Genomic DNA, 57671 nt, shown 5'->3' with positions numbered 1-57671 from the left:
GCGCCACGGATGGCAGCGACTGAAGATCGGTTTCGCGCAGCCGTGCAAGCGATTCGGGCGACAGAGCTGCAGGACCGATGTCGTCGATCATGCCGCTCAGATCGCGTATGGTCCCGTCGGCATCCAGTGCGCCGGGACGCTCCTTGCCCTTGGCCCCATAGCGGACGAGCTTCATGACGAAGCGCGATCCTCGGCGACAACCGGATTGCTCAGCACGCCCAGTCCCGTGATTTCGACCTCGACCCGATTGCCCGGACGCATGTTGCTCGGCACGCCGTCGGTTCCGAGCCAGATGACGTCGCCGGGATGCAGCGTGATATATTGCGACATGTCGGAAATGAAGGTCGCGGCGTCGAAGAGCATGTTGAGCGTCGCGAAGCGATCGACCTCCTGCCCATCGATCCGGACGATCGTCTGCATGTCGGTAAAGTCCGGATCGGTGTCGATATAGGGACCCATGGGCTTGAAGGTATCGCTGTTCTTGGCGCGCCACAATGTGCTGTCGGCACGCTGCCATGTCCGCTCGCTGATGTCGTTGCCGATCGTCCAGCCGAGCACATGGCCCAGCGCATCCGCCTTCGAGACATGGCGCGCACGCTTGCCGATCACCGCGACCAGTTCGCCTTCATACTGGAACTGCTCGCCGGCGTCGGCGGGTTTGACGATGGCGGCGCCGTGCGGGATGAGCGCGCTGTTCGCGCGATAGCCGATATGCGCCCGCGAGGGCGGCGTTGGATCGGCGCCGGTCTGCTTTCGCATGCCGACGATATGATCGGTGTAATTCGCCCCGGCGGCATAGAAGGTGCCCGGAACGACCGGAACCAGCAATTCCAGATCGTCCCAGCGCAACTCTTCGCCGCTCAGTGCATAGCCGCCGAACGGATCGCCGCTGACGATCTTTACCGCGTCGCCTTCGACGAGCCCATAGGTTGGCTGGCCATTATGCTGAAATCGTGCCCATTTCATCCTGTCGGCTCCTCATCCCAAAAGTACGGCTTTTTACCGCCGCTTGCATGTCCCGGTCCTGGCGGCGCAACCCGTTGGGGAAACGCCCCCGGGGGCGACGCATTTGCAGGCATCGCCACCCCAGGGAACGAGCCAGGCACCGCTACGGCGCCAGTCGGCGCATCGCGCGCACGCCGCGGAGCGCCGCGGAGCGCCGCGATCCGATATCTTTAGGCAGCAAGTTCGCTGGCAGGTTCGCGGCGCGCCTGGGCATAATAGGTCTGCCGTTCGACCTGCGTCCGCACTTGCGGTGTGACGGTCTTACCCCGAACGATGTCGATGAGACCGCCGGCATCGGGCAGCTGCGAACCGCGCCAGGCGACGTGACCGTCGGGACGGACGAGCACGAGCGGTTGTTCGTACAGCGCCGCAATATTGCCGTCCGCGATGCACTCGACGCGGATTGGAACCTTTCGCTCCGCTGCCGCGGCGAGAAGCGCATCGACACCCTCCGCTTCCTTGTCCGCAAAGCTCAGAAGCACAAAGCCGTTGCCGAACAGATCAAGCATCGAACGGCCATCGGACAGCCATGCGTGCGGCGCGCGGTGTCCCGGACGCGCGGTCGGTCGATAGACCGACGGCTCGTCGGCAGGCGGCGGTGTTCCGTCAGGAACGCACAAGGGCGAGTTCAGATAGGCATAGCCGAGCGCCACCCCGATCGAATTCCACTCGGGATAGCTAGCCTCGACCAGTCCCTCGCCGATGCGCCGCCGGATGCGTTCGCCCTCCGGCGACTCCTCGGCGATGCGCGAGATATCCTCGGCGGGACTCCACGCCTTGTGGTTGCGCTCGGCTTCGAAGACGTTGCGAAAGGCGATCGGCCGCCGCTCGACCTCATAGCTGTCGATCAGCGCGTCGCCGCCCCAGCCCTCGATAACCGCCTGCAGCTTCCACCCAAGATCGACGGCATCGCCGATACCGGTGTTGGCCCCGAAGCCGCCAGTCGGTGTCATCACATGGACGGCGTCGCCCGCAAGCAGGATCCGCCCAGACTGAAAATGGTCGGCGATGATATTCGACCTGCGCCAGGGAAGGATCGAAAGCACTTTCAGATCGGCATCGGGCGATACCGCGCGGCGAATAGCCTCCTGCGGATCGAAAGTCGCCAGATCGGGCTCTTCGTCGAACCGCAAGTTCATGCGCCACTGGCGGTTTTCGCCCTCCATGGTCGTGATGTTGGCCCACGGTCCCTTGGGTCCGAGAATGATATAGCGCTCGGCCGCCTCTTCGCCGCCGTGACCGACGATGTCTCCTTCGAGCAGGACGCTGAGCGAATGGTTCAGGCGATTGCCCTGCACGCCGATGCCGAGTTCGTCGCGCACCCAGCTACGACCGCCGTCGCAGGCGACCAGCCACGCCGTGCGCAAGGTCAGAACCTCGTCGGTTTCAAGGTTGCGCACCTGCAATTCGACGTGATCACCCTTGTCGGCGAACGCTTCGACCGAATGCCGCATGCGAAGGTCTGCGCCCAGCTCGATCGCGCGCTTGCGGATGATCGGGTCATAATACATCTGCCGGCACCGCTGGTGCTTCTCCGGCGTTTCGGGCGGCGTCGGAGTCTCGCGCAGCGTCCCAAGCCGGGCCGTCGCCAGCTCATGCCCCGACACGCTGAGACAAAAGCGCTGGTTGAGCGGGAAGTCAGGGTTGAAATATTTGCGCACCTCGTCGGCGATGCCCCAGCGGCGCAAATGTTCCATGGTGCGCGCGGTGAAGCCCCCGGCGCGCGGATGAACGACTTCGCCATCCCCCCGCTCGATCAATATCGGGCGCTGTCCACGCCAGGCGAGGTCGACGGCGACGGCGAGGCCGACGGGACCGCCGCCTAAAATGATGACATCGGCGTCGAGTGTCGGCGCTTGTTCGGTAGCCACGATCTCCGGTACCTTTCTCTTGAAGTTGGTCGCTTGGGCTGCGCTTTATTGCGTCAGCATGGGCAGCGATTTGACCCGGAGCTCGCCGACCGATCCGCTGTAGGTCACCGGCATGTCGGGGTTTTCGAGCCGCGCGTCGGGAAAGCGGGTGATCAGCTGCTCGACCGCAATTCGCATCAGCGAGCGGGCGAGAAAGAAACCGAGACAGGCATGTGGCCCCGATCCGAAAGCGACGATGCGCGGGTTGCGCCGCACGTCGAATTCCAGCGGATTGTCATAGACCGTCGGGTCATAGTGCGCCGCTTGCGACGAAATGCGCACGACCATGCCCTTCAGGATCTTGGTGCCGCCGACTTCAGTGTCGCGCTGCGCGAACCGGGGAAAGGTCATGTAGCTGCCCGAATGCCAGCGCTGCGCTTCGGCGACCGCGCCGGTAATCAGCTCGGGCTCCTTCTGCAGCACGCGGATGGCGTCGGGATGCTGATAGAGCGAATAGAAGACTCCGCCGATGGCATTGGTGGTTCCGCCAAGCGCGCCCGCGGTCAGCGTGAAAATCTGGTCGAACATCTCCTCGTCCGACAGCTTGTCGTCATTGTCGCGCGCCGCGATCAGGTCGCTGATCAGATCGTCGCCGGGATCTGCCCGGCGTTCGTCGATCAGTTTCTGGATCGCCTCGCGCGCGTCGGCGAACGCCTTGACGCATTCGTCGGGATAATTGTGACCCGCCTCGGTATAGGTCACCAGCGGGATCACCCGGTGCATTTCGGTAAAGATCTTCTTTTGTTCGGGGTTGAGCTTCAACATCACCGTCAGCAGCCCTTCGACGATCAGATGGTTGCCATAATCGGCCATCGCGTCGAACTTTCCGCCCTTTTCCTCGATCCGGTCGAGCAATCGGTCGATGGCCGCCCGCATGCGGTCTTCCAACCGTGTGACCGCCTTGGGCGCGAGCGCATTGTTCATCAGCCGACGAACACGGCTGTGCGGCTCACCGTCCATCTGCGCCAGAATCTTGATGCCCATGAACTTGTCGAACATCTCGTAACCAGGCTTCTTGGGTACCGCAGTCGGGAATCGCTCGACATCTTTATAGACTTCAAGCGCATCTGCCTGGCGCGTACACAGAACGAATACGAAACCATCGCGCGGGATGTAGATCGGCTCGCGCTTCGCCCAGTCCGCCGACAATTCACGCATGCGCTGTTTCGTTTCCTGGCTGCCCAAATCGATGCGCACGACTTTCGATTGATCCAGCGCGTCGACGTCAATCGGCGGCGCTTCGCTCGTGAGTACCACTCTGTCTTCTCCCATATTCGTCTTTACATGTGTAAAGTCACGTAAGCCACGACCGGCGACGAGTCAACTCGCAAGCATAGGCAGCGACTTGATCTTGAGTTCGCCGACCGACCCGCCATAATCGAGCGCGATATCCGGATTTTCGAGCCGGGCGCCGGGCAAGCGGGTCAACAGGCGCGACACCGCGTTGCGCAATATCGACTTGGCCAGGAAATGCCCGAGACAGGCGTGCGGCCCGTAACCAAAGGCGATATCGCGCGGCCGACGGTGGATGTCGAAGCGCAGCGGATCGGGGAAAGCGACCGGGTCATAATGCGCCGCCTGCGGCGAGACGCGAACGACCATGCCTTTCAGAATCTTCGTTCCGCCCACTTCTGTGTCGCGCGTCGCGAAGCGCGGAAAGGTCATATAGCCGCCGCTGTGCCAGCGCTGACATTCCGAAATCGCCGCAGGCAACAGCTCCGGTTGCGCTTGTATTTCCGCGATCGCATCTTGATGCCTGTAAAGTGCATACATGACATTGCCGGCACCCAACGTCGTGCCCGACAAGGCTCCAGCGGTAAGCGTGAAAATCTGGTCGAACAATTCCTCGTCATTGAGCCGGTCGTCGTTGTCGCGCGCCGCGATAAGGTCGCTGATCAAATCGTCGCCCGGATTGGCGCGCCGTTCCTCGATCAGTTCATTGATGGCGACGCGCGCGGCCGCGAAAGCATCGATACATTGCTGTGGATAGCTATGCCCCGAACCAGTATAGGTGATGAGCGGGATCACGCGGTGCATGTCGAGGAATATCTCTTTCTGCGTCGGCGACAGGCGCAGCATGACGGTGAGCAACGCCTCGCTGACCAGATGTTCGCCATAGTCGCCCATGGCGTCGAAGCGCCCACCGGGCCCGCGCTCCTCGATGCGGTCGATCAAGGCATCGAACCGCGCGATCATCGCCTGCTCAATGCGTGCGACCGAGCGCGGTGCCAGAGCATTGTTCATCAACCGGCGAACGCGGGCGTGCGCCTCGCCCTCCATCTGGGTAAGCACCCGGACGCCCATGAACTTGTCGAACATTTCAAAACCAGGACGCCGCGGTACCGCGGTCGAGAAGCGCTCGGGATCCTGATAGACTTCGAGCGCATCGCGATGGCGGCAGCAGAGCACGAAGACGAAGCCGTCCCGCAGAACATAAAAGGGGTCGCCCGTCGCCCATGCAGCTGACAATTCGCGCATTTTTTTCTTCGTCTCGGGGCTTCCGAGATCGATATCGACGATTTTCGATTGATCGAGCGTCGATGCATCGATCTTTTCGGCGGCCACCGCTTCCGTCATGGAATTCTCCTTTGGATTAAATGCTTAGCCATGCGCTGCATAGGCCTTGACGACGGCTTCGAGGCCGTCAGGGGTGCTGCCGTGAATGAGGAGTTCGTCTGCGCCCGCCCCAAGGTAGGCGGCATAGCGCTCGGCGATATATTCGGCACTGCCGACTGCGGCGCCTTCGGTCAGCCATTCAGCCGGGATCATTTGTGCGGCCTCGGCAAAACGCTTGACCGCTTCGGCATCGACACCCGTCGGTTCGGATCCGTGCAAGCCCGCACCCAATAGCGCTTCGAGCGGCGCAGGATCCCAGCCATTGGCATTGACCAGCGCCGTTGCCAGCCGAGGTCCCCGAAAATAGGTCATCGCGCGTGCATCGACGATGCGGCGCTTTTCGGCATCCGATATCGTGTCGGGTGCGGTTACGACGCAGGCGGTGATCTTTACCGAGGCGGGATCGCGCCCCGCTTTCTCGGCAGCGCCGCGGACGATAGCAATCGAGCGCCGCGCGCCCTCGACGGTCAGGAAAGGATGAAGGACGACCCCGTCGAAGGCTTCGCCGCCGAGTGCCAGCGCCTTCGGCCCGGTGGCGCCGAGAATGACTGGCGGCGCCACCTCGGGCGGTTGTAGCAACTCCATCTCGTCGAAGCGGCCGAGAATGCCGTCGTAGGAGACTTTCTCGCCGCGCCATAGTCGGCGCAGCAGGTCCGCGTAATCACGCATGTGCGCCATTTTGAACACAGGAAATCCCTGGCGCGCCAAGCGTTCGGGCGACGAGGTACCTACTCCCATGGTAAAGCGATTCCCGCTCAATCGCTGTATCGTAGCGCCCAAACCGGCTGTGACCATCGGGTGCCGCCCGGTGAAATGAGTCAACCCCGCGACGATCCCGACGCGTTCTGTGGCATAGGATATGGCGCCGCAGATTGCGCCCGTTTCCTTGCCTTCCCAGCGCTCCGACGCCCAGATCGATCCCAGCCCGATGCGCTCCGCCTCGATGGCGTGCCGGATCGCCTGCCGCGAATCGGCATCGCGGCCCGGAAGCGCATAGGCACTCAGGATATTGGGGTTCATCGCGTTCCTCTCCTTTATTGCTATACCCCTGCCTAACGTTTCACTTTACACATGACAAGTACTTCGCTTAGGGGAGGCGGCGGAGAGGAAAAAAAGTGCAACGGCTAGACCCAGAAACAATCAGGCAAGGGATCGCTTCGTGGCTTTCCCGGCAGATGCCCCAGGCAGCGAATCTGATCGTCGCGCCGGTTCATTTTCCAACCGCGGGCGGCCGCTCGGCCGAAAGCTCGTTCATCGACATCAGCTATGACCAGGGCGGGCGGCGCTGTTCGGAGCAGTTGGTTATCCGGCGCGCGTTCGATGACGATATTTTTCTCGATGCCGACATCACCCTGCCCTACCGCATGATGGTTGCGATCGGCGAACGCTCTAACATCCCGGTTCCCGAATGCATCGGTCTCGAGATGGACCGTTCGGTGCTGACCACGCCGTTCCTGGTCATGAAACGGTGCGCCGGCCGAATTGCCCCTCAGGTTCCCAATTATAATCTCGGCGGCTGGATCCACGCGCTGGCGCCTGCCGAGCGGGGCAAATTATGGCGCAACGGAATTGCGGCGATTGCCGAGGTCCACAGGCTGCCTTGGTCCGAAGGTTTCGAATTTCTCGACGATCCGGCGCGGGGCGAGACAGGTCTCGGCCAATATCTCGACTGGCTCGAGCGCTGGTACGACTGGGCGCTGGCCGGACGTTCGTTGCCGCTCGGCAATGCGGCCCTCGACTATCTCAAGGCGAACCGGCCGCAGTCGCCGCGCATCGATGTCTTGTGGGGGGATGCAGCACCGCACAACCTGTTGTTCAACGACGATCTGACCGTGAGCGCGCTGCTCGACTGGGAGACCGCTCGCCTTGGTCCCGGCGAAGCCGATCTCGCCTGGTGGCTCTTCTTCGACGAGCTCATGTCGGAGGCCATCGAGGTCGATCGCCTGCCCGGCCTGCCCGATCGCGATGAAACGATCGCGGTCTACGAGGCCGCCAGCGGCCGCAAAACCGTCGATATGGATTATTATTCGATCCTGTCCGCATTCCGGATGATGGTCGTCAGCGTCCGCGCGGGCGACCGCCGCGCCGGAGGGATGGGCCGGACGCCGAGCCAACAGATGACCGAGAGCCCCAGCGCAAGGATGCTGGCTCGGCAGCTCGGCTTGCCCGTCGCCCCCAAGGGCGAAGCCTATCAGGCCGCCCGCGCCATTCTGGGACGCGCCGAGGGATAGCCAGCGGACAGAAGTTTGATTGACACGTGACAAGTCCTGACATAATTCGCAGGCATGGAGAGGGAAAAGTGAAACTAGCGCGCTTTGAGATGGGAGAAGATAGTTGTTGGGGGATCGTCGATGTCGAGCACGACGCTATCCGGCCCTTTACTATTTCTCTCGCCGAATGGACGGCTGCCTGGTTCGACGGTATCGATCTGAATTCGCTGACCGATCCTGCGGCTGCACAGCCCCTTTCATCGACACGGCTTCTCGCTCCTGTCGATCGTTGCTCGAAAACGATCTGCATGGGCCTCAACTACCGGAAGCATGTCGAAGCCTTTGGCAATCCGATGCCCGACGTTCCGGTGGCCTTCATCAAGGCGCCCACGGCGATCATCGGACATGATGATCCGATGCGCTACCCGCCGCTCACACAGAAGCTCGATTATGAAATCGAGTTGGTGATCATGATCGGCCGGCCGCTGACCGAGGGCATGCGCCCGATGGATGCCGCCATCGGCTATACGATCGGCAACGACGCATCGGCGCGCGACCTGGCCAAGGGCCCCCGCGGCGCCGATCTCTATTCGGCGAAATCGCAGGACGACTGCACCGGTATCGGGCCTTGGGTCGTTACGATCGACGAGATCGGAAAGGAGCCCGACCTGCTCATGGAATTGCGCGTCAATGGCGAGGTGCGCCAGCACGACCGCACCAATACGATGGAATGGAATGTCGACGAAGTGCTGACTTATATCAATGCGCGTACCCGGCTCGAACCGGGTGACCTTGTCTTCACCGGGACGCCCGCCGGTGTGGCGCTCGAAGACGGGCGATTCCTGGTCGACGGCGATGTCGTCGAGTGTGAGATCGAGCGGATCGGATTGCTGCGCAACACGGTGCGCGGCGCGTCGCGCGTGGTGACCGCAAATGCGTGAGCTCAACACTCAGGTTCTGGTCGTGGGTGCCGGCGGAGCCGGTCTCGCGCTATCGATCTTCCTCGGTGATCTCGGCGTCGATGCGCTGACGATCGAGCGTCACCCGGGGACATCTCACCTGCCCAAGGCTCATTATATCAACCAAAGGTCGATGGAGATATTTCGCCAGCACGGTGTCGCCGACGCGATCTATGCACGCTCGGCTCCACGCGAAAACCTCGGCCGCATCCGGTGGATGACATCGCTCGGCGGCGACGGCCCGCTCGATGGATTGCAATTCGCCGCGCCTTCGATTCTCGGCGGCGGCGACCATGCGGCAATGTACGACCAGAAGGGCACGACGCATCCGACCAATATTCCGCAGATTCGGCTCGAGCCAATCCTGCTCGAGCAATGCGAAGCGCGGTATCCAGGACGCATTCTCTTCAATCACGAACTCGAGAGCTTTGCGCAGGATGCGAATGGCGTCACCGCGATCGTTCTCGATCGCCAGTCGGGCGAACGGATGACGGTCCGCTGCGCCTATATGATCGCAGCCGACGGCGGCAAGACGATCAATCCGGCACTCGGGATCGAAATGATAGGCGACAAGGATTTGGGTGACTTTTATACTGTCTGGTTCGCCGCCGATCTCAGCGGCTATATCAAGGATGACGACGCGGTCATGCGCCGCATCTTCCACCCCGAAAAGCCCTATCGCGTCAATTCGCTGCTGACTTTTGGTCCCGATCATTGGGACGGGCGGAGCGAGGAATGGGCTTCGAACTTCACGCGCGGGCCACGCTTTGCGAGCGTACCGGGTGAACGCGAGACCGTAACCGACGAAGAACTGATCGAAGATGTTCGCGGCTTTCTGAAAGTCGACGTTCCCCTCACGGTACGGCGAGTGAGCCGCTGGTCGCTAGAAACGGTGATCGCCGACAAGATGCAGGTCGGCCGGATCGTGATCATCGGCGATGCGGCGCACAAGCATCCGCCCGCCGCCGGTCTCGGCCTCAATTCCGGGTTTCAGGATGCGCACAATATTGCGTGGAAACTGGCGCTCGTGACCAAGGGACTAGCCCCCGCGAGCCTGATCGACGCCTATGAGCTCGAGCGCCGCCCGGTTACCGCGAGCAATGTGCGCTGGTCGATCAACGCGTCGACCAACGCCTATCTCATCATGTCGGGCATCGGCGTTGTTCCCGGCGAAAGTCCGGAGAAAACCTGCGAGCGCTTCAAGGTGCTTGTCGAGGACAGTTTCGAGGGCGAAACACGGCGCGCCCAGCTCAACGAGATTCTCAATATCCAGCGCGTCGAATATGCCGCGCACGACCGCGAACTCGGTTTCGTGTACCCAGACGGCGCGGTGGTCGACGATGGCTCGCCGCCGGCCAAACGCGATCCGATGGGCCACATCTATTATCCCACTACGAGGCCCGGTTCGCGATTGCCACACGCATGGCTCACGCAGGGCGACCGGCGGCTATCCACGCACGACCTTATACCCATGGGTGGCTTTGCGCTGATCAGCGGCGCGAATGGAGGCCGCTGGCACGACGCCGCGGCCCAGATTGCGGCGGAATCGGGCATCACGATTCATGCGTGGAGCGTTGGACCGGGCGGAGATGTCGCCGATCCGTCAGGTCAGTGGCTCTCCGAGCGTGAAATCGGGGACGATGGCGCGATCCTGGTGCGACCCGATGCGCATGTCGCCTTTCGCGCGCTGGGCCGCGTCGACGATCCCGCCGGCACATTGCGCAATGCTTTCGAGCAAATATTGAGCGGCTCGCGCGCGGCGACCAAAACGGCCGAGCCGATGGCCGCGAATTCGGGAGATTAGGCATATGTTCTGGGTGACGAGCCGGTTGGTTCACTTCGATCGTGTCGCGTCGGCCTGGCTGATCAGCCGCTTTATCGATCCCGAAGCCCGCTTCGAATTCATCGATCCAGCCGACAAATTTCCGGAAGGGGCGACCACCTTCAGCCTCGCGGGCGGCGATATCGGACGCCATGATGCCGACGGAACGACATTCAGCAAGCTGCTGCGCAAATATGGGGTTTCAGACCCCGCGCTGCGTGAGATGGAGAAGATCGTCGCCGCCGGCGTCGCCTATGTCATGCAGGGTGTCATGCCCTCACCGGATGATCGCTGCGCGCTGATCGCAGTCGGCCTGCTGGCCGTCGGCGAGGGCAACCTGATCCTGGAATCCAGCGATCACGATATTCTCGATCGCAGCTTTCCGGTGTGGGACGCGATCTACGTCGACGCATCCATGCATTTGCTGCGACACGCGCCGGCCGCGAGCGAAGGCGACCCCGCAGCGCGGCAAGCCACCCGCTTCAACATGGCGATCGCGCGCGCGCGGCACGTCGTCGGCCGGGCCCGCAAGCGCGCAGCGATCGCGACCTCGGCATGAGCGAGCCTGCCCCGGTCCGGATCGGCCCGAACCGCGAACTTGCCGTCGACGGCATCGTCGTTGGCGGCCTGTCGACCTCGGTATCCGACCTCGACCGGTCGATCGGCTTCTATCGCGCGCTCGGTTTTGCGGTCGGAACGCCGTTCGATATTTTGCCCGCCTATCGGCCGATATTGGGAATGCACGACGGCAGCATGGCACGCGCGGTCTATGTAAAGCGCGACGGCGTCGCGCTCGAATTGGTCGAAACCGGGTCGGCCTCGCCTGCCCCGCCCAGCGGAAGCTTCGCAGCTCAACTGGGCCTCACGCACATCCGATTATGTGTGGACTCGCTTCCCCGGGTCGAAGCGCTGATTCAGGCCTGCGGTGGCGAGGTGCGGGACGAGGCGCGAGTTGCCGCCAACGGCATGGTATATGTCTATTGCACCGACCCAGACGGCATGCGCATCCTCCTCTCGGCGCCCGCGGACGGATGACCGGATGGTTTATCGCCCATCCAGACCATCAGAAACTATATTGCCATCGTCGAGATAGGGGTCGGTCGGGGCGACCGCTTCCGCTTTGCTGTCTGACACGGCAGTCCACGCCACAAGACGTCGGACAAGGGGATCGCCCTGCCCGAAATCGTGAAAACCGCGTACAGCCTCCAGCGTTTCACGATCGGCGACGGTCAATCGATGGCGTTGCCGCATGTAGTCGCCCCAGGTACGAAATTCGAACCGCTCAACCCAGGATTCGGGATCGGCGGGATCGCGAAACAACGCCCATCGCTGAGCCCCATCGCGGCGCCTTATGCGTCCGCGCTCGGCCATCGCAGCCGCAAAGGCGTGCGCGCTTGTAGACGGGATCCGGTAGGAGACGCTGATGATCACGGGTCCGCGAAATGGCAGCGGCGCCCCTGCTTCCGATGCGAGATCGAATATACGCAGCGGCGAGAGTTCGGGCATCAGCGGCTGAGGCAGCGGCAGTATGAAGCCCGTGAATGCAGCGAGAATCATCACTGCGGCGGAAGCGAGAAAAGCCGATTGCAAGTCGATCGCTTGTGCCACCTGCCCCCATCCCCACGCGCCCGCAGCCACGCCGCCCAACAATGCCATCTGAAAAAGCGACATCGTCCGGCCTACGACCCAGCGAGGGGATGCCATTTGCACGCCTATCATCATCGTCGACACCGCGACCACCCAGCCGAAACCGGCGAACGCCAGTATCGTCAGCGACGGAAGCAACGGCCAGCCAAATGCGATCATCGCCGATGCCAAAGCATAAACCATCATCGCACTGCCGACTGTATGCTCGTGCGACAGCGATCGGCGGATGCGCGTGCCGGCCAACGCTCCAACGACCGCGCCGGAACCGAAGGCGCCCAGAACGAAACCGTAGACGGTGGCATCACCTCCGATCAAATCGCGCGCGATGAGGGGCATCAAACCCCAGATCGCGCTGCCTCCGGCGCCGAGCAGGAGGCCGCGGAGCATCGCTGCCATCAGCGAAGGCGTTTCGCGAACATAGCGCAGCCCCGCAGCGACCGCGGTTCCGAGAGGTTCGGGGGGGAATTGCGCTTCGCGGGGAGGAGAACGCCATCGGGTCAACACGATAATCAGACCGACATAGGTGAATGCGTTGAGAACAAACGCGCCTTGAGAGCCGACCAGAGCAACGATCATACCACCAATAGCTGGCGCGGCTGTCCGCGCGAGGTTCGTATTCATGCTGTTGAGCGCGACCGCCCCGGCGATGTAAGGTCTGGGAACATGGTCGCCGACGGAGGCCTGCCAAGAGGGAGCATATATTGCCGTGCCGCAGCCGATGACGAAGGTCAGCACCAGCAACGACCATGGTGTGATAAAGCCGAGCAGAGTCAGTGTCGCCAAGGCAATCGCGGCCCCTAGCATGGCATATTGCGCCGTCAGCATGATAATGCGCCGGTCGCCGATGTCGGCGATCGCGCCGGCCATAACGGCGAGCATGAGGATCGGCAGCGTTGTCGCTGACAGGACGAGCGCGACCATGGTGGCCCTCGGATCGAGGGTTGTCATCAACCATGACGCGCCAACGGTCTGGATGACCGACCCGAAGTTGGAAACAAGGCTCGCGAGCCAGATGGCTCGGAAACTGCCGAAGCGTAGCGGTGCCCACGTGCGGTGACTTTGGCTTTCGTTCACATCGCCCCTCTCGCTCCGCGATCCAGAAATTTACATCTGTCTGCTTATTTTTATGGATGCTCGGAACATAATTTTCGCTGTGTTTCTGCTGTTGCATGCAAATGCTCCAGTCGATATGTCTTTCTAAATTTACATGTGTCAATGAATTTTCAATGAGTACGCAGCTGCAAACTGTGTGGCGAAAAGGGAGAGCGACAATCACTAGAATCACCGAAGGAATGCGCGGGAACGAAAAAAAGCCTTCCCGCGCCAGTACGGCTTGCGAACGGCCTCACCTGATGGTGGATGACAAGCCAAGGCCGGCGCTTACGGCCAAAACGAAGATTCTCTATGGGCTGGGCTCGACGGGAACCGGCATCAATTTGCGGACATCGAACGCTTTTCTGATGATCTTCTATAGCCAGGCCATAGGAGTCCCCGCTGCCGCAGTCGCCACTGTGATGATGATCGCTGCAATCTTCGATGCGCTCGTCGATCCGTTCGTCGGACAAGTATCAGACAATTTGCGAACGCGTTGGGGCCGTCGCCATCCGCTGATGTATGCCGCGGCGCTGCCGACCGCGCTCGCCTATTTCCTGATCTGGTCGCCGCCGGATTTCCTGTCACCGTCCGCACTGCCGCTCTATCTGCTCGGCTGCCTGCTCGTCCTAAGATTCTGCGATACGCTGTTCGAGCTCCCCGCCGTTTCGCTCGCCCCGGAGCTGACGTCGGATTATGCCGGCCGTACGGGTCTCATCGCGGTTCGCCGCGCCTTCGAAATGGGGGGTGGCTATCTGATGGTGCTCGCCGGCTATGAATGGTTCATGCGCGAGACCGCGAACGGCGGCGGCGGCGTTTCGAGCCCAGAGGGCTACCATATGCTGGGGCTCGTCGGCGGGCTGATGATCTTCTCCACGATTCTTGTATCGACCTATTCGACCCATCGCTTCATCCCGTTTCTGAGCAGCCCGCCGCAGCGCAAACTGGCTTTCCGGGACTTCCTCCGCGAAATGAAGCAGACGCTCGACAACAAGGCGTTCATCATCATCGCGGCTGCGGGAGCGATCTATGCGACCGGAGTCGGGGTCACCCAGTCGCTGCAAGTATATCTCAACCTCTATTTCTGGGGGCTCAGCCAAGGCCAGGTTGCACTCCTGGCCACGATCCAGATACCCGCCAGCCTGCTTGGCGTCGCGCTCGCCCCTGTGCTCGTTCGCCGCTACGGCAAGAAATTCACCGCGATATTATTTCCCGCGCTCGCCCTGACCACGACGCTGGCCTCACCAACGCTGCAACTCCTAGGCCTGCTTCCAGAGGGATCAGCGCTCTTCGCCTATCTTGCGACCGAAGCTGTCATCTCGCAGGTGATGTTCGTGATCGGTGTCGCGACGGTGCCCTCGATGGTGGCCGATGTCGTCGAGGAGAGCGAGGTGAGGACCGGCCGCCGGTCTGAAGGGCTTGTCTTTTCCGCCGACAATATGGCGCGCAAGTTCGTTTCAAGCTTCGGCGTCTTCATCGCCGGGCTAATTCTGACCTTCGTCGCCTTTCCGGTCCGCGCCCATCCTGGCCAAGTCGACGGTGACGTCCTCAATCATCTCGTTCTGATGTGGATGGGTTCGATCACCCTCTTTATCGGCGGATCGATCGTCGTGGTCTCCTTCTTCCCGATCACACGTGAGCGGCACGAGAATAATCTCAGAATCCTGGCTGAACGCGGCGCACCGCTGCCCGCGGACGACGGCGCGTTGCTACCGCCCGATGAGGACCTCTCGCCGCGGCGGATCTGAAGGACGCCGCGCGCCGGCTCAGGCGGCGGACAAGTCGACCGGAGAATCGAAGTCGGTGGCGAGCGCGGCGGGTTCACTGGTGATGACCTCGGCTTCCATTTGCGCGATCCGGGCCCGCGCTCCGCGTAGCGCACTCGCGCCAAGGAGCAGGTTGAGCGGCGGGTTTTCATCGGCGGCAAGGGCCAGGATGGCGGCTGCGAACCGGGCAGGATCCCCTGCCTGCCGTCCGTCCCGCGCCGCACGCGCAGCGCGGGTTTCCGCAAGATGGCCGTAATGGCTGTCGCCCTCCTCGGTCCGGGTCAGCGAGCGGCCTGCCCAATCGGTCCGGAACGATGCCGGTAGCACCGCGGTCACCTTGATGCCGAACGCGCCCACTTCTTTTGCGAGAACTTCCGAGAGACAGTTGAGCGCCGCCTTGCTGCTCGAATAGGCGCCGATGGCGGGTGCCGCGCCGAGGGTGGTGGCCGACGAAATATTGATGATCCGGCCGGCTCCGCGCGCCCGCATCGACGGGATGACCGCCTGGCACAGCCTCAAGGCGCCAAACAGGTTGACGTCGTACAGGCGCTGCAAATCGGAAACGGCGATCGCCTCGAGCGGCCCTTCCCGCCCATAGCCGGCATTGTTGACGAGGACCGAAACCGGCCCAAGTGTGCGCTCGATTTCCTCGATCGCATCCGGGATCGCGCCATGATCGCCGACATCCAATATGCGCGCGTGCGCGCACCCCGGCAGATTCTCGAACGACCGAGCGTCCACCTCGTTGCGCACGGTTCCCACGACGGCAAATCCCGCTTCCAGCGCCGCGATCGCCATCGATCGGCCAAGGCCCGAGCTGACGCCGGTTATCAACCAAAGTTCCGTCACTTGTCGTTCCGCCTTTCCCTATTCCAACGCCAAAATATTGGAGTTTTCATTGACATATGTCAACTTCCAGACAATCTGAAAATCCCATGATCATTGTCATCGGCATCCTCGACCTTCGTCACTGCAACCTCGACGCCGCCGGGGCCGTCGCCGCAGAGCATATGGCGAGCGTCGCCGCACAGCCCGGTTGCGCGCATTGCAGCATAGCGGTCGATTGCACCGACCCGCATCGTCTTCATCTGACCGAACGTTGGGATACGCCCGAAGCATTTCTAGCAAATGGGAAAAGTCCACGCCAGAAGGCATTTTCGGATATGATCGGCGAGCTGGGCATTACCATCGTCGACCTGCGGGCCTGGGCGGCGGACGAGTGGATCGGCCTTCTGCAATCGGCTCCCAAAGACTCGACGCGATAGCCGGGTGGCGCTGGGGCGGGGCGGGCGCCGACATGCTTCAAGCGCGGCGTCGAGCGTACCGGTTCGATGTCGGCACACCCGTCAGCGGTGCGGACCACCCCGACGCAGCCGGATAGGAAAGGCCAGATCTCCAACAAAAACTTGACAGGTGTCAACTTCAATATAAGCTCCCATCCAAAGTCGACTTAGATTGACCAGGTGGGAGGAAAAACATGGGCAAGTCTTATCTATTATTGGGTGCGGCGGTCATCGCCCTGGCACCCGTATCGGCGTCGGCGCAGGAAACGCCGGGAAGGCCGTCACCCGCGCCGCAGACGGCCAGCGATAGCGGTGATATCGTAGTTACGGCACAGCGCCGCGAGGAACGCCTGCGCGACGTTCCGATTTCGATCACGGCCCTGTCCAGCGAAGCGCTCGAAACCAATAATATCGATTCGGCGCGCGACCTGTCGCTGGTCACGCCCGGCCTCAACTATTCGGTCCAGGGCATCTACGCGCAGCCGACGATCCGCGGTATCGGCACCCTGGTGACCACGCCGGGCGCCGACGCCAACGTCTCGCTTTACATCGACGGCGTCTACCAGCCCAACCAGGTGGGCAACGCGCTCGAATTCAACAATGTCGAGCGCATCGAGGTACTTAAGGGTCCGCAGGGCACGTTGTTCGGCCGCAATTCGACCGGCGGCGCGATCCGTATCATCACGTCCGATCCCGATCTGGTCGATGCCAGCCTGAAGGGCGGGCTGAGCTATGGCCGGTTCAACGCGGTCAAGGCGACCGTCTATGCCAGCCTACCGCTGTCGGACACGCTCGCGGTGAATGTCTCGGGACTCTATCGCCACGACGACGGCTTCGTGACCAACCTGTTCAACGGGCATAAGCTGAGCACGGTGAGTACCCGCGCTGTCCGGGGGAAAATCCTATGGCAGCCGACCGACAATCTCGAGATCGTGCTCGGCGCCAACTATGCCTACACCCGCGACAACACCGGTTACAGCTATCGTCCGCTTGGCGGCAACAACGCCTTCATCGGTCCGAACTTCGTGGTGCCGGCCAGCCGCTATGAGGTCGTTCTCAACGATGATCCTGTGTCGGGCGCCACCGTCAAAGACGCCAATCTGCGCATCAGCTGGGATGTGGGCGGCGGCACGATCAGCTCGATCACCAGCATCCAAAAGGCCCAGCCGAGCGTCTATTCGGACACCGATGGCTCGCCCGCGGGTCCGCCTGGACGCGATTACAACATCAACAACAAGACCTTTGCCGAGGATCTGAACTACACGAGCGATCTCGACGGCCCGTTCAACTGGACGATGGGGGCTTTCTTCTATGACGATAAATCGGAGCTGTTCCTCAAGAGCGGCCCGGTCGTCGTCTCGGGTTATGTCAAGACGCGCGCGGTCGCGGTTTATGGCGAAGCCAATGTCGACTTCACCGATCGCGTCCATCTGATCGCCGGGCTGCGCTACAGCGACGAACGCAAGCATGCAGTGGGGGGAACCGGCGGGCCGCCGCTGGTCGACACGACCGAAAAATGGGATGCGTTCACGCCGCGCGTTTCGCTTCGCTACGATCTGTCGAATAGCACCAACATCTATGCGTCGTTCAGCCGCGGGTTCAAGACCGGCAACTTCAACCTGCCGTCGCTGACCCCGGTCCCCGTCGATCCCGAAGAAGTGACCGCCTATGAAGTCGGCCTCAAGCGGAGCGGCGGCGGCTTCACCTTCAACATCGGCGCCTATTATTACGACTATAAAAACATCCAGGTGCAGATTGCGAACCAGGTCGGCAATGTCGCCGTCACCGTGCTGCAGAACGCCGCATCGGCCGAAATCTACGGCTTCGACTTCGATACGTCATATCAGGTCAACGACAATCTGACGCTGTTCGGCGGCCTCGCCTACAACCACGCCCGTTATGTCGATTTCACCGACGCATCGGTGTTCAATCCCATCATCATCAACGGCGAGCCGCGCGGCAATGTGCAGGTCGCCGAGGACGCCAGCGGCAACCATCTGATCCGGTCGCCCGACTTTACCTTCAACCTTGGCGGCACACTGACGATCCCGGTCGGAGGGGGCGCGATCGAGATTTCGCCGCTCGTCTCGCACAATGGTGGCTTTTACTGGGACCCGGGCGAACGGATCCGGCAGCCGGCGCATACGCTCGTCAACGGCCGCATCACCTGGCGCCCCGACGACGATCGCTACAGCATCTCGCTGTGGGGCGAAAATCTGCTCAACGAGGTCTATCTGATGCACGCGTCGCCGAGCGCGAGCGGAATCAACGGATCCTACGCGCGGCCGGTCACCTTCGGCGTGTCCCTCGACTTCAAATTATGAGCTTGTCATATGTTAAGATAAACCGGTTCGGGCCGCGGGTCGACCGGCGTCCCGCGTCGAACAACGAGGAGTAGAGCGATGCCTTATTTCTTTCACGACGATCCCGAGTTCTGGCATGTCGCGCCGCCCAGCCTGAAGCACGCCCGCGGACTGGCCGAGATCCGCGACATGAAGGCGGCGATGTTCGTGCTCGGCGAGCCCGACGATCTGGACGCCCCGCTCGCGCTCTTCGTGCGCATGCCCGAGGGTTATGTATCGCAGCGCCATAGCCACGACTGTTACCGCATGGAGTTGATGATCGAGGGCACGCACACGCGCGCCGATGGGACGGTGCTCAAGCCCGGGGACATTTCGACCAACAAGCCCGGCGAGGAATATGGACCGTTCGTTGTCGGCAAAGGCGGTTCCTATTCGCTCGAGCTGTTTTCGCGCGGCGCCGCAATGGTCCATACCAATGCGGAAAAAAGCGAGGCCGCCGCGGCCGTCGCCAAGCTGGTCGAAGCGGTCAACGATGGCACGATGACCGCCGACGAATTTCGTAGCAGCCCTGAGCTCGCGCGCTGGGGGAAGGAAGAGCTGGCGCGCGACTGGAAGGGCGAGCTCGAACGCATCGGCGCCGTGCTGCCCGCCGAATGATGCGATCGAGATCGAGATCGAGGACATAGACATGCCATATCATTTCCAGGACGACGCCGATTTCTGGGCCATAGCCCCACGCCGGTTGCGCTACGCAACGACGCTCGCCAAAGCCCAGCACCATCGGGCGGCGCTGTTCGTCCTCGGCGAGGAAGACAATCTCGACGCGCCGCTGGCGCTCGTCCTGCGCATGCCGGAAGGCTTCGTCGCACCGCGCCACAGCCATCCCTGCCATCGCCTGGAAATGGTGCTTGAGGGAACGCATATCCGCGAAGATGGCACCATTCTCGGCCCAGGCGATGTCTCCACCTCGCTCCCCGGCGAGGAATATGGTCCGTTCCTCATCGGCAAGGGCGGGTCCTTCTCGATCGAGATTTTCTCGAAGCAGTCGGCGATGACGCCGGAAAACAGCGACGAGAATCCGACGACGATCGCACTTGCGAAACTGATGGCGGCGCTCAATTCAGGCGCCATCACCCCCGAACAGGCGGCCGAGGATCCCGTGCTGCAGCAATGGGGTGCGGAAGCGATCGCGCGGAAGTGGGAACAATAGCAACGCCGGCCGCGATAGACCTATGTGCGTGCGGTCTCGATCGATTGGACGACCACATCGGCCGGCCGGACGTGGCCCATCCGCGCAAAGACCGCCAGCGAGGCATCATGCGCCGCCTCGCTCGCGGCCGATATCGCGTCGCTGACAAAAATCTGCTCGAACCCCAGTTCGAAAGCGAAGCGCGCGGTCGATTCCACACCGAAGTTGGTCGCGATGCCGGTCAGGATCAGCGTCTTGAGACCGCGGCGGCGCAGTTGCAGTTCGAGATCGGTGCCGTAGAAGGCACCCCATTGACGTTTTGTGACGACAAGGTCGCCGGCCTCCGGCGCCAGGGCCGGGACAAGATCGAAATAGTCCGCGGGGATCGAAGCCGGCATCGGCGGCCTAGGTTGATCGCACGGCGGCGCGAGCATATCGCCGCCGTCGGCGCTGATCGTCGCACGGACAAGGATCACGGTGCCGCCCGCCCGCCGCAGCGCTCGCGCGATCCGGACGCTGTTGTCGACGATCGCACCCGACGGATGCGGCTTCGTGTCCATCGCTACGATGCCGTTTTGCAGATCGACAACAACCAGTGCGGTGGTGCTGGGATCGATATCCAACAGCGTCATCAGCCTCTCCCTCTCATTATCAAGCGGCCTGCCCTCGCGCTTGACACATGTCAATATCCAACTAGCGTGACGACCAAGGTTCAATAGGACCGCAGCGATATTCCGGGAGATTGGACATGCAGGATGCGCAAGATAGCCTCCAGCCGATAGCGTCGCCCTATCCGCCGTTTCGTTACGCCGTCCTGGTCATCGCAATCCTGATGGTGGTCACGATGCTCGGGCAGCTCGACCGCAACCTGCCCTCGCTGCTCGTGGCGCCGATGCGCGAGGCGTTCGATATCACCGACACGCAGTTCAGCCTGTTCGGCGGCGCGTCTTTTTCGCTCTTCTATGCCCTTCTCGGACCGGTGTTCGGCGGGCTTGTCGACCGCAAGCACCGGCCGATGCTCCTGATCGGCGGGGTGCTCGGCTGGTCGCTGATGACCGGCCTGACCGCCTTCACCACCAGCTATTGGCAGATCCTGATTTGCCGCGCCGGGGTCGGCATCGGCGAGGCGGTGCTTGCCCCTGCCTGCTATTCGCTGATCGCCGACTATGTCGAACCCAGAAGGCGCGGCCGCGCTCTCGCCATCTATGTCATCGCGATCATGGCCGGCGGCGGCGCATCGCTGATCCTGGGCGGGGCGCTGATCGAAGCGCTGAGCGGCGCGTCGGCGCTGTTCGGCGGGATGGAGCCTTGGCGCATCGTTTTTCTCACCGTCGCGCTTCCCGGTCCGATCGCCGCCCTGCTCCTCCTCTTCGTCCGCGAGGTACCGCGTCAGGAACAGGGGCATTCAGCCGCGGTTGCGGACCCGGAGGAATTCCGCCGCTACCTCTCTGCCAATCGCGCGACCTTCGGCTTCCTTATCGCCGGCCAGGTTGCGCTCGGCCTCATCAACAATTCGATCTTCCCATGGATGCCGAGCTTTTTCGAACGTTCGCATGGCGTCGAGCCGCATAGTGCGGGGCTGGTCCTCGGATCGTTGATGATCGGCGCTGGCACGGTGGGGCTGCTCATCGGCGGCTGGCTCAGCGACCATTGGGCAAACACGGGCGCCAAAGGCGCGCGACTGCGGCCGATGTTCGTCGCTGCGGCAATCCAGATTCCGGCGCTGATCGTCTTCCCGCTCATCCCTAGCCTCACGCTAAGCTACGCCGCGATCGGCCTGCTGTTCCTCGGCACCAGCGTCACGCTTGCTGCAACGCCTTCAATGTACCAGGCGGTGACGCCGAACCGCATGCGCGGCCGGGTGGTCACCCTGTCGCTGCTCGCCAGCGGCTTGATCGGCTGGACGCTCGGGCCCAGCGCGACGGCGTTCATCACCGACTATGTCTTTCGGGACGATGCGGCTTTGCGTTATGCTATTCTCTGCGTTTCGATGCCGTCGGGGCTGCTCTTTCTTTTCTGCTCGTGGCGCGCCTTCGCGCCGTTCGTCGCCACCAACGAGTCGCTCTTCGGCGCATCGCAGGCCGACGAGGCGATATTGGACAGCGACCCGGCGGGCACGTCGCCGCTGGTCGACGCAGCCGCGCCGGCGCGTTGACCGTCAGGCGGGATCGCGGCCCGCCGCGTCGAGCAGCGCGATATGCTCGCCGTCGAGCACAAGCTCGACCGACTGCATGAGCTCCTCGAGCTGCGCAACACTTGTCGCGCTGGCGATCGGGCCCACGACGGCCGGCTTCGCGGTGAGCCAGGCAAGCGAAATCTGCGCGGGCGAAGCGCCCGTCTCGTTCGATATGCGCTTCAGCGCGGCGAGGACAGCCAACCCGCGTGCGTCGAAGAGCGACCCCAGCCGGGCGCCCCGCGCCCGGGCTTCGGTATCGGCCAGCGACTGATATTTGCCGGTCAGGAATCCCGACGCGAGCCCCGAATGCGGAACGACGCCGATATGGTTGGCGACACAGAAATCCTGGAGAGCGCCTTCATATTCGTCACGACGGATCAGATTATAGCCAGGCTGCACGACATCGAACCGCGGGCCCGCTCCGTCCGCTGCCAGCGCGCGAGCTGACTCCAGGCGTGCTACCGAAAAGTTCGACGCACCAATCGCGCGGACCTTGCCTGCGTCGATGAGCTTTCCAAAAGCTTCAAGTACGGCTTCCTGCGGTGTGTCGAGATCGTCGCAATGCGCGTAATAAAGGTCAATGCAATCGATGCCCAAGCGGCGCAACGACGCGTCGCATCCCGCGGCGATCCGCGATGGCGCAAGACCCTTTCCTCCTTCACCCGGCATCGCCCCGACCTTGGTTGCGATCTGAATCTTCGCGCGCGCGCCCGATGCGGCGAGCCATGCGCCGAGCATCTCTTCAGACTCGCCTCCGTGATGACCCGGCGCCCAGCGCGAATAGGAATCAGCAGTATCGATGAGGGTACCGCCATTGGCTGCAAAGGCGTCCAAAATCGCAAAGCTCGCCGACCTGTCTGCGGTCCATCCGAACACATTGCCGCCGAGCACGAACGGTATGGTCTGCACGTCGGTCGCCCCGAGCCGGCGGCGAGACGCATGCGAGGGCGCAGCGCCGTCCGGCGGCGCTTCAGGCTGGATCATGTCCATGTCGAGGGCCGTCAAGAAGTGGGTGCGGCAGCGGCCGCCTTGGCCTTTTGCGCTTCGAGATGCCGGTCAGCCGCCTCCTGATCATATTCCCACACTTTTTCTGCGGGCACGCCCTGCTCGAAATCCGCTAGCGCTTTTTCGGGATCGAAATAATAGCCGAAGAGGTTCTTCTGGAACGCCGGCGACGCCATGAAGGCTTTCGATTCCTCCATCGTCGCGAAGCGGTCGACGAAAAATTCGACCCCATTGCCGTCGGGATCGGCATAATAGAGCGACAGCGTCGGGCCGTGGTTGACACTTTCGACGGGGTGATACCCGCGTGCCTTCATATGCTTGTACTGTGCCATCAGGTCGCCGAGCGTGTCATAGGCATAGGCGACATGTTTGAGCGGGTTGAAAAAGGATTCGACCTTCTCGCCCGGAAACTGGGTGAAGGCGAAGCGGTGGTGTTCCTCATCGTACGAACCGATCACCGCGCGCGGGCTCTCGGCATAGACCTCGAGATCGAAGACATAGGTGTACCAGTCGACGAGACGCTTCAGGTCAAAGGTCTGGAGCACCACATGGGCGAAGCGGGCCGGCCGGGGCATAAACATCTCTCCTGTCCAATTTTGCCGGTCAATCTATAGCGACACTTGTCACGTGTCAATTGCATGCCGCGGAGGCGTTGCGGAGCCGGGCCGTCCTTCGGCGATCGGATATGGAACGGCACCGTGTTCGCGCCGCGCGCTTGACAGGGGTGGCCAGCATTCGCTAGCCAGACTTTACACATGTAAAGATCGTACGGCGGCGCGGCCGGCGGCGAAATTGGGAGACAGCCATGAAGGAAGGGACTTTGCTCTGGACACCACCGCCCGAGCGCTTTGCCCAGTCCAATCTCGAGCGCTACCGCATGTGGCTGCATGCCGAGCAGGGCCTGTTGTTCGGCGATTATGAGGAATTGTGGCGCTGGTCGACGGCCCATCCCGACACGTTCTGGGGTGGCATCTGGCGCTATTTCGACATTCTTTCGGACACACCCTACGACCGGGTTCGCACCGGCACCGGAATGCTCGACACCCAATGGTTCGTCGGATCCCGCGTCAATTTTGCCGAACATGCGCTGCGGCACGAAAGCGTCGACCCCGACAGCGTCGTCTTTTGCCATTCAAGCGAGATCCGTCCGCTTGCGCAGATGAGCTGGGGCGAACTCGGCGGTGCGGTGCGGCGCATGGCGACGCGCCTGCGCGCCATGGGCATCGCCCCGGGCGACCGCATCGTCAGCTACATGCCCAATATCCCCGAAACCGCGATCGCGATGCTGGCGACGACCGCGATCGGCGCTGTCTGGTCGGCGGCGGCGCCCGAATTCGGCGCGCCTACCGTCATCGAACGCTTCGGCCAGATCGAGCCCAAACTGGCCTTCTTTGCCGATGGCTACAGCTTTGGCGGTAAGGCGTTCGACCGGCGCAGCGAAATCGCGGCGATTACCGACGCCCTGCCCAGCCTCGAGACGATCGTCTGGCTCGATTATGCAGGCTTCGACGCGGCGCCGCCCTCCCCTATCGCGTCGCACAGCTTTGCCGACCTGCTGGCGGGGCCGCCGATTCCGCGCGAAGATTTTCGCTACGAACGCGTCCCGCATGATCACCCCCTGTGGATCCTTTTCTCGTCGGGAACCACCGGCCTTCCCAAGGCGATCACGCATAGCCACGTCGGGATCGTCGCCGAGCATCTGAAGGTCAAGAATCTTCACATGAACCTCAGCCCCGCCAAGCGGAATTTCTTCTACACGACGACCGGCTGGATGATGTGGAATTCGGTCCTCTCGTCGATGCTCGCAGGCAGTTCGGCTGTTCTTTACGACGGCAGCCCGGTGTTCGGCGGGATCGACGCTCTGTGGCGTATCGCGTGCGACGCGCGCGCGACGGTTTTCGGCGCCAGCCCGACGCTGGTGCAAAGCATGCGCGCCGCCGGGGTCAAGCCCTCCGAGCGGTTCGACGTGTCGTCGATTGACACGATCTTCGTCGGCGGCGCGCCCGCAACGCCCGATATCTTCGCCTGGTTCTACGAGAATGTCCGCGACGATGCGTGGGTCGTCTCATCGTCCGGCGGCACCGAATTGTGCAGCGCGCTGGTCGGCGGTGTGCCGGGCAAGCCAGTGCGCGCGGGCGAAATCCAGGGGCGGCAACTGGGGATGGACGTCCATAGCTGGAGCGACGACGGCGACGAGCTGACCGGCGAGATCGGCGAACTCGTCGTCACCAGCCCCTTCCCCTCGCAGCCCATCTATTTCTGGGGCGACGAAGGGCAGAAACGCTACCACGCAAGCTATTTCGAGACCTTCCCCGATGTGTGGCGTCACGGCGACCTGATCAAATTCACCGACGACGGCGGCTGCTATATCTATGGCCGCTCGGATTCGACGCTCAACCGCTTCGGCGTCCGCATCGGCACCGCCGAAATCTATCGCGTGCTCGAAGGCGTGGCGGAAGTTTCCGACAGCCTGATCGTATGTTGCGAAATGCCGGACGGCGGCTTTTACATGCCGCTGTTCGTCAAGCTCGCGCCTGGGCACAGCCTCGACGCCGACCTGGTCAAGCGGATCAACCGCCAGTTGCGCGAACAGGCGAGCCCGCGGCACGTCCCCGACGAAATCGTCGCCGCGCCGTCGATCCCCTTCACCCTCACCGGCAAGAAGATGGAGGTTCCGGTGCGCAAGCTGCTGATGGGCCAACCCGCAAGCAAAGTGGCGAGCCGCGACGCGATGGCCGATCCCGGCGTCCTCGACTGGTACGCCGATTTTGCGAACCGGCCGGAAGTCGCGGCGCTCCGCCGCACCGCGAAAGAAGGCGCACCGGTTGCCTGATGTCGCCGTCCTGATCGGCAGCCTGCGCCAAAACTCGTTCAGCCGGCGGCTTGCCGATGCGATCGCCCGGGTTTCGGGCCCGCGGCTTACCTTTCGCATGCCCGACCTGCGGTTGCCGCTCTACGACGACGACGAATTCCGCGACGCCCCGCCAGAGAGCGTCGCGGCGATGAAGGCGTGCGTCAGCGCCGCCGACGCCATCCTGTTCGTGACCCCCGAACATAATCGTTCGATCCCCGCGGCACTCAAAAACACGATCGACTGGGGATCGCGGCCACGCGGGCAAAGCTGCTGGGCCGGAAAACCCGCTGCGATCGTCGGCGGTTCGATCGGTCTGCGCGGCGCCGCCATCGCGCAGGCGCATTTGCGCAGCATGTTGGTTTCGCTGGAATGCCGGCTCCTTGGCCAGCCCGAACTTTATATCCACTACACGCCCGACAATCTCGCCGCGCTGGAATCGCCCGGCACGGACCAGGTGCTCGCCGGTTTTGCAGCCAAGTTCGAGGCCTGGATCTTGCACCAGTCCGAACGAAGGGAAACCCGCCCATGACCCGCATTGCCCTGCTGACTGACGAGGAGGCGGCACCGGCCGCGCGCGCGATTTTCGATGAGATGACAGGCCGCGGCGCCAAGATTCCGGACCTGTACCGCCTGCTCGCCCACGCACCCGACTTGTTCGAGGCCTGGACCCGCCTCGCTTGGCCGCTTCGGAGCGCAGAGCACACCGAACGAGGGCTCCGCGAACTGCTGATCATGCGCGTCGCCATATTGACGCGCGCCGAATATGAATGGGCGCATCATTGGGGGCTCGCCGTCGCTGCCGGCGTCGACGAGCAAAAGCTTCATGCCCTGGCAGCGTGGCGCGGATCCCATCTCTTCGACGAAACCGAACGGCATGCCCTCGCCTTCGCCGATGCGCTCATCGAAGGCGGCGAGGTGCCGCCCGATATTTATGCGGCGTTGTCGGCGCATTTCGCGCCGGCACAGATGATCCACCTTGCCCTCACCATATCCTTCTATGTCTGCGTCAGCCACATGGCATCGGCGTTCGAGCTGAGCCTCGAGCCCGCCTATGCGGGCAAAACACCTCTGCCCGCCGCCGGTGTACCGTGCGCCGGCCGGTGAGCGGGCGGGATCCTCGCTCTCCGCGCTTGGCGGCTGACCGCCCGCCTGTTAGGAGCGTCCTGCAGGATAGAGGTTTGGGATACATGACGGGGCGAAAGACCGAAGCGGCAAAATCAGAGGATCTGGCTCAGTTGAACACGCGCGATCGCATTCTGGCGGTCGCACGGAGTATCGTCGATGAGAAAGGCGAAGCAGCGGCGACGATGAAAGCTGTCGCCAAGGGCGCCGGCGTTTCGCGGCAGGCCGTCTATCTCCATTTCTCCGACCGGTCGCAACTGCTGTCTGCGCTGTCGGATTATATCGACGAGAAACTCGGCATCGGCGACTGGATGGAGCAGATCGAGGCGCTCGACAGCGGCATTGCGATGCTCCGGATGCTCGCGGTAACTCGCTGCCAGCGCAGCGTCGGTCTCGTGACCCTGGTGCGTTCCGTCGAAAGCGACCGGTTCCGTAATCAGGCCGCAAGTTCTGCTTGGTTCCGCCGCCATTGGTGGAATATCGCCTGGGTCGAACGGGTGATCGTCAGGCAGCTGCATACCGAAGGCCTGTTACATCCGAGCTGGATCATGCGCGATGCGGCGACCTTCCTCGTCACGCTGTTCGCGCTACGCAATTGGGACGATCTGACCCAGGTCGGCGGCTGGTCGACCGATCATTATATCGAGACATTGAGTGCCGTTGCGGTGGCGGCGCTCACCAGCCCGAACACATTGCCGAAGGACGATGCGGCGGGCTCGGACAAGACGGGCCGCTAGGCGTCAGTCTTATGCGGCGACAAGGTGACGGGCGATGATCATCGCCTGTATTTCCGCAGCGCCTTCGAAGATATTCAGGATACGGGCGTCGCACAGGATCCGGCTGATTTCGCTCTCGATCGCATAACCGTTGCCACCATGGATCTGCAGCGAATTGTCGGCTGCGGTCCACGCGACACGCGCGGCGAGCAGCTTGGCCATTCCGGCCTCGACATCGCAGCGCAGCCCCTTGTCCTTCTCGCGCGCGGCATGGTGCGCGAGCTCACGCGCCGCCACGATCTCGACCAGCATCATCACCAGCTTGTCGGAAATGCGGGCGAAGTCGATAAGCCGCTTGCCGAACTGGCGTCGTTCGAGCGCATATCCAAGTCCGAGCTCATACGCGCGCCAGGCGACACCGATAGCGCGCGCCGCGGTCTGAATGCGCGCGCCCTCGAAAGTTTTCATCAGCTGGCGAAAACCCTGCCCTTCCACGTCGCCGAGCAACGCGTCGGATGAAACGGAAAAATCGTCGAATGCCAGTTCATACTCGCGCATCCCCCGATAGCCGAGGACCGCAATCTCGCTGCCCGACATGCCGTCAGCGGGAAACGGCTCCGCATCGGTCCCGCGCGGCTTCTCGGCAAGGAACATGCTGAGGCCCGCGTTGCCGGGACCACCGGTGCGCGCAAGCAAGGTCATCAGGTCGCTGCGTGACGCGTGCGTGATCCAGGTTTTCGCGCCGGAAATCGACCAATGCCGGCCCTTTTGCTTCGCCTGGGTGGCGAGTCCGGCGAGATCCGAGCCGGCGCCGGGCTCGGTAAACACCGCAGTCGGCAGCACCGATCCATCGGCGATCGCGGGCAGCCAGCGTGCCCGCTGCTCGGGTGTACCGGCCAACCCGATCAGTTCGCCCGCGATTTCGCTGCGCGTGCCGAGCGAGCCGATGCCGATCCATCCGCGCGACAGCTCTTCGGTCACCACGCACATCGCCAGCTTGCCGAGGCCGATACCGCCATATTCGGGCGCGACACAAATGCCGAAGGCGCCCATCGCCCCGAGTTCGGCGATCAGGCCATCGGGGACCAGCGCGTTGTCGAGATGCCAGCGATGGGCATGAGGGGTTACGCGTTCTGCGGTGAAGCGGCGAAACTCGCGGCGGATCGCGTCAAGCTCGGCATCGCCCAGACTTTCCTCGATCTGACCGCCCGATGCGATATGAAGCGCGAGATCGCGGCGCGCCGCGGCGCTGTTGGCGGCCATGGCACTGGCGATCTCCGGCCGGCGAAACACCACCCCGGGAAGGAGACCGAAATCGCTCGGCCGCACAAACTCGTTTCCGCTCATCGGCAAGCCGCCCGCAATCTGGGCGGCATATTCGCCAAAGGCGATATCGAGGAGAAGGCGTTCGGGCTCACCCGGATTTTCGAGTCGATCGGCCCAGTCGAGCAGCGCCGCGAGCGCCTGGATGGTCGTTTCGATCCAGGCAAGTCCGTGCAGCATGCGCTGCTCGTCGTCATGACCGCCAGCGTCGAGACGCGCCCGCGCCGCGGCCCGCGCCTGGCCTGCGAATTCGCGTAGCGTCGCCAGCGTCGCACGATGGGCGCTGGCGTCCACGCCGTCGCCAGCTCCGTGCGGCGCCTCAGGCATCGTGCGTCCCGATGATCGCAACCGCCGAAACATTCTGGCTCGGCATGCCTCCCAGATTATGACTCAGCGCGAGGCTCGGCAGCGATGTCCGCTGGCGAGGCCCCGCTCTCCCGAGCAGCTGCAGGTAATTTTCGTAGATCATGCGCAGGCCTGACGCGCCGATGGGATGACCGAAGCATTTAAGCCCGCCATCGATCTGGCACGGTATCGCCCCATCGGCGTCGAAGAGGCCGTCAAGCACGTCCTTCCACCCTTGCCCTTCCCTCGAGATATGAAGATCTTCCATCGTAACCAGTTCGGTCACCGAAAAGCAGTCGTGCACTTCCATCAGGCTGATCTGCTCGCGCGGCCGCGTGATCCCGGCTTCTTCATAGGCCTTCGCGGCGGCAATTCGGGTCGTATGGAAATAGCTCCCGTTCCAGCCACCGCCTTGCTGGGCCTCCCATCCGTTCGAGGCCGAGATCTGCAGCGCCTTGACGGTCACCGGATCGCGCTTCCCGAAAGCCCGCGCGATCTCCGGGGTCGTGACAATCGCGCAGGCGGCCCCGTCGGACACGCCGCAGCAGTCGTACAGGCCCAAGGGTTCGGCGATCATCGGCGCGTTCAGCACCGTATCCATATCGATGGGCTTGCGCAGATGCGCCTTGGGGTTCTTCGCGCCATTGGCGTGGCTCTTGACCGACACATGCGCCATGGCGCGCTTGAGATCGGCCTTCCCGACCCCGTGCGCCGCGCGATAGGCGCTGGCGAGCTGGGCAAAATTGCCCGGTGCCGAACCGGTCACGCCGACCATGTCGAACGTCGTGCCGCGCGAGCGTACCGGCAAGCCGCCATAGCCTGTGTCTTTCAGCTTCTCGACGCCGAGGGCCAGCGCGATATCGGCGGCGCCCGACGCGACGGCGTAGACTGCGCCGCGAAAGGCCTCGGTTCCGCTCGCGCAATAGTTTTCAACCTTCGTCACTCCGATGTTGCGTAGCCGCAACGCGGTCGCCAGCGGAATTCCCGACGGCCCGATATTGATCGCGTCGAACGCGACCGACAGCCACGCCGCGTCGATCTCGCTCGTCTCGATTCCCGCATCGGCGATCGCCTCTTCATAAGCCTCGACCATCAGCGTCTCGGCATCGTCGGCCCAGCGTTCGCCAAAGCGTGCGCATCCCATGCCCAATATGGCGACCTTATCCTTGATACCACGCGCCATCAGCCCGCCTCCCCGGTCCGCACGGGGACCGCTTTCCAGAAATATTTGACGAACCCACGCTGCGCGTCGAACGCCTTGATACGGAACACCATCCGCATTTCGCGCCCGACTTCGACATCGTCGGCGACCACGTCGGCGAACTCGACGGTCATCCGTCCTCCGCCGTCAAAGTCGATCACGCCGTAATAGCCGGGCGGATCGGGCGAATAAGCGAGGGCGTCGGCCGTATAGGTGACCACGCGCGCGCGCCGGTCGGCCAGCGGATAATCCTCCTGCGTGTGTGCCGCAGGATTATTGGGATTGACCGAGATCTCGCTCTTGGGGAACTGGACCGTACCGGTCTGCGTGCAGCGCCCGCCAACGAGCCCAAGCACGGCCTTCCGATTGCGCCACAGGGTCGTACCGGGCTGCTTCTGGTCGAGCTCGGCGCGCATCCCGCGCTCAAGGTCGTACAGGCCGCGATGAAAGAGCCAGCGCAGATAATTCATATCCTCGACCCGGTCGGCCAGCGTCGCGGCGACGCTGCGGCGACGCTGGCCATCGGCAATCGCATCGGTGGTTTCGAAAATCAGGATATCGACGCCTTGGCCGAAACCGACGAGCAGGATGCGCTCGCCCGGCCCGGCCGCCTCGAGTGCGGACGCCAGCAGCAGGATGGGGTGCGCAGCGCCGCTATCGCCGACGCTATCCGCAAGCCGGTCGGCGACCGCTTCGGCGGAAATGCCCAGCCGCCGGGCGAGCCCTTCCGCAACACCCTTCGCCGTAATCGGCACGATGAAGCGATCAATCGCCGCGGCGTCGACGCCGATCTTCGCCAACCCGTCCGCGAGAGCCGTAGCGACCATGGCGCCATAGCCCTCGTCACGGATCCAGCGCCCCTCCCAGCCATAATCGAAATCGGCGCCGCTCTCGCGCACATGATCGACAAAATCGATGGTCACGCTATGCGCGCCGACCAGCGTCGCGATCGCTTCGCCGTCGCCCACGATGAGTGCGGCAGCGGCATCGCCGGAGGTCATTTCCGCTTCCGAACCGGGACGCGACTTGCGCATGTCGGCGGCAACAAGCAGTTGCGCGCTCGCGCCGCCGGCGGCGGCCGCCAACGCCTGGTTCAAACCAGTCGTCGCCGTGCGCCGGCTGCCCGCGAGATCGAAGGCGCCGGTCGCATCGGCCAGGTTCAAGGCCTCCTTCACGACACCTGCATTGCTGCGATCCGCGAAAGGCAAAGTCGTCGATGCCAGCGCGACCGAACCGATCGCGGCGCGGTCGAAATCGCGCAGCGACGCCCGCGCGGCCTCGACCGCCATCGTGATGCTGTCCTCGTCCCAGCCCGCGATCGCGCGCTCGCCGCGGGCCAGCCCCTTGAGCCCGCCCGCAAACCAGCCGTTCGCGGCATGGATCGCCGCGCGCTGGAGACGGCGGCGGGGAATATAGGCGCCACAGGCAAGAATCCCGATCGTCATGCAAGGGATTCCCAGCTGGAGGCCCCAGAAATATATACTCGTGTAAAGTTGATATGACTGATCGTCATTACCCGATTCCCATTGCATCATGAAATTTCTCGGTAGCTAACTTGACACGTGTATACAATGTATAGAATGGGCTTCAGGCGAAAAAGCCGGCACGCGCCGGGACCAGAACGGCAGGAGAGAGAGATGGACGAAGCCACAATGCTCCGCGACGCCGCGATGCGGCTTTTTGCTGCGAACTGCGACTGGCCAGCAGTCGAAGCCATGGGCTTGCCGCTGGCGCTCGTCAGTGAGGACCGTGGCGGATTCGGTATCGATCCTGTCGATGCGTTGGCCATCGTTCGGTTGGCAGGCGAGGCTTTGGTGCCCCTCCCGATAGGGGAAACGATGGTGGCCAATGCGGCGCGGGCGGCGGCGGGCGACGCGTTGCTAGACGGTCCCGCGAATGCGAGTGATGTGCCTCTGCTCGGCGGAGCTATCGTGCGATCGCTGCAATGCGCCGGCGCGCTGGCGCGCGTGCTCGATATGACGATCGACCATGTCAACACGCGCGAGCAGTTCGGCCGACCCTTAGCGCGGTTCCAGGCCGTGCAGCATGGCCTCGCGCAGCTCGCCAGCGAAGTCGCGGCCGCAGGCGCGGCCGCCGACCATGCCGCCGCCGCCTTCACGCGCGCTCCCGAGGAAGCAGAAGTCGCGGTCGGTGCCGCGCGCGTGCGGATCGGCGAAGCGGTCGGCATCGCCGCAAGCCTCGCACATCAAATGCACGGCGCCATCGGCTTCACTCAAGAACATGCCCTGCATCGCTACTCCACCGCGCTGTGGCGATGGCGCGACGAATATGGCGGGCACCCCTATTGGGCACGCAAGGTGGGCGCCGCGGCGATCGCGGCCGGACCAGGCGCTTTTTGGCCGATGGTGACGGCAGCATGAGCCTTCTCGACTTCCCCGCGCCGGTCGAGACCGACGCCACCAGATCACTCCGCGCCGAAGTCCGAAACTTTCTTGCAGACCAGCTTGCCGATCGCTCGCCGCTCCAGCGCGCCGAAAGCTGGAACGGGTTCGACCGCGACTTCACCCGGGCCATGGGTCAGCGCGGCTGGCTCGGCATGACCTGGCCCAAACGCTATGGCGGCCACGAACGCAGCGCGTTCGAACGCTATGTCGTGGTCGAGGAAACCCTCGCCGCGGGCGCTCCGGTCGCGGCGCATTGGTTTGCCGACCGGCAGAGCGGGCCGATGCTGCTCAAATATGGCACCGAAGCCCAAAAGTGCGAGGTCTTGCCACGAATCGCGCGCGGCGAAGCCGTGGTCTGCATCGGCATGAGCGAGCCTGGATCGGGCTCCGACCTTGCGGCTGCCCGCACCCGCGCCGTGCGCGATGGCGACATGTGGCGCGTCACCGGCACGAAATTGTGGACGACCAACGCACATCGCGCCGACTATATGGTCCTGTTCTGCCGCACGAGCGGAACGCCGGCGGATCGACAGGCAGGCATGAGCCAGCTGCTGGTCGATCTCGGGAAGACCCACGGTATCACCATTCGACCCATTATCGATCTCGACGGCAAGCATCATTTCAACGAGGTCCATTTCGAGGATGTCGCCATCCCCGCCAACGCATTGATCGGAACCGAGGGCCAGGGCTGGAGCCAGGTGATGAGCGAACTCGCCTTCGAACGCTCGGGACCTGAACGTTTCCTCTCGTCGATGCAGCTGTTGATCGAGCTCATCGGCGCGCTGCAACATGCCGACGATGACGCGAGCCTGCTTGCCGTCGGCCGGCTCACGTCGCATCTCATCGTCCTCCGGCGTCTTTCACGCGGGGTCGCCGCCTTGCTCGAGGCCGGCGAAAACCCGGGCCTGCAGGCCGCCATCGTCAAGGATCTGGGCGCCTTGTTCGAACAGTCCATCCCCGAAATCGCCCGGACGCTGGTCGATGCGGTTCCCGATGCCAGTTCGACACGCGATTTCGCCGCCGTCTTGCAGCGAACGATGTGGAACGCGCCAAGCTGGTCTCTGCGCGGCGGAACCCGCGAGATACTGCGCGGCATCATCGCCCGCGGCCTGGGGCTCCGCTAGGCCGGGAAGGCCCGTCAGCCTGAAGAAGAGGAGAAGTATCGATGACCATCATAAGCCTGCGGAAGGAAGGGCCGGTCGCGATCCTGACCCTCGATCGCCCCGAGATGATGAATGCGCTGGGCGAGCCCGGTGACGGAGACGCCGTAAGTGCGGCCTGCGCCGCGATCAACGGCGATCCCGATATCCGCTGCGCGATCCTGACCGGCGCCGGCAAGGCCTTTTCGGCTGGCGGTAATGTTAAGGCGATGGCCGACCCCGAGGCGGTCTATAATGGGTCGGTGATGGGCGCGCGCAGCCAGTATCGCGACAATATCCATCGCATGCTCCGGGCGCTGTACGGCCTTGACGTGCCGTTGATCGCCGCGGTCAACGGGCCTGCCATCGGCCTCGGCTGCGATGTGGCGTGCCTCGCCGACATTCGGCTGGCCTCTCCGAGCGCCAGATTCGGGGTGACCTTCCTGAAGCTCGGTCTGGTCCCTGGCGATGGCGGCGCCTGGGTCCTGCCGCGTGCGATCGGCATGAGCCGTGCCGCCGAACTCTTCTTCACGGGCGACGTCATCGATGCACCCACCGCCGAAAAATGGGGGTTGGTGAGCGAGGTTGCCCCCGCCGAAAAGCTGATGGAGAAGGCGCTAGCTCTCGCGATGCGTATATCGGCACAGGGTCCGCACGCCTTGCGTCTCACCAAGGCGCTCCTGCGGCAGGGACGCGACAGCGACTATTCCGCAGCACTGGAGGCCGCTGCGAATGCCCAGGTCATCGCGCATCAGACTGCCGACTTCCGGGAGGGCGCGGCGGCGCTTCTCGCCAAACGGAACGCGAACTTCACCGGGGCATGATTGGGCAGCAAGGTTTTGCGCGAGCGACCGAAGCGAGCAGCATTCTGTATGCGGACATATAATCGAGAGGTTGGAAGCGATGCAGTTCGACGTGGTGATTGTGGGCGCTGGCCATGGCGGGGCGCAGGTGGCGATCATGCTGCGGACGCAGAAGTTTGAAGGCAGCATCGCGATCATCGGCGACGAGCCCGAACTGCCCTATGAACGCCCGCCGCTGTCGAAGGAATATTTCGCGGGCGAGAAGGAATTCGAACGTATCCAGCTGCGTCCCGCCAAATATTGGAACGAGCGTGAAGTCACCATGCTGCTCGGCAAGCGCGTCGTCGCGGTCGATCCGGCGGCGCATAGCGTGACCACCGACGGTGGCGAGACGATCGGTTACGGCAAGCTCGTCTGGGCGACGGGCGGCGCTCCGCGCATGCTGCCGGTCCCCGGCTGCGACCTGCCCGGCGTGCAGGGTGTGCGCACCCGCGCCGACGCCGACGCGATGAAGGCGGCGTCCGAAACGGCGGATCAGATCGTCGTGATCGGCGGCGGCTATATCGGGCTCGAGGCCGCGGCGGTGCTGCGCAAGGCGGGCAAGAAGGTTGTCCTCCTGGAAGCGCTCGACCGTGTCCTCGCGCGCGTTGCAGGCACCGAACTGTCGCGCTTCTATGAACGGGAGCATCGCGAGCATGGCGTCGACTTGCGGCTCGGGGTGTCGGTCGAGGCGATCGAAGGGGAGAGCTATGTCACCGGCGTCCGGCTCGCCGACCGCGAAGTGATTCCCGCCGATCTCGTCATCGTCGGAATCGGTATTGTTCCCGCGGTCGAACCACTGATCGCCGCGGGGGCCGAGGGGGAGAACGGCGTACTCGTCGATGCGCTCTGCAAGACGAGCCTGCCCGACATCTATGCGATCGGCGACTGTGCGGCGCACGAGAATCATTTCGCCGACGGCATCGTGATCCGACTGGAATCGGTGCAGAATGCCAACGACCAGGCGAATACCGTGGCCAAGGGCATTGTCGGGGACGAGGCGCCCTATCATGCGATCCCGTGGTTCTGGTCGAACCAGTATGATCTGAAGCTCCAGACCGCGGGCCTCTCGACCGGGCACGATCAGACGGTCGTGCGCGGCGACATCGCGAGCCGCAGCTTCTCGATCGTCTATCTGAAGGACGCGCGGGTGATCGCGATCGACTGCGTCAACGCGACGAAGGACTATGTCCAGGGCCGGATGATCGTGACCGCGGGGCTCCGCGTGACCGCCGAAAAGCTCGCCGATACCGAAACGCCATTGAAGGCGCTGCTGTCGGATTAAATGTGTTGGAACCTGCGGTCGCGTCCTGGATTGTGGCCGGGCCCGGATCGTCAGCTATTCGCGGAGCAGCATCCAGAGCGGACATCTATCGAGTTACACAGACGTGTTCGCTCCAAGAGATGATGTCCGTTACATTCGGTCAAGAGTTCGAAGCGTCCGTTTAGGGCGCAAAGCCGCCAATGGAACCGGGATGGACTGTAGGGGAATTTGTGTCGTTGTTAGTTGTCTCCTAATGTTAATCGTTGCTACTCATTGTCATCCAAACGGCACACGAATGCAGCTAAGTACCTGAATTATTGCACTAAAATAACGGCCTCTTAATCAGCGGGTCCTAGGTTCGAGCCCTAGTGCGTCCACCATTTCCTTCAAAGATAGGTCGAGCATTTTCGCGGTCTTCGGCCGATGCGCCGGGCGCTTTTTCGCGCCGCCGCATTTCGGTCGGCGTCAGGCCGTAGCGGCGCACGAAGGCGCGCGTGAAGCTGGCGTTGCTTTGATAGCCGCAGCGATAGCCGACGCTCGAGATCGGCAGGTCGCTCAGCGACAGCAACATCCGCGCATGCGACAGCCGCCGCTCGCTCATCGCCTCGGCGACGGTGCATTTATACATCTCGCGAAAGCCCTGCGTCAGCTTGGCCTTGCCGAGCCCCGATCGCCGCGCGATCTCGGCCACGGTCAATGGCTCGCGCCAGTCTTCACTGACCAGCTGGTGCGCGGCGGCGACGCGCTTGGCGTCCATCTCGCTGAGCGTCGTCTTGCCATGGAATTCGACCATTCGGTGCTCTTCGAGCGCGCCGAACAGCCGGCAGAGCAGTTCGAGGCTGCGCGCGACGCGAAGCATCCCCGCCACTTCGCTTTCGCCCTCGACCGCGACGAGCGCGCGGCCGAGCTCGCGCAGGTCGGCAGAGAGATACCAGCTGCCCTTCACGCTCGGCAGCAGGCCGAACATGCGTAGGCACGCGGTGCGGCTGATCGCGAACAGCAGGATATGGCCGCTCGCCTCGTCGCCGATTTCCTCACCCGCCAATATGCTGACCGCGGGCTCACCCATGTCGCCGAAGCCGACAACGATCGGCTCGGGCGGCAACCACGCCGGATCGAGCTCCCCGCGCCCGATGAAGCTCGCGAATTCCGCCGATATGATGATGGCGCGCTTGTGTGTCATCGAACCTGCCAGCCTCTCCCGAACAGCATGGGACCGGGCTCCATTAGGATGCTGACGGAAATGCGTCCAGTTCGGCTGACGACGCCGTGGGCGACGAGGTCAGCGGCCGGAGGCCCCGCGCGCCGACAGGCGGTTGAGAAACAGGACGGTGAGCAGCGCGCCGCCGCTGAGCTGGCCGAGCCACTCGACGGCGCCATAGCCCCATCCGAGCGCGAGGCCGGCCACCGGATAAGCGAGCAGCAGCAGGAACAGGCCGCCCCGGCGCAGGCGCGCTGCGGTTCCAGCGGGAAGCTTGCGGCCCAGAAGGTCGCGCTGATGCCGGTCGCGCGCGGCGCAGAGCATCGCAAAGCCCGCGAAGGCGAGCAGGAAAAGCAGAAGGTGGATCATGCCGTCCCCGCCCCCGGTATCGCCCGCGTCGATGACCCGCGCGGCGCGGCCCTACCGTCCTGTGCCCGGCCCCGCCGCGCGGCCTTCAACGCCGCCCAGCCGAAGCCGGCGGCGATGAGGAGCATCGCCCCGTCGAACGCGGCAATGACCGTGTCGCCGGCGGCGAGGCTGGCAACGAGCGACCGGTCGGTGGTCAAGGCGTTGACGAGCGGAACCGACGCGAAAGCGAGCGCCGTCGCCGCCAAGGTTTCGAGCCACGCGCGCCGCGCGGGCCGGGCCAGCGCCCACACCGCCACCGCGCCCCACGCGATGAACATCGAGTCGATCTCCTGGTCGCTGCGGCCGGCGATGCCGAGCGGCAACAAGCGATTGGCGAGGAAATAGACGGCCATCCCGAACGGCAGCCCGGCGATCGCCGCGATGTTCAGCTTCTCGACGAGCCGGAAACCGAAATGCGGCCGCTCAGGGTCGGGCAGCCTGGCGCGGCGCTTCACCGTCCACAGGATCAGGCCCGAGGCGACCATGACGCAGCCCGCCAGCCCCGATAGGAAATAGAGCGTTCGCAGCAAGGGCGAGGCGAAGCGCCCGGCGTGGATGCCGATCATCGTGTCTTCGGTCGCCGTCGCGGCGCCCGACGGATTCTGCGCGCCGACCGGCCTGCCCGTCGCCCCGTCGAAGGTCAGCGAGCGCAGGCCGATCGACATGCCGGCATCGGGCGCGCTCGACACGATAACCTGCGCCGAACGGTCGCCCGGGTTGAGGATGCGCACGCTGCCCACCGCGGTTCCCCAGCGGCGCTCGGCCTGCTCGACCATCGGCCCGATCGGAGCGAGCGGCGCCGGCCCGGTCTTTTCCCCGGGCACGGGCCAGGGAGCGGTCGCCTCGAAAAATCTGCCTTCATCGGCGTAATTGGCGGCGATTCCCCACGGCATATAATGCGTCGCGAGGCTGACGAGGCCGGTATAGGTGATCATCAGGATGAAAGGCAGGAACAGCACGCTCGACGCATTATGCGCGTCGAGCCAGCTCCGCTGGCCCTTGCCGAGCCGGAGCAGGAAGAAATCGGTCAGGATCTTCTTGTGCGTGACGATGCCGCTGAGGATCGCGACGAGCATCGCCATCGCGGCGATGCCGACCAGCCAGCGCGCCCAATACCAGTTGATGTAATGAAGGTCGTAGTGGAAGCGGTAGAGGAACCAGCCGCCCAGCGTTTCGCGCGCGAAAACCCTGGTCCCCGTGCCGACGAGGCGCGCGCTGGTCGGCGCGTCGGCGGGCGCGTCGGGGCCGTTCGCCCAATAGAGTTGCAGGCCGGCGGCGCGCTTGCCCGTCGAATAGATCGACCATTCGCTGCCGCCGGGAGCCTCGCGCTTCAGCCATTCGGTCGCCGCGACGAAGCCGCTCGCCGGGTCGGCGGGAACGCTCCGCACCTCGGGCGTCATCCAGCGCGTGATCTCTTCCTGAAAATAGGCCGAGGTTCCGGTCACGAAGATGGCGAACAGCAACCAGCCGAGCAGCAGCCCGGTCCAGGTGTGCAGCCACGCCATCGATTGCCGGAAGCCGCCCTTCACAGCCGCCCTCCGATGGCGATCAGCAGCCAGTCGGCAGCACCGGCAACCAGCCCGGCGGCGACCAGCCCGATCCACAGCTTCGCGACCGAGCGGATCGCGAAGGCGGTCATGGCAAGGCCCGCGAAGATCGCGAAGGACAGCGTCGTCGCGCCGATCGACGCCTGCGCCGGGTCGCCCGGCAACAGCCGCGCGATCAGCATGGTCAGCGCGCTGGTGACGGCATAGTTGAGCGGCACCGCGGCCAGCGCACGCGCCGCGATCTCGCGCGCCCGCGCACCGCGCAGATTTTGGACCGCCCTGCTCATCGCACCCCTATCGCAACATTGCGACTGACTCGCAATAGCCCGGATTGACGTCAGAAGCGATAGCCGACCGTTCCCATCACATTGCGCGGGGCGCCGACAAAGCAGTCGCCGCGCGCGAGGCAGGAAGCATAATATTTGTTGTCGAGCAGGTTCGTCGCGTTGACCGCGAAGCGCCAGTTGTTCCAGTTGATTTCGGCCAGCGCGTCGACCGTCGTGCGCGATGGGGTGACGATCGACCAGATGTCGCTCGTCGAGACGCTCTTGCCGCTGTAGACGACGCCGCCGCCGAGGCGCAGCTGCGCTTCGCCCGGAAGGCCGAAGATCTTGGTCGACCAGAGCGACGCGGTGTGGCGCGGCATATAGTCGAGGCTGGTGTTGGTTTCGGACTTGAGCTTGGAATAGCCGTAATTGGCGAGCAGTTCGAAATTGCCGGGCAGCGTGTGGCTAGCCTCGATCTCGAAACCTTTGGTGTTGAGGACGCCCGACTGGCTGGTCGAGCTGCCGGCCCCGTACAGGACGCGGTTACGCTCCTTGATCTTGAAAGCGGTGGCCGTGACCAGCGTGTTCGGGGTCGGTTGCCACTTCACGCCCGCCTCATATTGGGTGCCGGTCTGTGGCCGGTAGGGCGAGATCGGAGTGCCGTTGATATCTTGAATCGAACCTGCGACCGGCAGGAAGCTTTCGGTATAGCTGAAGAAGGGCGAGAAGCCCGCGCCGATCTCTCCGATGATACCGGCGCGGAAAGTCGTCGCATTGTCCTTCTGGCCCGACGAACCGGTGACGCGGTCGCGGCGAGCGCCCAGCACGACCGAGACGCGGTCGAAGAAGCGGATCTGGTCCTGAACATAGACGCCCAGTTGCTTCTGGCTTTCGCTGATGAAGGGACCGGTGGGATCGTAAGTGGCGAGCGCATCATAATCGATGTCGTAGAGGTCGACGAGCTCGAACCCGCCATCGTAACGCTTGGCGACCTTGTTCCAGCTATAGTCGATGCCGACCAGCAGCTTGTGCTCGATATTGGCGCCGGTGTTGAAATTGAACTGCAAATTATTGTCGGTCGAAAAGACGTTCATCCGCGCGTCGCTGGCGTCCGCGATCAGCGCGATCGTGCGGCCGTCAGTCCCATAGACCGAGAAGGGGTCCTGCGGGTTCGTATAGCTGTCGGCATAATGGGTGTTATATTCGAGGTCGCTGTCGATGTAGCGCGCCTTCAGGCTGAGCTTGACGGCGTCCGAGAAGCGGTGCGTGATCGACCCGCCGCCCTGCAGCGAGCGGCCGGCGTAGCGGTCCCAGCCGGCCTTGCCGACGAAAGTGTAGCGATCGAGTTGCTGACCGGCGACTGTGTTCGGCCTGAAGGTGCCGACGATCGGCAGGAATTGCGAGGTCGAGCCGGTATCGTCCTCCTGATAGAGGCCGGTGAGCACGACGTCGGTGTCGGGCGTCGGCTGCCAGCGGATCGAGGGCGCGAACATCACGCGGTCGTCGGCGACATGGTCGACATAGGTGTCGGCGTCGCGCGCGCGGCCGACGAAGCGGACGGCGAGATTGTCGGTGAGCGCGAGGTTGACGTCGCCCAGCACTTCCTTGCGGTCAAAGCTGCCATAGACGAGATTGATTTCGCCGCGCGTGTCGAAGTCGGGCGTCTTGCTGACGAGGTTGACGAGACCGCCGATCGAACCCTGGCCGAACAGCACCGACGCGGGGCCGCGCACGATCTCCACGCGGGAGAAGTTGTAGGGGTCCGACGTGATGCTGGCGTAATAGCTGAAAATGTCGCGCATCCCGTCGCGGAATTGCAGCGCGTCGAGGCCGCGGACGTTGAAGCCGTCGACGCGGGTGTCGCGGCCATAGGGATTGGCGAGGACGCCCGCGGCATATTTCACCGTGTCGCTGATGCTGATCGCGCCCTGCGCTTCATATTGTTCGGCGGTGATGACCTTCACCGGCTGCGGCAATTCGGTCAGCGCGGTCTCGGTCTTGGTTCCGGTATAGCCGGTGACGACGATCGCGTCCTCGGCGGCGCCCGCGGTGTCCTCCGCCCCCTCGCCCGCAAAGGCCGGATTGGCGGCAAACGCCAGCGTGGCGGCTCCACAGAGCGCGATCATTCGGACGGTCATTGGCTTTTCCCTTTTTGCGACTCAATCTCAATTAGGGCGGCAGCTAGAGCGAACCGGTCGCAATGGCAAGCTAGTAATAATCGTTTGCAATAGGACGCGCCCGCGGCCACACAGCGATCACCGGGGGTCGCCCATGGCTAACCCGCCCGGGATTGTTCGCCCCGCCTATTCGGAAACAGGGAGGTCCCCATGAAAAAGACTTTTGCCGCATTGCTGGCCTTCAGCTTCCTTGCGTCCCCCGCAACCGCCCACGAGGTCTGGGTCGAGCGCGACGCCACGGGGGCCGCGCGCATCTATCTGGGCGAGCCCGCCGATCCGGTTCCCGAAGCCGGCGATCCCGAATTTTCCAAGCTGACGGCGCCGCGCCTGATCGGAGCCGACGCAGCGAAACCCGCGGCGCTGGTCCGCCGCGCGAACCATATCGAAGCGGCGGTGACCGGCGCCGGCGACGTCCGCCTGACCGACGACAATGTGTTCGCACCGTGGGAGGCCGAGGGCGGCAAATGGGAAGGCGTGATCTATTACGCCCGCGCGGGCCGCACCGAAACCCGCTCGGCACTCGACCTCGAGATCGTTCCGGCGGCCGCCAACGCGGACAGCTTCACCGTCCACTGGCTCGGCAAACCGCTGCCGGGCGCGAAGGTGACGGTGATCAACGCCGACCGCTGGCAAAAGAGCTTCACCGCCGACGGCCAGGGCCGCGTCGATGTCCCGGTGAACGGCACGGGCCGCTACCTGCTATTGATCTCGCACGAGGTCGAGGGCGCCCGCACGCTCGGCGGCAAGGAGGTCGCGAAAACCTATCACATCTCGACCCTGACCTTCGTCGGACCATAGGCGCCGGCGTCGAACGAAGCGGGAATGGTGCCCCTGGCCGGACTCGAACCAGCACTCCTTGCGGAACTCGATTTTGAGTCGAGCGCGTCTACCAATTTCACCACAGGGGCCCGTGGACGCGGAGCCGTTGCCACAAAAGCACGGTCCGCGTCCAGCGCGAATCACGGCGAAGCATATGGTTGCGCGAAACATCACCGCCGATAAGGTGGCGCGATGACCGAAAAGACGCCGGCGCCCGCCGCCTCGCCCGCCCGATCGCAGAGCAAAACGAAGCCCGCTGCCGCTCCGCCGCCCGCGTTCGGACCCGGCCGGATCGCGGCGGCAGCGCTGATCGTCCTCGCGCTGGTCGGCGTCGCGCTGCTCCTGGTCGAGCTGACGCGTTTCTTCATGCTCGTCTTTGCCGCGATCGTGCTCGGCGCGGTCTTCGACGCCATCGCGAGCTGGCTCTGCCGCAAGACCGGGGTCGGTCGCGGTATCGCATTGGCGCTGTCGGTCGCGGGGATCGTCGCGCTCTTCGCGGGGGTCTTCATGCTGTTCGGTTCGCAGCTGGCGCGCGAGATCGACACGATCCGCGAGCAGATTCCGCAGGCGCTGCGCGGGGTCGAAGCCTTTCTCGACCGCTATGGGCTGGGGCAGCGCGTGCGCGAGCTGGCCGAGGTCGGCAGCGACGATATTTCGCGCCTTGCATCGCAAGCCGGCGGCTATGCGCTGGCGGCGGGCAGCGGGATCGCCGATTTCGTGCTGGTGCTCGTCGCCGCGATCTTTCTCGCCAGCGATCCCGCGACCTATCGGCGCGGGCTGTTGCTCATGCTTCCGGTCCGCGCCGAAGAAACGGCGGCGCTGGCGCTGGACGATGCCGCGCGCGGGCTGAAGGGCTGGATGGCCGGACAGGCGGTGTCGTCGCTCGTCGTCGCGGCGCTGACCTCGGCGGGGCTCGCGCTGCTCGGCGTCCCCGCTGCCGGGGGCCTCGGCCTGATCGCCGGCCTGCTCGACGTCATCCCGATGATCGGCCCGATCATCGCCGGCGTCCCCGCGGTGCTGCTCGCCTTCACCGTCTCGCCCATGACGGCGCTGTGGACGCTCCTGCTGTTCCTCGCGATCCAGCAGTTGCAGGGTAATTTCCTGCAGCCGATGATCCAGAAACAGGCGGTCGACGTGCCGCCGGCGGTGCTGCTGTTCGCGGTTGTCGCGGCGGGGATATTGTTCGGCTTTCTCGGCGTCCTGCTCGCCGCCCCGCTGACCGTCGTGGTCTATGTCCTTGTCCAGCGCATCTATGTGAAGACGCTGCTGGGCAAGCCGATCAGGATCGCGGGAAAGGAATGACTCGAACGGGAATAGATCTCATTTCTTCAATTCCTTCGCCAGCGTCTTCGCGGTCGCCTTGCCATAAGGCGGCTTGAAGCCCGCCAGCCCCGCGACATCGAGCTTCGGCTGGCGATAGACGGCGCGCGCGTGGCTGAAGGTGCGAAAGCCGTCGACGCCGTGGTAATTGCCCATGCCCGACGGCCCCACCCCGCCGAAGGGCAGATCCTCCATCGCATTGTGGAACAGCACGTCGTTGACCGTGACCCCGCCCGAGATCGTCCGCGTCAGCACGCGCTCTTCCTCGCTCTTGTCCTGCCCGAAATAATAGAGGCCGAGCGGGCGGTCGTGGTCGTTCACATAGTCGATCGCGTCGTCGATCGTCTTGTAGGTCTTCACGGGAAGAATCGGGCCGAAGATTTCCTCCTGCATCACCTTCATCTCGTCGGTCGGATTGCGGACGATATGGAGCGGCATCTTGTGGCCGTTGGCGCTCGCGAAATCCTCCTGCCCCGGATTGACCTCGATCACCTCGGCGCCCTTCTCGCGCGCGTCGGCGAGGTAAGATTGCAGCCGGTCGTAATTCCGGCCGTTGACGACCGACGTATAATCGTCGTTCGCGAGCAAAGTCGGATAGAGCGCCGCCGCGCCCTTCGTCACGCTGTCGATCACCGCGCCTTCCTGATCCTCGGCGACGAGGAGGTAATCGGGCGCGAGGCAGATCTGCCCCGCGTTCATCATCTTGCCGAGCGCGACGCGCTGGCCGACGAGGTCCTTGTTGGCGCTGCGCCCGATGAAGGTCGGCGACTTGCCGCCGAGTTCGAGCGTCACGGGAACGAGATTGTCGGCGGCGGCGCGCATGATATGCCGGCCGACGCTGGTCGCGCCGGTGAAGATCAGATGGTCGAAAGCGAGTTTCGAGAAGGCGATGCCGACCTCGGCGTCGCCGGTGAACACCGCCATTTCGCTCTCGTCGAAATAGTCGGGGACGAGCCGCGCCATCAGGCCGGACACATTTTCGGTGAACTCGCTCGGCTTGATCATCGCGCGATTGCCCGCCGCGAGGATGCCCGCCATCGGCACGAAGACCATGCCGACGGGGAAATTCCACGGAGCGACGACGCCGACGACGCCCTTCGGCTGATAGACGACCTCGGCCTTCGCACCGAGCAGCCCGAGCGGAAAGGTGGGCTTGCGCTTCTCGCCCCGCGACCAGGCCGCCATATGTTTCTTCGCATGCTTCAATGCGCTGACCGAGGGCATGATGTCGGTCATCAGCGTCTGTTCGCGGCTGCGATGCCCGAAATCCTCGCTCACCGCCTTGGCGAAATCCTCGGCATGGTCGACGAGCAGCGCGATCGCGCGGTCGATGCGGTCGGTGCGCACCGCGAGGCTTTCGGGCATCGCGGCGGTGAAGCTCGCCTTCTGCGCCGCGAGCACATCGTGCATCCGCGCCGTTTCGCCGGCGATGTCCTGTGCGATCGCAGTAGCCATGCCCCATCTCCCCCTAAGAATTGCGGTGCTGTTTGATCATGCCGCGCAGCAGGTTGCAAGATGAAACCCGCTTGAAGGAATCTCCGCGAAAGTTGTCAAACTTGTCGATCCCCTTCGGTATAATGATACCCGTCGAGGGAAAATCCCGTTCCGAGCGGGCGAAAAAGGCCTGGAGATTTGGCGCGACATCCAACGGAGGATAACGCAGCGCGATTTTGTAGGACAGCGATTTCGGCCAGCCGGACGGGGGCTGACATGTCGGCCTTGCGGTGGAGAGCGGACACACCGAAGATTCGTCATTCCCGCGAAAGCGGGAACCCAGTGCGGAATCAGCTTACGCACGCTCTGGGTCCCCGCTTTCGCGGGAACGACGATGCAGGAGAGGGTCGCATCGGTCGAAACCAGCCATGCACCGCCCTCTTTCGCACGTGCAGCATTTCGGCTAAGCGACCCGCCGACGCATCTTCCCCTTACGGAGTCTCTTGCCATGACCGCCACCGATCCCGTCGTCTTCCTCTCCTATGCGCGCACCCCGATGGGCAGCATGCAGGGGAGCCTGTCGGACGCGAGCGCGACCGACCTCGGCGCGACCGCGGTGAAGGCGGCGGTCGAGCGTGCGGGAGTTGCGGGCGACGATGTCGAGCGCATCTATATGGGCTGCGTGCTCCCCGCCGGGCTCGGCCAGGCGCCGGCGCGGCAGGCCGCGATCAAGGCCGGCCTGCCCAAATCGGTGCAGGCGACGACCGTCAACAAGGTATGCGGTTCGGGCATGCAGACGGTGATCATGGGCGCCGAGGCGCTCGCCGCCGGCAGCGTCGACCTGATCGTCGCGGGCGGCATGGAATCGATGACCAATGCGCCCTATCTGCTCAAGAAGCACCGCGGCGGCGCCCGCATCGGCCACGACACCGCCTATGATCATATGTTCCTCGACGGGCTGGAGGACGCCTATGACGCGGGCCGCGCGATGGGGACGTTCGCGCAGGACACCGCCGACGCCTATCAGCTCTCCCGTCAAGCGCAGGACGAGTATACGCTCGAATCGCTGAGCCGCGCCAAGGGCGCGATCGCCGGCGGCGCCTTCGCCGCCGAAATCGCGCCGGTGACGATTTCGGGCCGCAAGGGCGACGTGGTCGTCGACACCGACGAAGCGCCGGGCAAGGCGATGCCCGACAAGATTCCGACGCTGAAACCCGCCTTCGCCAAGGACGGCACGATCACCGCGGCGACCAGCTCGTCGATTTCGGACGGCGCCGCCGCGGTCGTGCTGACGCGCCAGTCGGTCGCCGAGGCGAAGGGCGCGAAGCCGGTCGCGAAGCTCGTCGCGCATGCCGCGCACGCGCAGGAGCCCAAGGATTTCACCGTCGCCCCCGTCGGCGCGATCAACAAGCTGCTCGCGAAGACCGGCTGGTCGATCGACGACGTCGACCTGTTCGAGGTCAACGAAGCCTTTGCCTGCGTCGCGATGTTCGCGATGCACGACCTTGGCATTCCGCACGACAAGATCAACGTCCACGGCGGCGCGACCGCGCTCGGCCATCCGATCGGCGCCAGCGGGACGCGCATCATCACGACGCTGATCGCGGCGCTCCAGCGCCACGGCAAGACGCGCGGCATCGCCAGCCTGTGCATCGGCGGCGGCGAAGCGACCGCGGTGGCGGTCGAATTGGTCTAAGGAAAAAGCGTCGCCCCCCGCGGAGGCGGGGCCGCTATCGGCGTAGTGCAAGGCTGCCAGCGGCCCCCGCCTCCGCGGGGGCGACGCTTCCGGTTCCAGGACGCCGCCCCAAGACGGCGTCGTTTCGTCGCGATCCTCACGACAAATTGCGACACTAATGACCTGAAAATAAACGCGGCATTCCGCTTCGGTTCAACCCGGCTCGCCTAATCCCTTTCCTGTCATCGGGCAGATTTCCCCTCCCCTGACCGATTGGAAAAGGAATGGCACAATGAAGAAGATGAAATTTCTCACCGCCGGCCTGATCGCCGCGATGATGGTTCCGGCGGCAGCGCAGGCGCAAACCCGCGAAATCCGCAAGGATCGTCAGGAACTGCGCGAAGAACAGCGCGACCTGCGTAATGCCCAGCGTCGCGGCGACCGCGGCGATATTCGCGAGGCGCGCCGCGATGTCCGCGATGCACGTCAGGATTTGCGCGAAAGCCAGCGCGACTGGCGCCGCGAAACGCGCTACCAGAATTATCGCGCGCCCTTCCGCTACCAGCAGTTCCGCGTCGGCTCGACGCTTCGTTCGAACTATTATGCGCCGGCTTATCGCCCGGCGTGGGACAGCCGCTGGGGCGTGCCGCGGGCGGGCCGCAACCTGACCTATGTCCGCCATTACAACGACCTGCTGCTCGTCAAAATGCGCAGCGGCAAGGTCATCCGGATCTATCGCAACCATTTCCGGTGGCGCTGACCGCTAAAGACAGAAAGGGCCGGGCGAGCGATCGTCCGGCCCTTTTTTTGGGCGGCGTTGGATGACCGTTTTGGGGTGGAGAGCGGACGTTGCCTATAACCGTCGCCCCCGCGAAGGCGGGGGCCGCCAGCGGCCTTAATCAGCGGTGTTGCGTAAACCGACAGCGGCCCCCGCCTTCGCGGGGGCGACGGCTAGGTTCGGCCAGTCTCAGACATTCGTCATCCCGGACTTGATCCGGGATCCATTCTTTCCACGCTGCGTGAATGGACCCCGGATCAAGTCCGGGGTGACGAGAAATGAAATGGCCGCTTCCGACCGCCTCCCGGTCGCTAGTCCCCAGCCGGTCAATCGCCCCAGATATGGTCGGTCTGAATCCAGCCCTTGCGGCCCTTGACGTCGAACCGGCACCAGCCGTTCCTGCAATCGCTGATCCGGCCGACGACGCCGGGCTCGGCGCGATAGGCGACCGGGGCCGCGATGCTCGCGTCCTCGCGCATCGGGCGGATGTCGCCGGTGACGATCGCGGTGCGGGTGCGGCTCAGGAGGCGCGCCGCCATCCAGCCTTGCGCCCCGTCGGGATCCTCGACCTTGCGCCAGTTTTCATGGCGCGCGACGACCTTGACCGGCAAATCCTTGCGACGATATTCCCACATCACGGGGACGTGGGGCGACGGTCCCTTGCGCATCCGCGCCTTGTCTACGCTGATCGACGCCCAATAGGGCACTTCGACGTCGGGTTGCGATTGTGCGGAGGCCGGTCCCACGGTCATCATCAGCACGGCGGCGGCGAATATATGGCGGCTGGTCATCGCTTTGCCTTGTCAAACTCATATCCGCATTTCAACCGCTCACCGCGCAAAAGGCTGCGTTCATCCCCAGGCTTTTCATTTCCGCCGCTCTCGATCCCTTCAGGACAGGCTCTTGACCGCCGCGCCGCACCGCGCTCTATCGGCGGCCATGCCCGATTCCACCCGCCCCAAGCGCCCGCGCGTCATCGTCACCCGCCAGTTGATGCCGCATGTCGAGGCGCGCATGGCCGAATTGTTCGATGCCCGGCTGTCGGCGCATGATCACGCTTTTACGCGCGACGAATTGAAGGCCGCGGTCGCCGATTGCGACGTGTTCGTGCCGACGGTGACCGACGAGATCGACGCCGAGGTGATCGCCGCGGCGGGCGAGCGGCTGAAGCTGATCGCCAATTTCGGCGCGGGGGTCGATCATATCGACCTCGCCGCCGCGCGCGCGAAGGGCATCATGGTGTCGAACACGCCCGGCGTCTTCACCGAAGACACCGCCGACATGACGATGGCGCTGATCCTCAGCGTGCCGCGCCGCCTCGCCGAGGGCGAGAAGCTGATGCGGTCGGGCAAATGGCAAGGCTGGGCGCCGAGCACGATGCTCGGCCACCGTGTCGGCGGCAAATTGCTCGGGATCATCGGCATGGGGCGCATCGGGCTCTCGGTCGCACGGCGCGCCCGCGCCTTCGGCCTGTCGATCCATTATCACAACCGCAAGCGGCTGCCCGAAGCCATCGAGGAGGAACTCGGCGCGAGCTATCATGCCAGCGTCGACACGCTGCTCCGCATCAGCGACGTCGTCACCATCCACTGCCCGCACACGAGCGAAACGCACGAGATGGTGAGCGCGGCGCGCATCGGCGCGATGAAGCCCACGGCCTACCTCATCAACACCGCGCGCGGCGAGATCGTCGACGAAAAGGCGCTGATCGCGGCGCTGCAAACGGGCCGCATCGCGGGCGCGGGGCTCGACGTCTATACGCACGAGCCCGCGGTCGACCCCGCGCTGCTCGCGCTCGACAATGTCGTGCTGCTCCCGCACCTCGGCTCGGCGACGATCGAGGGGCGCGAGGCGTCGGGCGAAAAGGTGATCGCGAATATCCGCGCCTGGTGCGACGGGCACCGCCCGCCCGACCAGGTGCTGGAGGGGTGGGTTTGAGCCCCAGATTTCCGGCTATACTGCTCTGGATTGCTTCGTCGCTGCGCTCCTCGCAATGACGAGGCTTTACACCCCTTCGTCATTGCGAGCGTAGCGAAGCAATCCAGAGCGTCATGCGCTGCCGTCGACGATCTGAAGCCACAAATCCCGCCACGACGGATTGTCGGCCTCGATGAGCATCAGTTTCTTGGCCCTGCTTCCTGCCTTGATCTGCTTTTCCCTCGCGATGGCTGTTTCCATCGTCGCGTGTATCTCGAACCAGACGAGCATCTTGCAATCGTAACGCCGCGAAAAGCCGCCGAGCCCTTCCCGGTGCTGCCAGACGCGCTGCACCAAGTTCGACGTCATGCCCGTATAGAGCGTGCCGTTGCGCTTGTTCGCCATGATATAGACCGCCGGTAGACGTTCGCGCACAGCCAGCCGTCCCTACACATGTTCGTCATTGCGGGCGCAGCGAAGCAATCCAGGGCGATGTATGCTACTCTGGATTGCTTCGCTGCGCTCGCAATGACGAGTAAATTCAATCCCCCGTCAAAATCCGGTCCACCAGCTGCTTCACCGTCGGGGTGAAGTTGTTCGAATAAAAGGGATCGGTCTTGAAGTTGAACGCGGCGTGGCCCGCGAACATCAGATTCTGCTCGACGTCGCCGCCGTGCGCGATGTCCTGCAGCGTCTTCTGGATGCAGAAGCTGCGCGGGTCGGCCAGGTAGCCGGTCGAATAATCGTCATGGTCCTTCCACGACGAAAAGCCGCAATGCGACAGGCAGCCCATGCAGTCGGCCTGGTCCTTGCGGATCATCGCCTTGTCGGCCTCGGTCACGAAGACCACCGTATTATCGGGGGTCTTCAGCGCCTCGCTATAGCCCTCCGCCACCCAGTCGCGCGCCCGCGCCCGGTCGTGCGGGGTGACCCAGAAATTCTTGCCCTTCACCCCGACGTCGAGCTGGACGATATGGTCGCCCGCTTCCTGCTTCGAATAGGGAATCTGGCGCTCCGAGCGCGCTTCGAGGTCGCGCAGGAACGGGTTGCGCACCGCGCTCGAATAGAAGCCGGTCGGCGAGAAGCGATGGAGCAGCACGTCGCCGTCGTCGAGCGTGCGCAGACGGTCCTTCCACGCCTGCGGGATCGGGCTTTCCTCGGTCAGCAGCGGCCGCGTGCCGTACTGGAAGGCGATCTGGCCGAGCTCGGGATTGTCGATCCAGTTTTCCCAGTCGCGCAGATACCAGACGCCGCCCGCCATCACGATCGGCACTTCGTCCGAAATCCCCTCGGCGCGCATCGTGTCGCGCAGTGCTTTCACACGCGGATAGGGGTCCTGCGGCACCAGCGGGTCTTCGGCGTTCGACAGGCCGTTGTGGCCGCCGGCGAGCCACGGATCCTCATAGACCACGGCGCCGAGCAGGTCCGACACCTTGTGATAGGCGCGCTTCCATAGCGCGCGGAAGGCGCGCGCCGAGCTGATGATCGGCAGGTAGAGCACATTGTGCCGCTGCGCGATCTCGCTCAACTTATAGGGCATCCCCGCGCCGCAGGTGACCCCCGCGACGAGCCCCTTGGTCCTCTCGAGCACGCCTTCGAGTATCTGCTGCGCGCCGCCCATTTCCCAGAGCACATTGATGTTGATCGCGCCCTTGCCGCCCGACACGTCGTGCGCGCGCTCGACCTGCGCGACCGCGCCCTCGATGCCGTAGCGGATCAGCTCCTCGTGGCGTTCGCGTCGCGTCAGCGCGCGGTAGATTTGCGGGATGATCTTGCCGCCGGCGTCATAGCTGTCGGCATTGACCGCCGAAACGGTACCGATGCCCCCCGCCGCGGCCCACGCGCCGCTCGACATATGATTGGTCGCCGACACGCCCTTGCCGCCTTCGACCAGCGGCCAGACTTCACGCCCGCCATAAAGGATGGGCTTCAAACCTTTGAACACTCTAAACCTTCTCTCTCTCCGCCGATCCGCGCCTGCGAACCGGCCCCCGTTTCCGCTTGCGTAAGCGGAAATTGGACCCCGTTGTCAATCGAAGCCGACCCAGCCACCGCTGAACGGCCCATAGCCTTCCAGCGCGCGAGCATAGAGCTTTTCATAAGCGCCGACCATCCTTGATTCGTCGAACCGCTCCGCCGCCACGCGCCGGTTGGCCGCGCCGACTTCGGCCCGCAGCGCCGCATCTTCGGTCATCCGGAGCAGCGCCGCACGGAAGGCGGCTTCGTCCGCTGCCACATAGGGAGAGTTCGCGCCCGCGACCATCGCCGCGACATCGCCGACCGCCGGACTGACGACGGGCAGCCCCGCCGCCATCGCCTCGATCACCGCGATCGGCGCCTGCTCGCTGAGCGACGACAGCGCAAGCAGGTCGAAATGGCCGATCCAGCGCGCGGGCTCGGCCATGAAGCCCGGCATGACGAGCCGGTCCGCCATGCCGCGTGCGGCCGCCTCGGCGGCGATCGCCGTGCGTTCGGGCCCCTCGCCGACGATCACCAGCCGGACGTTCGGGGGCAGCGTGGCGACGGCGCGCACGAGGCGCGGCAGGTCCTTGACCTTGCGCAGCCCGGCGACGGTGCCTATCACCACCTCACCGTCGCGGCGCTCGAAGCCCGGGATTGGCAGAGATGCTCCCTTGGCGTAGGCCGCGACGTCGATGCCGTTGCGGATCAGATGGGTGCGGCCGCCCGCCTTCCACTCATCGGTCGCGATCCGCTGAAGCAAAGTCGACGGGACGACGACCGACTGTGCGGTGCGCAGCGCCACGCGGCGGAACAGATTGCGTTTCCAGTTGCGCCGGACGCTTTCGTCCTCGTTGAACCCGTCCTCGTGATGGATCAGTTCGGGCATGCTGTGCCATAGGCGCGATACATGGACCCGGCGCGCCATCACCCCATCCATCGCGCCCCAATTATAGCTCAGCACCAATTCAAACCGGGTCATATAATCCGCGAGTTCACGGTAGCGCGCGAGCGACGGCTTGCCGTGCAGCGGCGGCGCATCCTTCGGAAAATCGACGGTGACCCCCGGATCGATCGCCTCGCGCGCGCCGAGCGCCTCGGGCATCGCCGACAGGATCGTATGATGCGCCCGGTCCTCCATCAGGTTCATCAGCCGGACGGCGCGCGCTTCCTTGCCGCCGAGCGAAAAGCTCGAATGGAGGTGCAGGATGCGGATCGGCCAGGGCGCCTCGGGCTCGGCGGCGCTCACGCTTGCGGAAGCTCCGCGGCCCATGCGTCGATCGCCGCGCGGGCTTCGGGCTCGTCCATCGTCGGCGCATGGCCGACCCCGGGCACCTCGACCAGCCGCGAACCCGGCAGCTCGGCCGCCATCTTCGCGCTCGCGGACCGGGACAATATATCCGACAGCTCGCCGCGCAGGATCAGGAGCGGAATGCCGGCGAGCGCACGATAGGCAGGCCACAGGTCGACACCCGCCTCGCCGCCGTTCGGAACGCGCAGCGGCGCAGCGATCTGTTTGTCGTAATCGGTGACGATGCGCCCCTCGGGGGTCAGCTTGTGCGTGCGCTTGGTCAGCCGCAGCCAGTCGCGGATATCATAGCCCGGATAGACCGCGCCGTTGAGTTCGGCAAAGGCGCGCGCCGCGTGAATCCACGTCGGCTGGCTGCCGCCCGCGCCGATATAGTCGCGGATGCGCTCGAGCCCCGCAGTCTCGAGTTCGGGCCCGACGTCGTTGAGCACCGCGCCGGCGAGCCGGCCCGGCAGCGTCGCTGCCATCAGCATCGCGACGAGCCCGCCGAGCGAGGTGCCGATCGCCGCGAACCGCTCGATTTCCAACTCGTCGAGCAGCGCGACGACATCTTGCACATAGGTCAGCGGGACATAGGTCATCGGATCCTTGGCATAGGCGCTCTCGCCGCGCCCGCGGAATTCGATGACGATCACCTTGCGATATCGCGCCACATGCGGCGCCAGATCCTCAAAATCGCGAGCATTGCGCGCCAGGCCGGGCATGCACAGGATCGGCGGCAGGCTGTCGCTGCCTTCGGGTCCGGCATAGATGCGCGCGTGGAGCCGGACGCCGTCGTGCGACCACCAATATTGGTCCGACCAGTCGCTGCGGCTGTCCTGCTGGGCTAATATGGCACGTCCCCTTGCGTTTCGCGTTTCGCCCGCCCCGACGCGCGGGACTCATCTGCGTCTATCGCCAACCGCGCCGCGCGGCGCAAGCGATCCGTCGCCGCGCCGGTTGCTCCTGCCCGCTTTCGCCGATAAGACCCGAGCCGACCATGAGCGAGCCCTTGATTTCCTTCGAACCCGCAACCGGCGAAGAGCTCTGGCGCGGGCCGGTCAGCGACGTCGATGACGAGGTCGAGATCGCCCGCCGCGCCTGGCCCGAATGGGCGGCGAAACCCGTCACCTTCCGTACCGAAACGCTGCGCCGCTTCGCCGACCGGGTGAAGGCCGAGGGCGAGGCGCTCGCCGACCTGATCGCGCGCGAGACCGGAAAACCGCTGTGGGAAGCCCGCACCGAGGTCGAATCGGTCGCGAACAAGGTCGATATTTCGGTCAAAGCCTATGCCGAACGCACCCCCAACCGCCGCATCGAGGGCGCGATGGGGCTGCGCAACGCGGTGCGCCACAAGCCGCACGGCGCGCTCGCCGTGCTCGGCCCCTATAATTTCCCGGCGCATCTGCCCAACGGCCATATCGTCCCGGCGCTGATCGCGGGCAATTCGGTCGTCTTCAAACCCTCCGAAAAGACCCCCGCGACCGGCGCGAAGCTCGTCGAGCTGTTTCACAGCGCGGGCGTGCCGCAGGAAGTGCTGCGCCTCGTTGTCGGCGGGCCCGATACGGGCAAGGCGCTCGCGGGGCACGGCGGGATCGACGGGCTGCTCTTCACTGGCTCGGCGCGCACCGGGCTGGCGCTCAACCGCCAGTTCGCAGGTCAGCCGGGCAAGATGCTCGCGCTCGAAATGGGCGGCAACAATCCGATCGTCGTGTGGGACACCGCCGACATCCGCACCGCGGCGATCCTCGTCGTCCAGTCGGCCTTCCTCAGCGCCGGACAGCGGTGCAGCAATGCGCGGCGGCTGATCGTGAAGGACGGCCTCGCCGACGCGCTGATCGATGAGGTTTGCAACCTCGCGAACCGGCTGATCGTCGATCATCCGCACGCCGACCCGGCGCCCTATATGGGACCGGTGATCGACAATGAGGCCGCCGACGGGCTGACCGAGAGCTTTCTCGTGCTGATGTCGAACGGCGGCAAGGTGATCCGCCATATGGCGCGGCCGATCGCCGGGCGCCCTTTCCTGACGCCGGGGATCATCGACGTGACGGCGATGCCCGAACGCCCCGATATCGAGCTGTTCGGCCCGCTGCTCCAGGTCATCCGCGTCGAAAGTTTCGAGGCGGCGATCGCCGAAGCGAACAACACCGCCTTCGGCCTGTCGGCGTCGCTGATCGGCGGCACGCCGCAGCTTTACGACCAGTTCTGGGCCAACGCCCGCGCCGGGGTGATCAATTGGAACCGCCCGACCAACGGCGCCTCTTCGGCGGCGCCCTTCGGCGGCATCGGCCTGTCGGGCAATCACCGGCCGAGCGCCTTCTACGCCGCCGATTATTGCGCCTATCCGGTCGCGAGTGCCGAAAGCGATGCGCTGCGCGCCGCGATCGGGGTGGGATTGCGCGACCCCGAGGGGTCGCAGCTGGTGACGAAGAAATATCTCTAATTCAAACCTCGCGGTGAGGAAATTTTACCTTCACCACCGTCAATAAAGCCTGTTTTGCCAATCGCGGCCTGCGCGATCATCTATGCTGCATGGCAAAGACCCTCCCTCCCGCGGGCAAGCTGTGGCTCGTCGGCGCCGGTCCCGGCGACCCCGACTTGCTCACGCTGCGCGCCGCGCGGCTGCTCGAAAGCGCCGATCTGGTCGTCCATGACGGGCTGGTGGGCGAAGGCGTTCTCGCGCTGATCCCGCCGCATGTGACACGGATCAGCGTCGCCAAGCAACGCAGCCGCCACACGATGAAGCAGGAGCTGATCAACGAACTGATCGTCCGCGAAGCGCAGGCCGGCAAACAGGTCGTGCGGCTGAAGGGCGGCGATCCTTTCATCTTCGGGCGCGGCGGCGAGGAACTCGAGGCCGCGCGCGGGGCGGGTATTGCGGTCGAGGTCGTCCCCGGCATCACCGCCGCGGCGGGCTGCGCCGCGCAGGCGGGCCTCCCCCTCACCCACCGCGCCGATGCGAGCGCGGTCAGCTTCGTCGCGGGCCAGTGCAAGGATCTGACCGATCAGGACTGGTCGGGGCTCGCGGGCCACGGCCGCACGCTCGTCATCTACATGGGCCTCGCGACCGCGAGCGCCATCGCCGACAAGCTGATCGCCGACGGCGTCTCGCCGGGCCTTCCAGTCGCGGTCATCGAGCGCGGCACGACGGCCGACGCGCGCGTGCTCCGCACTTTGCTCACCGATCTCGGCGACCTCGTCGCGCGCGAGAAGGTGCAAAGCCCGGCGCTGATCATCGTCGGCAAGGTCGCGGCGCGCGCCGACGCGCTCGACTGCCTCGGCGCCCCCGGAATTTCCGCCTCACTGAAGGATATTTCATGCGAATCATAACCGGCAACGACCTGAAAACAGGCGCCGTCATCTGGTGGACGGGGCGCGACTGGTCGCTCCATGTCGAGGACGCCGCCGACGTCGGCGAGCAGGGCGAGGCGATCCTGACCGCCGAGGATGGCGCGCGCCGGGTCAACGGCGGCTACATCATCGACGCGATCGAAACCGGCAAGGGGCCGCGCCCCGCGCACATCAAGGACCGCATCCGCGCATTGGGCCCGACCGTGCGCCCCGACCTGACACTGAAACCGGCCGACCCCGCGTCCGGCGATTGGGTGATCTGACATGTATAAATATGACCAGTACGACCAGGCGATGGTCGACGCGCGCGTCGAGGAATTCCGCGACCAGACGCGCCGCCGCATCGCGGGCGAGATGAACGACGACCAGTTCAAGCCGCTGCGGCTGAAGAACGGCCTCTATCTCCAGCTTCACGCCTATATGCTGCGCGTCGCCATTCCCTATGGCACGCTCAATTCGCGCCAGCTTCGCAAGCTGGCCGAGATCGCGCGCAAATATGACCGCGGCTACGGCCATTTCACGACGCGGCAGAATCTGCAGTATCACTGGATCAAGCTTGAAGAAGCGCCCGACATCCTCGCCGAACTGGCGACGGTCGAGATGCACGCGATCCAGACGAGCGGCGAGAGCATCCGCAACATCTCGGCCGACCAATATGCGGGCGCCGCCGCCGACGAAATTTGCGACCCGCGCCCGTGGGCCGAACTCTTGCGGCAGGCGACGACCTTTCACCCCGAATTCAGCTATCTGCCGCGCAAGTTCAAGATCGCGGTCATTTCGTCGAAGGAAGATCGCGCGGCGCTGCGCTGGCACGACTGCGCGCTGCGCATCGTCCGCAACGAAGCGGGCGAGGAAGGCTTCGAAGTCTATGCCGGCGGCGGCATGGGGCGCACGCCCTTCATCGCATACAAGATCCGCGACTTCTGCCCCGCGGCGCAGATATTCTCCTATATCCAGGCGATCCTGCGCGTGTGGAACATGCACGCGCGGCGTGACAATATCCACAAGCAGCGGATGAAGATCCTCGTCCACGATCTGGGCGAAGAGGAATTCCGCCGCCAGGTCGAGGAAGCGTTCGAGCATTTCCTGACGCTGGGCACCGACTTCCCGCAGGCCGAATACGACCGCATCGCGGCCTATTTCACTCCGCCGCCGTTCGAGACGGGGCTGCCCGAAGAGATCGACCGCACGGACCCCGATTTCGCTTTGTGGGTGGACCAGCAGGTCATCCAGCACAAGGCGCCGGGCTATGCGATCGCCAACATCAGCCTGAAACCGATCGCGGGCATCGGCGGCGACGTCACCGCCGAGCAGATGGAGGTCGTCGCCGACCT

53 protein-coding genes and 1 tRNA gene (2 of these 54 only partly in view) are annotated in these 57671 nt (G+C 64.3%); 28 read left to right on the top strand and 26 right to left on the bottom strand.

Going from position 1 to position 57671, the window contains the following annotated elements:
• The 6 genes from QZL87_RS06955 to QZL87_RS06930 form a co-directional block, all read right to left on the bottom strand.
• Positions 1-175: the start of a fumarylacetoacetate hydrolase family protein gene (locus QZL87_RS06955; RefSeq protein WP_184100651.1), read on the bottom strand. The gene continues 671 nt to the left of window position 1, outside the view; only the first 175 of its 846 coding nucleotides appear in the window; it begins with the start codon at positions 173-175; the stop codon falls past the left edge of the window.
• Positions 172-966: a fumarylacetoacetate hydrolase family protein gene (locus tag QZL87_RS06950; protein ID WP_184100649.1), complete on the bottom strand. Its 795-nt coding sequence runs from the start codon at positions 964-966 to the stop codon at positions 172-174. The genes QZL87_RS06955 and QZL87_RS06950 overlap by 4 nt, the downstream gene beginning before the upstream one ends.
• Positions 967-1175: 209 nt before the next feature.
• Complete coding sequence (locus QZL87_RS06945; protein ID WP_184100647.1) at positions 1176-2876, bottom strand: FAD-dependent monooxygenase; 1701 nt, start codon at positions 2874-2876, stop codon at positions 1176-1178.
• A 45-nt stretch (positions 2877-2921) separates the two neighbouring features.
• Positions 2922-4172 carry a cytochrome P450 gene (locus QZL87_RS06940; protein WP_295325754.1) on the bottom strand — a complete coding sequence of 417 codons (1251 nt, stop codon included), beginning with the start codon at positions 4170-4172 and terminating at the stop codon, positions 2922-2924.
• 63 nt (positions 4173-4235) lie between these two features.
• Positions 4236-5492, bottom strand: coding sequence for a cytochrome P450 (locus tag QZL87_RS06935; RefSeq protein ID WP_184100643.1), 1257 nt, complete (start codon positions 5490-5492; stop codon positions 4236-4238).
• 24 nt (positions 5493-5516) lie between these two features.
• Positions 5517-6551, bottom strand: coding sequence for a TIGR03857 family LLM class F420-dependent oxidoreductase (locus QZL87_RS06930; protein ID WP_184100641.1), 1035 nt, complete (start codon positions 6549-6551; stop codon positions 5517-5519).
• Between the two features lie 155 nt (positions 6552-6706).
• Here QZL87_RS06930 and QZL87_RS06925 point away from each other — a divergent pair, with 155 nt between their 5' ends.
• The 5 genes from QZL87_RS06925 to QZL87_RS06905 are packed head-to-tail and all read left to right on the top strand — an operon-like array spanning position 6707 to position 11557.
• Complete coding sequence (locus QZL87_RS06925; protein WP_184100639.1) at positions 6707-7762, top strand: phosphotransferase family protein; 1056 nt, start codon at positions 6707-6709, stop codon at positions 7760-7762.
• Positions 7763-7788: 26 nt separating this feature from the next.
• Entirely contained in the window at positions 7789-8682 is an 894-nt protein-coding gene (locus tag QZL87_RS06920) for a fumarylacetoacetate hydrolase family protein (RefSeq protein ID WP_184100637.1), read from the top strand.
• Positions 8675-10504, top strand: coding sequence for an FAD-dependent monooxygenase (locus QZL87_RS06915; RefSeq protein WP_184100635.1), 1830 nt, complete (start codon positions 8675-8677; stop codon positions 10502-10504). The genes QZL87_RS06920 and QZL87_RS06915 overlap by 8 nt, the downstream gene beginning before the upstream one ends.
• Before the next feature lie 4 nt (positions 10505-10508).
• Complete coding sequence (locus QZL87_RS06910) at positions 10509-11081, top strand: chromate resistance protein ChrB domain-containing protein (protein WP_184100633.1); 573 nt, start codon at positions 10509-10511, stop codon at positions 11079-11081.
• Positions 11078-11557: a VOC family protein gene (locus QZL87_RS06905; protein WP_184100630.1), complete on the top strand. Its 480-nt coding sequence runs from the start codon at positions 11078-11080 to the stop codon at positions 11555-11557. The genes QZL87_RS06910 and QZL87_RS06905 overlap by 4 nt, the downstream gene beginning before the upstream one ends.
• A 9-nt stretch (positions 11558-11566) precedes the next feature.
• Here the strand turns inward: QZL87_RS06905 and QZL87_RS06900 are convergent, their stop codons facing one another.
• Positions 11567-13243: an MFS transporter gene (locus tag QZL87_RS06900; RefSeq protein ID WP_184100628.1), complete on the bottom strand. Its 1677-nt coding sequence runs from the start codon at positions 13241-13243 to the stop codon at positions 11567-11569.
• A gap of 278 nt (positions 13244-13521) precedes the next feature.
• Between QZL87_RS06900 and QZL87_RS06895 the strand changes: the two genes are divergently transcribed.
• Positions 13522-15009: an MFS transporter gene (locus QZL87_RS06895; protein ID WP_184100626.1), complete on the top strand. Its 1488-nt coding sequence runs from the start codon at positions 13522-13524 to the stop codon at positions 15007-15009.
• 18 nt (positions 15010-15027) lie between these two features.
• Here the strand turns inward: QZL87_RS06895 and QZL87_RS06890 are convergent, their stop codons facing one another.
• Positions 15028-15876 carry an oxidoreductase gene (locus QZL87_RS06890; RefSeq protein WP_184100624.1) on the bottom strand — a complete coding sequence of 283 codons (849 nt, stop codon included), beginning with the start codon at positions 15874-15876 and terminating at the stop codon, positions 15028-15030.
• An 86-nt stretch (positions 15877-15962) separates the two neighbouring features.
• Between QZL87_RS06890 and QZL87_RS06885 the strand changes: the two genes are divergently transcribed.
• The 4 genes from QZL87_RS06885 (at position 15963) to QZL87_RS06870 (ending at position 19823) form a co-directional block, all read left to right on the top strand.
• Positions 15963-16292 carry an antibiotic biosynthesis monooxygenase gene (locus tag QZL87_RS06885; protein WP_184100622.1) on the top strand — a complete coding sequence of 110 codons (330 nt, stop codon included), beginning with the start codon at positions 15963-15965 and terminating at the stop codon, positions 16290-16292.
• Between the two features lie 212 nt (positions 16293-16504).
• Positions 16505-18634: a TonB-dependent receptor gene (locus tag QZL87_RS06880; protein WP_184100620.1), complete on the top strand. Its 2130-nt coding sequence runs from the start codon at positions 16505-16507 to the stop codon at positions 18632-18634.
• Positions 18635-18712: 78 nt separating this feature from the next.
• Positions 18713-19270, top strand: a complete 558-nt coding sequence (locus QZL87_RS06875) for a hypothetical protein (RefSeq protein WP_184100618.1) — start codon at positions 18713-18715, stop codon at positions 19268-19270.
• A 31-nt stretch (positions 19271-19301) separates the two neighbouring features.
• On the top strand, positions 19302-19823 hold the full coding sequence (locus QZL87_RS06870; protein ID WP_184100616.1) for a hypothetical protein: 522 nt from the start codon (positions 19302-19304) through the stop codon (positions 19821-19823).
• 20 nt (positions 19824-19843) lie between these two features.
• Here the strand turns inward: QZL87_RS06870 and QZL87_RS06865 are convergent, their stop codons facing one another.
• Complete coding sequence (locus QZL87_RS06865) at positions 19844-20434, bottom strand: isochorismatase family protein (protein ID WP_221235238.1); 591 nt, start codon at positions 20432-20434, stop codon at positions 19844-19846.
• A 116-nt stretch (positions 20435-20550) separates the two neighbouring features.
• On the opposite strand from QZL87_RS06865, the gene QZL87_RS06860 reads away from it, so the two are divergent.
• Positions 20551-21957 (top strand): MFS transporter, encoded by a 1407-nt coding sequence (locus QZL87_RS06860; protein ID WP_295325749.1) that lies wholly within the window; start codon positions 20551-20553, stop codon positions 21955-21957.
• Between the two features lie 3 nt (positions 21958-21960).
• On the opposite strand, the gene QZL87_RS06855 is transcribed toward QZL87_RS06860, so the two are convergent.
• Positions 21961-22968, bottom strand: coding sequence for an aldo/keto reductase (locus tag QZL87_RS06855; RefSeq protein ID WP_246427302.1), 1008 nt, complete (start codon positions 22966-22968; stop codon positions 21961-21963).
• A gap of 11 nt (positions 22969-22979) precedes the next feature.
• A complete protein-coding gene (locus QZL87_RS06850; RefSeq protein WP_184100612.1) occupies positions 22980-23558 on the bottom strand; it encodes a VOC family protein in 579 nt (192 codons plus the stop codon).
• Between the two features lie 230 nt (positions 23559-23788).
• On the opposite strand from QZL87_RS06850, the gene QZL87_RS06845 reads away from it, so the two are divergent.
• The 4 genes from QZL87_RS06845 (at position 23789) to QZL87_RS06830 (ending at position 27696) form a co-directional block, all read left to right on the top strand.
• Positions 23789-25816 (top strand): acetoacetate--CoA ligase, encoded by a 2028-nt coding sequence (locus tag QZL87_RS06845; protein ID WP_184100610.1) that lies wholly within the window; start codon positions 23789-23791, stop codon positions 25814-25816.
• A complete protein-coding gene (locus QZL87_RS06840) occupies positions 25809-26366 on the top strand; it encodes an NAD(P)H-dependent oxidoreductase (protein ID WP_184100609.1) in 558 nt (185 codons plus the stop codon). Before QZL87_RS06845 ends, QZL87_RS06840 begins: the two co-directional genes overlap by 8 nt.
• Positions 26363-26941, top strand: a complete 579-nt coding sequence (locus QZL87_RS06835) for a carboxymuconolactone decarboxylase family protein (RefSeq protein ID WP_184100607.1) — start codon at positions 26363-26365, stop codon at positions 26939-26941. Before QZL87_RS06840 ends, QZL87_RS06835 begins: the two co-directional genes overlap by 4 nt.
• Before the next feature lie 131 nt (positions 26942-27072).
• Entirely contained in the window at positions 27073-27696 is a 624-nt protein-coding gene (locus QZL87_RS06830; protein ID WP_295325746.1) for a TetR/AcrR family transcriptional regulator, read from the top strand.
• 9 nt (positions 27697-27705) lie between these two features.
• Here QZL87_RS06830 and QZL87_RS06825 read toward each other — a convergent pair whose 3' ends face one another.
• From QZL87_RS06825 to QZL87_RS06815, 3 genes are read right to left on the bottom strand one after another with little or no spacing between them, the layout of a single operon-like run.
• Positions 27706-29325, bottom strand: coding sequence for an acyl-CoA dehydrogenase family protein (locus QZL87_RS06825; RefSeq protein WP_184100603.1), 1620 nt, complete (start codon positions 29323-29325; stop codon positions 27706-27708).
• Positions 29318-30526 carry an acetyl-CoA acetyltransferase gene (locus tag QZL87_RS06820; protein WP_184100601.1) on the bottom strand — a complete coding sequence of 403 codons (1209 nt, stop codon included), beginning with the start codon at positions 30524-30526 and terminating at the stop codon, positions 29318-29320. Before QZL87_RS06820 ends, QZL87_RS06825 begins: the two co-directional genes overlap by 8 nt.
• On the bottom strand, positions 30526-32079 hold the full coding sequence (locus tag QZL87_RS06815) for an OB-fold domain-containing protein (protein WP_295325743.1): 1554 nt from the start codon (positions 32077-32079) through the stop codon (positions 30526-30528). The genes QZL87_RS06820 and QZL87_RS06815 overlap by 1 nt, the downstream gene beginning before the upstream one ends.
• Before the next feature lie 102 nt (positions 32080-32181).
• Between QZL87_RS06815 and QZL87_RS06810 the strand changes: the two genes are divergently transcribed.
• From QZL87_RS06810 to QZL87_RS06795, 4 genes are all read left to right on the top strand, one after another.
• Positions 32182-32925: an acyl-CoA dehydrogenase family protein gene (locus QZL87_RS06810; protein ID WP_184100597.1), complete on the top strand. Its 744-nt coding sequence runs from the start codon at positions 32182-32184 to the stop codon at positions 32923-32925.
• The gene (locus QZL87_RS06805) at positions 32922-34073 is read left to right on the top strand and encodes an acyl-CoA dehydrogenase family protein (protein WP_184100595.1); all 1152 of its coding nucleotides are present in this window, start codon (positions 32922-32924) and stop codon (positions 34071-34073) included. The genes QZL87_RS06810 and QZL87_RS06805 overlap by 4 nt, the downstream gene beginning before the upstream one ends.
• A 41-nt stretch (positions 34074-34114) precedes the next feature.
• Positions 34115-34912 carry a crotonase/enoyl-CoA hydratase family protein gene (locus tag QZL87_RS06800; protein ID WP_184100593.1) on the top strand — a complete coding sequence of 266 codons (798 nt, stop codon included), beginning with the start codon at positions 34115-34117 and terminating at the stop codon, positions 34910-34912.
• A 79-nt stretch (positions 34913-34991) separates the two neighbouring features.
• On the top strand, positions 34992-36215 hold the full coding sequence (locus QZL87_RS06795; protein WP_184100591.1) for an FAD-dependent oxidoreductase: 1224 nt from the start codon (positions 34992-34994) through the stop codon (positions 36213-36215).
• 331 nt (positions 36216-36546) lie between these two features.
• On the opposite strand, the gene QZL87_RS06790 is transcribed toward QZL87_RS06795, so the two are convergent.
• From QZL87_RS06790 to QZL87_RS06770, 5 genes are all read right to left on the bottom strand, one after another.
• On the bottom strand, positions 36547-37377 hold the full coding sequence (locus QZL87_RS06790) for an AraC family transcriptional regulator (RefSeq protein ID WP_295325738.1): 831 nt from the start codon (positions 37375-37377) through the stop codon (positions 36547-36549).
• A 99-nt stretch (positions 37378-37476) separates the two neighbouring features.
• Positions 37477-37764, bottom strand: a complete 288-nt coding sequence (locus QZL87_RS06785; RefSeq protein ID WP_295325735.1) for a DUF3325 family protein — start codon at positions 37762-37764, stop codon at positions 37477-37479.
• Positions 37761-39332, bottom strand: a complete 1572-nt coding sequence (locus tag QZL87_RS06780; RefSeq protein WP_295325730.1) for a PepSY-associated TM helix domain-containing protein — start codon at positions 39330-39332, stop codon at positions 37761-37763. Before QZL87_RS06780 ends, QZL87_RS06785 begins: the two co-directional genes overlap by 4 nt.
• A complete protein-coding gene (locus tag QZL87_RS06775; protein ID WP_295325726.1) occupies positions 39329-39637 on the bottom strand; it encodes a hypothetical protein in 309 nt (102 codons plus the stop codon). Before QZL87_RS06775 ends, QZL87_RS06780 begins: the two co-directional genes overlap by 4 nt.
• 50 nt (positions 39638-39687) lie before the next feature.
• Complete coding sequence (locus tag QZL87_RS06770) at positions 39688-41754, bottom strand: TonB-dependent siderophore receptor (protein ID WP_295325722.1); 2067 nt, start codon at positions 41752-41754, stop codon at positions 39688-39690.
• A 189-nt stretch (positions 41755-41943) separates the two neighbouring features.
• Between QZL87_RS06770 and QZL87_RS06765 the strand changes: the two genes are divergently transcribed.
• The gene (locus tag QZL87_RS06765) at positions 41944-42591 is read left to right on the top strand and encodes a DUF4198 domain-containing protein (RefSeq protein WP_295325718.1); all 648 of its coding nucleotides are present in this window, start codon (positions 41944-41946) and stop codon (positions 42589-42591) included.
• Between the two features lie 25 nt (positions 42592-42616).
• Here QZL87_RS06765 and QZL87_RS06760 read toward each other — a convergent pair.
• Positions 42617-42701: transfer RNA gene (locus QZL87_RS06760), tRNA-Leu, on the bottom strand.
• A 103-nt stretch (positions 42702-42804) separates the two neighbouring features.
• On the opposite strand from QZL87_RS06760, the gene QZL87_RS06755 reads away from it, so the two are divergent.
• Positions 42805-43914, top strand: coding sequence for an AI-2E family transporter (locus QZL87_RS06755; protein ID WP_295325715.1), 1110 nt, complete (start codon positions 42805-42807; stop codon positions 43912-43914).
• An 18-nt stretch (positions 43915-43932) separates the two neighbouring features.
• Here the strand turns inward: QZL87_RS06755 and QZL87_RS06750 are convergent, their stop codons facing one another.
• A complete protein-coding gene (locus QZL87_RS06750) occupies positions 43933-45387 on the bottom strand; it encodes a coniferyl aldehyde dehydrogenase (protein ID WP_295325710.1) in 1455 nt (484 codons plus the stop codon).
• Positions 45388-45874: 487 nt separating this feature from the next.
• On the opposite strand from QZL87_RS06750, the gene QZL87_RS06745 reads away from it, so the two are divergent.
• The gene (locus tag QZL87_RS06745) at positions 45875-47062 is read left to right on the top strand and encodes an acetyl-CoA C-acyltransferase (protein WP_295325707.1); all 1188 of its coding nucleotides are present in this window, start codon (positions 45875-45877) and stop codon (positions 47060-47062) included.
• A gap of 271 nt (positions 47063-47333) precedes the next feature.
• Entirely contained in the window at positions 47334-47801 is a 468-nt protein-coding gene (locus QZL87_RS06740; RefSeq protein ID WP_295325703.1) for a hypothetical protein, read from the top strand.
• A 344-nt stretch (positions 47802-48145) separates the two neighbouring features.
• Here QZL87_RS06740 and QZL87_RS06735 read toward each other — a convergent pair whose 3' ends face one another.
• Complete coding sequence (locus QZL87_RS06735) at positions 48146-48610, bottom strand: SH3 domain-containing protein (protein ID WP_295325700.1); 465 nt, start codon at positions 48608-48610, stop codon at positions 48146-48148.
• A 148-nt stretch (positions 48611-48758) separates the two neighbouring features.
• Here QZL87_RS06735 and QZL87_RS06730 point away from each other — a divergent pair, with 148 nt between their 5' ends.
• Positions 48759-49757 (top strand): D-glycerate dehydrogenase, encoded by a 999-nt coding sequence (locus QZL87_RS06730; protein WP_295325698.1) that lies wholly within the window; start codon positions 48759-48761, stop codon positions 49755-49757.
• A 111-nt stretch (positions 49758-49868) separates the two neighbouring features.
• Here the strand turns inward: QZL87_RS06730 and QZL87_RS06725 are convergent, their stop codons facing one another.
• From QZL87_RS06725 to QZL87_RS06710, 4 genes are all read right to left on the bottom strand, one after another.
• Positions 49869-50141 (bottom strand): GIY-YIG nuclease family protein, encoded by a 273-nt coding sequence (locus QZL87_RS06725; protein ID WP_295326775.1) that lies wholly within the window; start codon positions 50139-50141, stop codon positions 49869-49871.
• 136 nt (positions 50142-50277) lie between these two features.
• Complete coding sequence (locus tag QZL87_RS06720; protein WP_295325695.1) at positions 50278-51681, bottom strand: nitronate monooxygenase; 1404 nt, start codon at positions 51679-51681, stop codon at positions 50278-50280.
• Positions 51682-51765: 84 nt separating this feature from the next.
• Positions 51766-52968 carry a glycosyltransferase family 4 protein gene (locus QZL87_RS06715; protein ID WP_295325690.1) on the bottom strand — a complete coding sequence of 401 codons (1203 nt, stop codon included), beginning with the start codon at positions 52966-52968 and terminating at the stop codon, positions 51766-51768.
• Complete coding sequence (locus tag QZL87_RS06710; RefSeq protein WP_295326773.1) at positions 52941-53837, bottom strand: alpha/beta hydrolase; 897 nt, start codon at positions 53835-53837, stop codon at positions 52941-52943. Before QZL87_RS06710 ends, QZL87_RS06715 begins: the two co-directional genes overlap by 28 nt.
• 146 nt (positions 53838-53983) lie before the next feature.
• On the opposite strand from QZL87_RS06710, the gene astD reads away from it, so the two are divergent.
• The 4 genes from astD to QZL87_RS06690 all read left to right on the top strand — a co-directional run.
• Positions 53984-55429 carry a succinylglutamate-semialdehyde dehydrogenase gene (astD, locus tag QZL87_RS06705; RefSeq protein WP_295325687.1) on the top strand — a complete coding sequence of 482 codons (1446 nt, stop codon included), beginning with the start codon at positions 53984-53986 and terminating at the stop codon, positions 55427-55429.
• An 89-nt stretch (positions 55430-55518) separates the two neighbouring features.
• A complete protein-coding gene (gene cobA, locus QZL87_RS06700; protein ID WP_295325683.1) occupies positions 55519-56316 on the top strand; it encodes a uroporphyrinogen-III C-methyltransferase in 798 nt (265 codons plus the stop codon).
• Positions 56304-56600, top strand: coding sequence for a DUF2849 domain-containing protein (locus QZL87_RS06695; RefSeq protein WP_295325679.1), 297 nt, complete (start codon positions 56304-56306; stop codon positions 56598-56600). The genes cobA and QZL87_RS06695 overlap by 13 nt, the downstream gene beginning before the upstream one ends.
• Position 56601: 1 nt before the next feature.
• On the top strand, positions 56602-57671 hold the 5' portion of the coding sequence (locus QZL87_RS06690) for a nitrite/sulfite reductase (protein WP_295325676.1). Its footprint extends 565 nt past the window's final position; 1070 of the gene's 1635 nt are visible here — the first part of the coding sequence; its start codon is at positions 56602-56604; the stop codon falls past the right edge of the window.

The sequence above is a fragment of the uncultured Sphingopyxis sp. genome (assembly GCF_900078365.1).
GTDB lineage: Bacteria > Pseudomonadota > Alphaproteobacteria > Sphingomonadales > Sphingomonadaceae > Sphingopyxis.
The sequence above is the reverse complement of the archived record's forward strand: the minus strand, read 5'-3'. Positions and strand labels throughout refer to the sequence as shown.

Coding starts and splice junctions, on each gene's coding strand:
- QZL87_RS06905 (WP_184100630.1), top strand. CDS start 11,078: ATGAGCGAGCCTGCCCCGGTCCGGATCGGCCCGAACCGCGAACTTGCC.
- astD (WP_295325687.1), top strand. CDS start 53,984: ATGAGCGAGCCCTTGATTTCCTTCGAACCCGCAACCGGCGAAGAGCTC.
- QZL87_RS06930 (WP_184100641.1), bottom strand. CDS start 6,551: ATGAACCCCAATATCCTGAGTGCCTATGCGCTTCCGGGCCGCGATGCC.
- QZL87_RS06935 (WP_184100643.1), bottom strand. CDS start 5,492: ATGACGGAAGCGGTGGCCGCCGAAAAGATCGATGCATCGACGCTCGAT.
- QZL87_RS06740 (WP_295325703.1), top strand. CDS start 47,334: ATGAAGAAGATGAAATTTCTCACCGCCGGCCTGATCGCCGCGATGATG.
- QZL87_RS06715 (WP_295325690.1), bottom strand. CDS start 52,968: ATGGGCCGCGGAGCTTCCGCAAGCGTGAGCGCCGCCGAGCCCGAGGCG.
- QZL87_RS06910 (WP_184100633.1), top strand. CDS start 10,509: ATGTTCTGGGTGACGAGCCGGTTGGTTCACTTCGATCGTGTCGCGTCG.
- QZL87_RS06855 (WP_246427302.1), bottom strand. CDS start 22,968: ATGGACATGATCCAGCCTGAAGCGCCGCCGGACGGCGCTGCGCCCTCG.
- QZL87_RS06755 (WP_295325715.1), top strand. CDS start 42,805: ATGACCGAAAAGACGCCGGCGCCCGCCGCCTCGCCCGCCCGATCGCAG.
- QZL87_RS06820 (WP_184100601.1), bottom strand. CDS start 30,526: ATGGCGCGTGGTATCAAGGATAAGGTCGCCATATTGGGCATGGGATGC.
- QZL87_RS06835 (WP_184100607.1), top strand. CDS start 26,363: ATGACCCGCATTGCCCTGCTGACTGACGAGGAGGCGGCACCGGCCGCG.
- QZL87_RS06875 (WP_184100618.1), top strand. CDS start 18,713: ATGCCTTATTTCTTTCACGACGATCCCGAGTTCTGGCATGTCGCGCCG.
- QZL87_RS06765 (WP_295325718.1), top strand. CDS start 41,944: ATGAAAAAGACTTTTGCCGCATTGCTGGCCTTCAGCTTCCTTGCGTCC.
- QZL87_RS06950 (WP_184100649.1), bottom strand. CDS start 966: ATGAAATGGGCACGATTTCAGCATAATGGCCAGCCAACCTATGGGCTC.
- QZL87_RS06895 (WP_184100626.1), top strand. CDS start 13,522: ATGGTGGATGACAAGCCAAGGCCGGCGCTTACGGCCAAAACGAAGATT.
- QZL87_RS06745 (WP_295325707.1), top strand. CDS start 45,875: ATGACCGCCACCGATCCCGTCGTCTTCCTCTCCTATGCGCGCACCCCG.
- QZL87_RS06805 (WP_184100595.1), top strand. CDS start 32,922: ATGAGCCTTCTCGACTTCCCCGCGCCGGTCGAGACCGACGCCACCAGA.
- QZL87_RS06870 (WP_184100616.1), top strand. CDS start 19,302: ATGCCATATCATTTCCAGGACGACGCCGATTTCTGGGCCATAGCCCCA.
- QZL87_RS06815 (WP_295325743.1), bottom strand. CDS start 32,079: ATGATGCAATGGGAATCGGGTAATGACGATCAGTCATATCAACTTTAC.
- QZL87_RS06915 (WP_184100635.1), top strand. CDS start 8,675: ATGCGTGAGCTCAACACTCAGGTTCTGGTCGTGGGTGCCGGCGGAGCC.
- QZL87_RS06925 (WP_184100639.1), top strand. CDS start 6,707: ATGCCCCAGGCAGCGAATCTGATCGTCGCGCCGGTTCATTTTCCAACC.
- QZL87_RS06880 (WP_184100620.1), top strand. CDS start 16,505: ATGGGCAAGTCTTATCTATTATTGGGTGCGGCGGTCATCGCCCTGGCA.
- QZL87_RS06795 (WP_184100591.1), top strand. CDS start 34,992: ATGCAGTTCGACGTGGTGATTGTGGGCGCTGGCCATGGCGGGGCGCAG.
- QZL87_RS06845 (WP_184100610.1), top strand. CDS start 23,789: ATGAAGGAAGGGACTTTGCTCTGGACACCACCGCCCGAGCGCTTTGCC.
- QZL87_RS06730 (WP_295325698.1), top strand. CDS start 48,759: ATGCCCGATTCCACCCGCCCCAAGCGCCCGCGCGTCATCGTCACCCGC.
- QZL87_RS06800 (WP_184100593.1), top strand. CDS start 34,115: ATGACCATCATAAGCCTGCGGAAGGAAGGGCCGGTCGCGATCCTGACC.
- QZL87_RS06735 (WP_295325700.1), bottom strand. CDS start 48,610: ATGACCAGCCGCCATATATTCGCCGCCGCCGTGCTGATGATGACCGTG.
- QZL87_RS06790 (WP_295325738.1), bottom strand. CDS start 37,377: ATGACACACAAGCGCGCCATCATCATATCGGCGGAATTCGCGAGCTTC.
- QZL87_RS06810 (WP_184100597.1), top strand. CDS start 32,182: ATGGACGAAGCCACAATGCTCCGCGACGCCGCGATGCGGCTTTTTGCT.
- QZL87_RS06775 (WP_295325726.1), bottom strand. CDS start 39,637: ATGAGCAGGGCGGTCCAAAATCTGCGCGGTGCGCGGGCGCGCGAGATC.
- QZL87_RS06825 (WP_184100603.1), bottom strand. CDS start 29,325: ATGCCTGAGGCGCCGCACGGAGCTGGCGACGGCGTGGACGCCAGCGCC.
- QZL87_RS06860 (WP_295325749.1), top strand. CDS start 20,551: ATGCAGGATGCGCAAGATAGCCTCCAGCCGATAGCGTCGCCCTATCCG.
- QZL87_RS06885 (WP_184100622.1), top strand. CDS start 15,963: ATGATCATTGTCATCGGCATCCTCGACCTTCGTCACTGCAACCTCGAC.
- QZL87_RS06695 (WP_295325679.1), top strand. CDS start 56,304: ATGCGAATCATAACCGGCAACGACCTGAAAACAGGCGCCGTCATCTGG.
- QZL87_RS06770 (WP_295325722.1), bottom strand. CDS start 41,754: ATGACCGTCCGAATGATCGCGCTCTGTGGAGCCGCCACGCTGGCGTTT.
- QZL87_RS06865 (WP_221235238.1), bottom strand. CDS start 20,434: ATGACGCTGTTGGATATCGATCCCAGCACCACCGCACTGGTTGTTGTC.
- QZL87_RS06850 (WP_184100612.1), bottom strand. CDS start 23,558: ATGCCCCGGCCGGCCCGCTTCGCCCATGTGGTGCTCCAGACCTTTGAC.
- QZL87_RS06750 (WP_295325710.1), bottom strand. CDS start 45,387: ATGGCTACTGCGATCGCACAGGACATCGCCGGCGAAACGGCGCGGATG.
- QZL87_RS06725 (WP_295326775.1), bottom strand. CDS start 50,141: ATGGCGAACAAGCGCAACGGCACGCTCTATACGGGCATGACGTCGAAC.
- QZL87_RS06785 (WP_295325735.1), bottom strand. CDS start 37,764: ATGATCCACCTTCTGCTTTTCCTGCTCGCCTTCGCGGGCTTTGCGATG.
- cobA (WP_295325683.1), top strand. CDS start 55,519: ATGGCAAAGACCCTCCCTCCCGCGGGCAAGCTGTGGCTCGTCGGCGCC.